Genomic DNA, 51516 nt, shown 5'->3' on the forward strand with positions numbered 1-51516 from the left:
GGAAACAATAGATATTCGTACTTAATTGGCAATAGAGAGAACTCTCCCCATTTAAGATTTTGTAAACAAAGACCTGTACCATTTTTCGTAACTTTTCCGAACATCAAAAGTACACGTCCAAGTGAATCATCAGTAATACCGTGTTCTCGCTGTCGCCAATCAACCATTTTCAAACAAAAATCACCTACACCATTACCTGATGGATAATTAAAAAAAGTCATTCTACAATTTGTAGGTTTCTTATTTTCACCAAAATGTCTGGTTGATAAGATCCTAGCAAAATACAACTTAGGAACAGAGTCCTCTTCTTGTATATTTCTGATATCAACAAGCGTATCACAAAGTTGCCTTGCGTTCGTTTTTTCAGGTAGCAAGTAATACTTGAAGTAATTGGTATCAAAATTCCGACACATACCGGCAATTGTCGTTATCGTTGAAGGCAACTTAAATGTCTGACCATCATGCTGAGACAAAGGAACGTCAGTTTCTTCACCATTAACATCATCAACAGGTGTATCGTCGTATGGCTTACCCGTCGTAATTTTAGCTTCTGGTTTTTCCTCAAGAAAGCCACTCACAATGACAAGCTCATCATCATCAATAGCCTGCTTTACACTTTCGTAAGAATTATATTTTTTCCCCTCAGCTCTACGAGCGCGCAATGTACACGGAACAGCTTCATATTTTTTTTGGTGCTTAAAGTAAGCAGGGGTACCTAAAGCATTAACTTCTTTGTCTTCTGGTGTTCGAGACAGATTCGTAAAGCAAGCCGGGCAATATAAGGCCCCTTTCATACCTACGGCATACTCTGTTGGAATAATTCTTTGTGCATTTTTTAGTAGTGTCGCACGAATGCCATCTTCATGATTCCAACCAGTGCAGTACAAAGCGTGAGGTATTCTTCTGTTTTCCATAACTTTCTCCCTTATTCTTAATGATCTACTATTACCAGAGTAAGGTATGCAAGTTGTTGATCTTGGACTCAAAACCACCCAAAAGAAATCATACGCATTACAATAAGCGGAATTTATTTAAAACAATTCACGCTGCCTGCGCTTCAATTCAGCCTGACGCTGTTCTCTGATTATTTCGGTAATTTGTCGTTCAGTCAGTTTATGGTGATTCGCCAATTGTTCGATGTTGCGGCCATTGTATTCACGCCAAATAGAAATATTACGAAGGGCTGATTTCAGCTTAGAGCCATTGGGAATGTAGATGTCGCGGCCACCGAAGTAATGCCCTAGGGCAATGGTGAGCTTGTCGGCTAGGTGAGGCTCATCAACCTTGGCTCGTTTCAGTTCACTATTTAGCACTTCACTCAATGACTGCAAGGTGGAAGGCCAACGCTTGCGCACGTTATCGTCAGCAATTTCAGTAACACTATTGATCAATAGTTCCAGCTCTGACGTTTCCGTTTTGAAAATCTCGTGCTGCTGTTCCATTGCTGTCACCCTGAATTAATTTCGATCTCTCTATTTAGCTATATGATTGTTCTTCTGGTCAATACAAGGCTTCTGGACGGGTATAAAAAAAACCGCCAGGAGACGGTTTAACCATCAGATAAGTGCTAATAACTAACGTAAATTGCTAACTTGCTATTGCCCACAACAGATCGAGGCACAAGCTATGGAACCTTAAGACCATTACGAGCCTGATTTTTTATACAATTTAGAATATTGTTGTACATTCAAGCAATTTCCTTTCTTCCATGCAACATCAAGTGCGTCGTCACGTGACCCAGCAACCCTTGTTACAGTGAAGTCAGGAGCACCAATTAATTCATTCATTTCTTGAGATGTTTTTTGTTGTGTTCCTTGTTTGTTAACCCAATATGAAGCTTGAATCGCACAATCAGCTGCGTTTTTGCCCTTATATCCGTTAGCGTTTTCAGCAGCTACATAAGAAGTGTTGGTTTTATTACTTGAAAATACCACGTACAAAATGGTCTTCCTTATATGAAGGTAAAATTTCATGATTAACTATAAGTTATAGAAAATCATTTTAGCAGGAGAAAAGCGACATTCAATAGGATAAAACACCAGATATATTTGTAATATCTAAGGCGCTTTGTATCCCAATGTTTTATGTGCGTATAAGAAAGTTCTGTTCAGGAATTGCTATGAACTGCAAGCCAGCCCGAAAGCGGTTTATCATTAATCCACATGCTGCTGCGAATTTTGCGCCTCTGAAATGATGGCTTGTGATTCACTTCTCGCTTAGCAGTTTACTGTCATAAATTCATACCCTTCGATCACGGCTTTATACCCTGCCAGCCCTGTACCGTTACGATTTAGCGGTACTGTCCACCCAGCTTCTTTCATCCGGTCGGCAAGTTCTCGTTTATGCCAATTTTTGAGTGATTCCAATACGGTGTACGCTTGATTGGCATCACACCAGCCTACATGTTCAACACCTTCGCCTTTGTTTCTGTTGGTTATACGGCGCACGTAAGCATCTAGTGCCGATTCACTGCGATCACGCACGATGTCGTGCTGGGCCATGATTATCCAGATGGCGCGAATTTTATCGATTTCAGCGTGTTTGGCTTTGCCTGCTTTGGGGCTTAAACGGCGTTTAAACGGTGTTTTACCCCCTTTCCCCTGCCGTTTGAATCCTTGGATTTCCATTGCGGTCAGCACGAGTTCTAGCTGTTTAATGTTCATTTTGCTACAGCTGGAATGCTCGCCATTGGCAAACAGTAAAGCGCGGTAAGTATCGTCATCTAGTGCTAGCTCTCGCTTGCCGACATGGATTAGCTGTATTAAGCGATTTCGGTTATCCATCATTCAATCCTAAATTTAGGGTGTACGAAGCCCCACACGGGGGCGTGTATTTTCTGAAACTTTATTAATTAATCGATTTAGCTGCTCATCAGTACCCAGCCGCTACGCTGGATAGACATCACCCTTTTTACTGCTTTAACAAGGGCGATGTTTCGCTCATTTACTCGCTCGGTGGCGGCGTTTTCCCCATTACCCACAACAGGGCATCACTTACCCCTTCGGCATAGGTTTTACCCTTGACCTCTGCGTTAATCTCTTCCAGCTGCTGCGCCTTATCCAGTTCATTTAACACTGCTAAACGGGTATGAGGGGCAACGAACGGCATATTCAAATGGCTCATATTTTTCATGGCACCTCCTATAATGCCGCTAAATCTAACGGGATATTAATCAACTTGCCTTCACTGGTGCGCTCTCGGAAATTCAGGTACGTTTTTGAACCCGTGACCATAATGGCATCGGCGATGGCTTCCATGGCATTCATCCAACGCTGGTCGATGATTTTATCTTTGTGCTTACGCAGGGAAAGAATACGGCCTGTATTCAAGTTACCCTCGCGGTCTACTTCAAAAGCATCGTTAATAAGCACTTTTAAATAATCGTTAGCGTCTGAACTCCAATCTTGCACACACTCATCAATCAGCTCTTTGGCTATCTGTAGTTCGGGACCAAAGGTAATTCGGTCTTGCACTGTGATTTTAATTTGCAGTGCTCCATCATATGAACTGAAAGAAAAACCACCTTTAGCACCACCTCGCTTTTTCTTCGTTTCATATTTTTCAGCTAATAGTTCAAGGAACGCATAACAATCTTCATAAACTTTTCGTTTGAATGTTTTTAGCGTTTGCTGAATATTTCGTGCTTCTGAAATATGTTTTTCCACAAAGTCATTTATTTCAATATCGTAATCATCGACAGTTGAAATAGGCACAAGACGCTGTTTGCTATCCAGCATGTATCCGTGAGGTACTTCTGATACCTTAGTTACTTCTTGGGTATTCATTCTTTTTCCTTTAGAACAGTTTAATTCGTAATTCCGATTTGCTGCCCGCGTAAAAGACGCTGATAAGCTAAAGAACATGCATCATCTCGGGCAAATAACGATGCCCTTTGCGAAAGAGCCTTCCTTGCCTTACTTGGTTTTGCCTCCCCAGAGCCCCTTACATTCTTGCAGTAGTTACAGGTTCCCTTTTTAATTTGCCAACACGGCCTTCTAATAAGGCAACAATTACACTCAACTAACAAACCATCTTCTTTTATTAATTGATATGTGGTATTTCTTTTACCGCCACACTTTTTAATAAAGCCATAAGTTTGCAAATTATTAAGCTGATACTGTACTGCTCGCCCTGTCACATCCAAGATATGCATTGATATATCAAGGCGGGTAAGAGGCTTTTCCCGAAGTACGGCAAGAACCTTCTCAGCCGTTGTCATAAACCCTCCAGGTAACTAAACACCCACCGTATGGCGCTACATTTAGTGTCGATAAATCACTACCTTGGCGAGTTATTACAGTAAAGCCTTGGCAAAGGTTAGCTGGGCGCTCTATTTCAATAGTCGGACGAATATTACCAACTCGCGTAGAGCGAATAACTAATCCTGCTTTTTGTAATTTTCGTACCGCGTGATTAATTAAATTAACTCGCGACGTTAATTTTGCCTGTGTCATTTTTCGCTCCTTGAATATTTTTTGCTCCACAACAACTGGTTGTAACGTGTGGCCAATTTGGTGAGTTCTTTTTCCAGTAGCTCGTTGAGTTTTAAAGCATCACCACCAGCCACACGTTTGAAGTAGACTAATTGGCTTTCCAGCGAATATAAATCCTCCTCATTAACCTGATTACCATGCTGTCCACGAAGGGGAATTCCCTTGTTTAACGGTGAATGACGTGGGCGACCATTTTGATAAAACTGCATTCGCTCCTTATGCACGACTGACGCAGGGCGTGAGTCAACCTGCGCAATTTTAATCGTTACCGGCTGTTTCGAGTGGGGGCATCCACTGTGACACGCCTTATACAACATGACCCGCTGCGGATTAGTGGCTGCAAACTCTCGCTCCTGATGGTATTGGCATTTATCTAGGCTGATCTCACCAAGGACGGGGCACATGACAACCTGATTCATGTAACGACCTTCCACCAATTTACTTATTCGGCTGAGATCCCCTTTATAAGTCCCTTTCAGTACCTGGTTAACCTGTGTAGCACTCACACCCAGTTCGGCGGCAATGTGACGCTGTGAGTCCTGGTTACATTTCTCACGCAGAACCTCAATCCATTCGTCACTCATTTGCACTCTCCTTGAATGGATAAATCTTCTGCTCGTTCACGTCCCACATGCCTTGTTTACCTCGATCTACTGGACTATCCGGACCGGTATTACGCACTAATAGGTACATGGCACATTCACCTTTTTTGTTCCCTTCCAAACAAATTTTCCTGATGTATCCCGCTTTTTCTAATCGTTGGGTAAAGCTACTCACAGTACTGCTCGCCACTTCAGCAGCCATCATTAAATCAATACGGCTAAATTTCCGAAGTACCCGCATGGTGTTCCACATCCGACGTCGAGGTTTGTTTACCTTTCGATGATGAGTAATACCGCTTCCTCTTCGCTGTCCTTTCCCAAACTGAAGCACTTCGTCATTCTTTACAGCATATAAATAGGGGGCTTTAGCTCTCACGATTTTTAACGCCCCTTTGCGTAATAAAAATTGCACAAATGTTGACACTTTATAGCGTTTAATTTGCGTGGCATCTGCCACTTCCCCAACGCTAAATATATTTTTCTTGAGCATTTCGCCCCACGCCCGTTCTCTCGGACTTTTGTTATCGCACAACATACAACGCGTAACCTCCGTGTTTAAAATCGAGTTATATAACTCGCTCGTCTTCGCCCCAGTGAGCCAAATCAATCAGTTGAACTCCATCTACCTGGGCCTTACGTTCAATCGTCTCTAGCGCAATCGCTGATAATCGATAAGAGCCATGAGTTTCAAGTAGTACGCGGCGCAGCAGGTCATCCGCCACTTCAATGCCATCTTCAAGCAGGTCACGAACCATGACTTGTAAGTCTTCGATTGCGGCAGGCTGGAACTCATAACGGGCAGAGATACGGCTATCGAGCTGCGGCAGCATTTTCACTTTGCGGGCGATTTTATCCATCCCCACCAGGATGATGACGGTATCGGTCAGATCATGAATATCGCGGATCATTTCAAGGAGATCGGGCTGGTCCATGTAGTAGTCAGCCTCATCAAGGAAGATCACCTTTGGCTCCATTGAGAGTGCATCGACCACTCGCTCAAATTTCACCATTTTATTGCGGGGACGATCGCGGATACCAAGCTCTTTCAGCAGACGGTCAAGAAAGCTACCTGGTGTTTCCAGACGAACGGCTCGCAGATAAACACCATTTTCAATGTTGTTTAGCAGCTTCAGGGTGGCCATCGTTTTACCAAGACCTGGGCGACCATCCATCAGGCCAATGGCAGGAACCGCAGGAGAACGAGAAGAGGTAAGCTGGGAAAGCAGAATGCTCGCCTGTGCAACGTTTTCAGTATATGCAATTGTGTATTTCATAATGTATAATCCTTATTCGATATTGAATGCCATTGGCATTTTTCTAAAACCAGTCGCCTATCGGCTGGTTTTCTTTTCTTCATTCCCCGATTTCAACCGCTCCGCCATTGCCGCCATTTTCGGCTCTGCTTTTCGGAACTTATCCATCGTTATAATTTCGTCTGCCGTTAAAGAACGAACATCCGCCTGGCGTAAGTAATAAGTGAACTCCTCCATTTGATTGCGGAACCGTGGTTTGGCCTGTTGTGCTTTTAATACCTCATCTATTTGCAACTGCTCTTTCCGACGCTGTTCAAATTCGGTTCGATCCATTCGTTGCGTTTCAGGCTGTTTAAGTGCTTGTTTAGCGCCACGAGTAGCGGCGGTATCAGCCACTTCAGTTCGATGTGGCAACCCTGCAATAGTGGCATTGCGCTGTTTGGCGGCGGCTAATACATCCATCGCGACATCACCCACCCCAATTTTTTTGCTGGATTGACGAAGTGCTTTACGCTGCTGTGCCAGTTGAGCACTTTGCTGACGGCTAGCCTCTTTAGAAAGTTCGCTGAGTGTCACACCTTGCCATGCTAACTCTGGATTACGAGCTGTGCAGATGAACTCCATTCCTTCAGGGTTAAACACGTATAGCTGACCGACATCATGCGGATTCCACGAACAATAAAGATCCTGGCCAATTCGCTCACCCAGTTCCGTTGCAAAATAGCTGATGCCTTCAACAACAATTCCGGCGTCTTTATTGGCAACTCGTACCCCGGCAGCACGGCCTGAACGGGCAGGAACAGGGCTGAGCAGTACATCCAATGTGCGTTCACAATCCATAGTCCTAATGGTGGCGCGGTGTTTCTGCCATTGTTCAAATGGGGTGCACCCCAGCTTCCGATGCGGTTTATGGAGGTAGAAGTTATTTACCCAGTCATCAATGATGGCTTGCAGCTCTTTTGATGAGAGCGAGACTTCAACATCGGCCCCTTTGCTCAAGCGCATTTTCCCGTCACTTCCTTTCACTTTCGTTGTGGCCATGATCTGGTCGGCAAAGCTTCTACGTGAACGAAGTTCCTGACGTTTTGCGACATTGTGCCCGCCATATCCTGGCAATAACGTGCTGACCCCGTGCGCCCATGTTCTGAAAAAGCGCTCGATAAACGGCTTTTCATCACCGGCAAACGGTTTTGTCAGTACCTGTTCGATCTCAAGGCTGGAGATCACGCTCATGACTCGACGACTGGTGTAATCTTTTCCGTTATCTGTTTTAACCGTGTCGGGTATGCCAAATTCAAGAATGGCTTTACGCATCAGTAAACAAACAGCTTCGGCACTGGATGTTGGGTGTACGATCAGAATTGGCCGACGACTATAAACATCAATGCCACCTATAATGCTGTGGCGTCCGTCTGTCAGTAGTACGTCTGACGGGGTTGAATCGAGTTCCCATAGCTGATTAATGCGCGAGATGTTTTCTGCGGCATTCCCCCACGCAACCTGACGGCGATTTTTGAAATCATCAGGATTACTAAGCTGATTAAGTACCAATTCAAATTCTTTGCGAAAAGACTGAAGCCAACGGCGAACAGCACTAAGAGATGGAACCGCACCGCTGATTTTATCTAACTCGATCTGCGCCCTTATAGCCTCTTGCAGATTAGTGGCCTGAATATCAGGCTGATGCCACATCATGCCCCGGCAAAAGGTCTGCAACTCAGCATGTTCATCAATCATATGTTGGCGATCAGATTTATAGTTGCCTGCTAGTGCGCCTGCCCCTTGATTTGCCAATGTTTGTTCCCAGCGACGGAGCGAACGCATACTGACGCTTTGAACGATCTGATAGATATCTGCATCAAAGCTAAGCTGCTGCTGGTTGTACTCTTTAATAAAGGCTTCTTCCCCTATCGTCTTCTGCTTTTTAGCAATGAAAGGGGCAAGGTATTGCTTGTAACAAGCAACGATTAATAATCTGGCTTCAGCTCGGCCTTTGGCGTTACCTTGCAACCTGCCAAATTCTTGCGTGCCCTGCTGTAGTGTCTTAAGTCTGTCCTCCTCCTTTTTCTGCTGTTTGGCCACATTGCATTTAGCGATGGCTTTAGCGGCTATTGCTACCGGATCTGTCTTGCTTAATATTTCGATTTCACGTTTAGCTATATACGCACGAGTTTGATCTGGAAAATCGTTAATGTGATATTCAAAGCCTTTACCTTTGAGAACCTTCCTTTTTATCCATCCGTCTTTTTGCGCGCGTTTTCTCACTCCAAATGGTGAAGATGGAATACCTGGAAGTCCTTTAATGTCCTGAATAGAGAACCATTCTTTACTCATCACTTCCTCCAACAAGCTCCACTTCAAGAGTTTCGGATAACTTACTCATGATTTCCCTAGCCAGTTTTCTTTGCGGCTTACAACCTTTTTCTGGTGCAAACATATTGATGCAATACAGAACTGTCCTAGGGTTATAGAAATTGGAAAGCGCCCAGCTTCTTACTGTCCAACCTTTAGCACGCAACGCTCCATAAATTTGGTTAACATTCTCTATTTCCATTACGTAACTCCATGTTATTCTGTTGTCGCAATTAGAAAGTTACCAACTGCGACATATAAGACTCTATGCGTATCATTGGGAATGCACAAGTCTTATTGTGTTGTTGTATTCCCGTATTGGACTCACATCACACACATAAAGACTCGACGCCAATACAATCAATGACTTATAAAGAAAGACAACTTATGAATAAGGAAAGCAATTCAGTTGCTTTTGATGATGACGGAATAGCAACTTTTCCTGACCGTCTAAAAGGACTCATAGAAAATGAATCATTGCGTAAATTTGCACTGGCAGTGGGTATTTCTGAAGGAGGGTTAAGAAAATACTTACCACCTGGGAGATCAAAACCAACATTTGATAAATTAGTGGCTATTTCACGCTATAAAAATGTGAATATTGAATGGCTGGCAACTGGTGTAGGACCAATGATGATTGGCGATGAGTTAAAACAGCCGCCAGCAAGCATTACTAACGCAGAGTTTAATGAAGAGTTTATTCTGGTTCCTGGTTATCACATCCAGGTAAGTACGGGGAATGGAGCCTGCTTCCAAGGCGAAGAGGTAAAGCGGCACCTTGCATTTCGTCGCAAATACCTAAAATACCGCCAAAGTAACCCTGACTTATTGGCCGTGGTGTTTAGCAAAGGCGATAGTATGGAGCCAACCATAAAAGATAATGACAGCTTGCTTATAGATTTAGGCTGCACAGAGCCTAAAGACGGCAAAATCTTTGTAGTTCGCATTGGTGACGACCTTTACGCCAAACGCATACAGCAGCTGGTTAGTGGCGGTCTGGTTCTAATAAGCGATAATAAAGAATATAGAGAGCAGGTAATTCAGCCTGATGAAGTAAATCAGCTTCAGGTTATTGGCCAAGTCATCTGGATTGGTAAAGACGTTTAGCAAATGGCTCCAACTTATGCCAAAGCATGCGGAGCCATTTCCTTAAACACCTTTTAAATTGCCATTTTGAGAGATTTTAAACATTTCCTCCGAAATCCACTCGAAGCCAGTCATATCAAGGCCGCCCACGGATTTCCGCCTCTTCCCGGTTATTCCCATATTTGTCAGAGTAAGTGGTGTCCTACAGCGGCCTAGAGGTCGCCTTATTTTTATCCCCCCTTTTTCTTTGGAAATCAGCAACAGAATGTCACGTGATGATTGGTATTCCCTTTCATTTCAGATACTCTGAATAAAGTACGTTAAGGCGTGACAGGGAAAAAAGATGAAGAAAAATAAGAATGATGCAAAGTTACTCAAGAAAGCACTGGAACTCGGCATTGCGTTTGCTAAAAAGCAAGGCTACAACGATTTAGAACGTTATGTGTCTTCCACTGATAAAGTTGAATGTATTTATCGTTTACTTGTGCAATACAAACAAATCACACCACTAGCTGTAGACCAAGAAGACGGTGTCAACATGAAGCACAAATTGGTGCTATGGATCTCTCGCCTATTACCGCCCGACCACGAATTACTGAAATAACCCACTCTTCGTGACGCCCTAGAGCACGAAGACACATATCACCCCGTCATGAACTGCGACTATCTAGCAGTTCATGATGCATTGTTCTGGGTTAATCAACTTAATCTATCAGCAACGCAGTCGCTTCTATCAACAAATCCAATTTTCTTTGCCAAACACGGCTATCCAACATCGTTTCAATAGGCTGCACTATATTTAATAAACACGATCAAGAAAACAGATGTTCTAAACCATAAGACGTAAACTAGAATCATAACTTTAGAGCGGTTTATAAGAGATAACGTATGAAAATCAACACTGTATTATGCCTATTATTGGCAATAACCTCTTTTACTGGTTGGGCATCAGAACGAAGTGAGCAAGCTTGGGATCTCATCGAGCAAGGCGCATTCTTAGTCGATGTACGAACTCCAGGTGAATTTAGCCAAGGGCATCTAACCGGGTCAACAAACTACCCGCTAAACACCATAGATACCGCGTTTTCCGATGTAGATAAATCAACGCCAATCGTCGTATATTGCCGCAGTGGTAATCGTTCAGGTCAGGCCATGAGCCACTTAAAAAAAGCGGGCTTTACTCAAGTCTATAACGGTGGTGGATTAGAAGAGATGCAGTCCACTCAACCTAAATAGGTTGCACAGCTCCTCTTTTGCGTTACTGATACTGATAAAGCAACGCAGTTATTTCGTCAGGTTGGTATAAGTTGTTTATACTTTTGAAATGAATAATACGCTCACTTTCAATCGCGTAGCGAGCCTATCTTGTTATCGATACGCTTATCTTACCTTGCGTTTGCTTGCATTAAGTTTATCAGCTTGCGTGATGCTAACAGGGTGTGACAACAGTGGTGAGCATCACTTCAAAGACTACCATCAGCGTTTAGCCAACGTATTGGATACCGACCCGATACCTTTTCACCCTCTTGATTCTCTGCCCAACTTCCCTTCGACACGCACTTTATATGTCCCAGAAGAAGACATCCGTATCGGGTTACTTGATGCTTACGAACTTCGTCGTTGCGGTTTATTTCAGCTTATTGCCGACCGCAACTCAAGCTTAGGAAAAGTCCAAGATAAAACTCGCCAGCTCAGATATGAATTGCTGCTATTAAACGGGCTAGAAAGATGTGTGACACAAACAGTACCTGCCAGCGATGATAATCCTATTAGTCAGCCTCTTATTGATGAGCTCACTCCCATTAAGCAAAAAAAACAACAACAGCTTAGATCGGTAATATGGAATATGCTTGCAACGGGCAAAGAGTGGCGGCAACAGTTTGTACTTTACCCACATACTTTTGATATAGATAACTTCGCTGGCTTAACAGCAAACCTTGCAGCCATGGAGGATATATTAACGCTGTTAGAGTATTCGCAAAGCCAGCCAGATGCCGACAATAAGCCGACTCACGAGATCACACCAAAGCGTATTGATGAAGCTTTAGCAAATAGGCTGTTAATACACCAAGAAAATATTCACCGTAGCCGTTACTTTGGGCAACTGTATTACTCCATAGCGAATGCGACCCAATGGATCAACATCACTACGCAGTTGTTGAATCAGCAAGAAAGTACCATTATCTGTGGAGAAAAACGTAATCAGCAACAAGCCGAGTACCTTAAAAACGTGTTTTACCGTTTTTATAACCCTAAAATTCAATCTTACCTTGCCGAGTTAGATTCGCAATACCTCCAAGTTAAGCCTGTTTTACAACAAGTCTTTAATCAATTACCAACCAAGCACCCCGACCTTCTGGCATATAAAGAGGTCTTTATAGACGGAAATTTACACCAAGCTTTTCGAATTGCGGTTCTGGATCACACTAAATTTTGGCAGCGCACTTTTAAACGCTGCCAATTTAAAGTTGGAATATAAGAATTAATCCAAACACTTAGCATGCCAGACCAGCAAACAGTATATTTGATAACCAAACGCGCAATGAAAGCGAAAAAAGAGAACGTAAACACTTGCACGCTTAGTGGCGAATCGCTAATATCTTTTGCGTTCCGTTGAATAACCTTTTTAAAGGCTAACAACGATGAAGATGCTCGCTTAGCTCAGTTGGTTAGAGTACTTGCATGACATGCAAGGTGTCACTGGTTCGAGTCCAGTAGCGAGCACCATATTTTAGATAACACATACTACGGGTTATCATGCTGTACAATTTGCTCGCTTAGCTCAGTTGGTTAGAGTACTTGCATGACATGCAAGGTGTCACTGGTTCGAGTCCAGTAGCGAGCACCATATAAAAGAGCCTGCTTTTTAGCAGGCTTTTTTTATGCCTGTATTTTTGCTAGACCTCATCGATTAAACAGTCGGCTTACTGATGTGCTCGCTTTATAACCAGCTGTTAAGATGATTCGTATTTAGGCTTTAAACCGAAAGTAAGCTCCTTTACTATGCCCTCATACATAGCACCTAGGGTTACAACGAATGCAAAAAGTAAAACTGACAGCAAATCCTCAAATTGCAGTTATCTTCAAAGGTTGGTCTAATGATTGGGCGAAAGAAAGCCAAGCAGATCAAAAAGACATGGCAACTAAGTTTCATACCGTTTACAAAATTGCTGCAGATGCATTTGCAAATGGCGAAGAAGTTGAGCTTACTTTCGTTTCAGCCTTATTCAGCGACTGTAAACAAAAAGCTGAAATGGCTGCAGCGATGAATGAAAAAGTTAAAGCGAGCTTGCAAAGTGACGATGAACGCGCACAACGCATTATCGCTAAAGTGAATACAGCAGCCCAAGATGCTGCATACGTTGTGAATTACCTCAATAACGTATTATTGCAATCAGCCTAAACACGTTTACTGCAGGGGTATCGCCATACTCCTGCATTCTTATTAATGATGACAAACTCCCCCGCTTCCCCTTTATCTGCCTTTTAATTCAATAATCAGTATCGCCCTATTCACCCTTGTGATCACCTATGCGGATAATGCCGTTTTATCCATCATATTTCATCTGACAGCATAGATCTTTCACTCTAACGCCTTCTGACGCAAACGTTACCCTACACTGTGAATTTTTTAACACATTTTTTGTGAAGTAAACGCAAGCCAATACTTCTAACATCACATATTTGCTCACACACCATGCAACCAAGCCGACTTTCATCACAAAATCAATGAACTGAGATTGTAAGATAACATTCTTAAATGTGAGAATTAAAACATACAAACAAGCAAATGTTACTTAAATAACATACATAAGGTCGAGTAATGAACATTAAAACGGCTAACAAAACAGCACTAGCAGTGTGTATATCTACCCTTCTCGCTTCTACTAGCCTACAAGCAGCCAATATCTATCAAAACGAAAACGGTGACAATTTAAACCTATATGGTGAAGTTGGCGTTGGTGGCCATTTTGGTGCAAATTTTGAGTACGGCGAATTTTTTAAAGACCAAGCTTACATTGACGATTCTTTTGCAACCTTGGGTGTGAAAGGTAAAAACGGCCAATTAGTTTACCGCTTAGAGCTAGATTTTGAGCGTGAAAACTGGAAGTACGGTTCCGGCGATATGGTGCTTAGCATCGATAAAATGTTCATTGGCTACGCCCTTAACGACTACCACTATGTTGAATTTGGTTTAACCGATACTGCATTTGACGATTACGACAAATGGGGTGACTTCACGTTCGATACCACAGTTGAAACAGGTGAAGCAGGCGACCAAGATGCGACGGTAAAATATGAAGGTACTTATGGCAGCTTCAAGCTAGGTACGTCATACAGTTACAACGCTAAATCATCTTCTGGCTCTCTTCTTGGCGATGTTGTTAATGGTTACTTCGGCTACTTTGGCAGTCGTTTTTCAGCAGTCGTAGGTCTTGAAGGCCGCGGTGGTGCAGAAGGCGAATCTAAATACGGTAAGCAAAAGCTTGCAGGTCTTGGTATGCGCTTCGCTGTTACCGATAGCTTCCACCTTGGCTTTAATGGCTACATTGAAGACGAAGATATTGCTCAAACCAAAATCCCTACCGATATCACAGATCCAAACAACAGCGTTCACCTTTATAACGACTATCAAACCCTTTACCGCAAAGGTGCGCTGATCTCAGGTAAATATGAATTCACACCACAATGGGAAATGACAGGCTCTGCCAACTATGAAGCCTATGAAGAGTGGGATAAAGACAGCGAATTTTGGGATACCAAAGAACACAGCTGGGGTTCAAGCCGCACATGGGGCACGCTGGGTGTGAACTTCAAACCAACACCATCATCAATCATTGCGCTTGAAGCTAATGCTGGCGATGCAGCACAAGATGTGTACGCCTACACGCGTATTTACTTCTAATCAGACACTTTAAAAAGAATTTAGGGATTGAAGGACACCCCATCATGAATAAAAAAGTCACCTTACTTTCCGCTGCTATCGCATCCGTATTAGCAGCACCAGCAATGGCTGGTATTAACGATATTATTATTTCTGAGTACGTTGAAGGCACTAGCTACAACAAAGCAGTCGAGCTAGCAGCAACTCCATGTTCAGATATGAGCCCCCTTAATCCGGGGCAAATACAGGGGAATAGCTTTAAGTCACCACTGATTAATTCAGGCTTTGTCAGTGATGATGAATACTTAGTTCAAGGTGTGGTCAGTGCAGTATCAACAAGCCTAACGAAAGGGTTCTTCTTATACGCATCAGATGGTGACGAATTAACATCTGATGGTATATTCATTAAAACTAACGGCCTTCTTTCCGAAGAAATGGTAGGCCAAGAAGTCTGTGTTAAGGGTTTTGTAGAAGAGAAATATGGTCAAACTCAAGTCACTGCAACTAACGATAAATGGGAAGTTGTCGACGCAACACCTGTTAAACCGACTGCAGTTGACCTTAAACGTATCACAGCAGATGGTAAGTACTTCAGCAAAACGCTAGAACGCCATGAAGGCATGTTAGTACGCCTAACTGACAACATGGACGAAAGTACTAAAGAAAACGAGACCATGCGTGTTTCTCGTACCTTTAGCTACGACTATAGTGGCCATCGCAACAATATGGTGTTGTCATATAAGCGCCCTAACATGCAACCCAACCAAGAACATGTCGCTGGTAGTGATGGCTCTATTGCCCAAGACAAACAAAATAAAGACTATCGCTTATATGTTGAAACTGATCAAAAAGCAGATGACGGTGTAATTCCTTTCTACCCTGATTTCAATGACAAAGAGACTGTAAAGAAAGGCCAAGATTACATTCGTGTTGACGATAGCATTACAGGGCTTGAAGGTGTCATTTCTTACAGCTACGGTGACTACCACTTAATGGCGACTAACACCATTAGCCGAAAGGACATTATTCATAACACCGATCGTAAATCAAAACCTCAACTAGATGACAGTACAACATCAGATAAGTTTGCGATTCGTATCGCCACTCAAAATGTATTGAACTACTTCAACTCACCGTTTGGTGGCCCTGACAACCCACGTAACGATAACCGAGGTGCAGATAGCGAGTTAGAATTCCAACAACAGCATGCAAAAATAGTTAAAGCGATTAACAGCTTAGATGCCGACATCATTGGCTTGATGGAAATTGAGAATAATGGTTTTGGTAACTACAGTGCGATCACTGAGCTTGTAAACGCCGTCAACAAATACTACTACAAAAAAAACTACTCTAGCCGTCACGATGAAAAATCAATTCATAACCAGTACGTCTTCGTTGGTTTTGACTCAGATGGCAACACAGTATTGGATGAGTTTGATTCTGTTGGTTCAGATGCTATTACTTCTGGCCTACTATACCGCCCAAGTAAAGTCTCGCTAGAGCAGGCAAAAATCATCCCAATGCCTTCGCAGCAAGCACCAATGATCACTGATGAAAATGGGGCTGCGCTTCTCGATAGCAAAGGTGAAATTCGTGAAACCGGTAAGAACTACCAGCGCGATACTATTGCTGCGACTTTCCGTATCCAAAACACGGGTAAAAAAGTCACGGTATCAGTCAACCACCTGAAATCGAAAGGCTCTACCTGTTGGGAAGATTGGCAAGGCTGGGAAGCATGGGAAAAATTCGATCCAATCAAAGGTAAAGTTGAAAACAAAGACTTCCAAGGTTCATGTGAAAACTTCCGTGTTGCCGCTGCTGAACAACTCGGTAAAGAAATGGCAAAAATCGGTGGTGATCGCGTTATTATTGGCGATATGAACTCCTATGCGCACGAAGATCCTATGCTAGTGCTAACCTCTAATCCAACAGGTAAAACACTGAAAGCCGCTCGCGATACCTTCATCGGTAAACGACCTCAATTTGGTGAAAATGGCGCTATCATCACTGATAGTTACGGTTATATTAATGCTGTTAGCCTGAAAGATGCTGAAAACAAGAAAATGAGCTGGAGCTACTCTTACAACGATGAGATCGGCTCACTTGACCACGTTCTTATCTCACCATCCCTTAAGAAGCACCTATTGGATGCAACAGACTGGCACATCAATGCCGCTGAATCGACGCTGTATGATTACAACCAAGGCCGTAAAGGTTTAAGTAGCAGCGAAGAGAAAACGACTCCGCATAACTTCTATGCTGAAACGCCTTACCGTTCATCTGACCATGACTCTGCAATCATGGCTCTTGGTTATGGTTACGGTGAAGCTGATGGTGCGCCAGTTCTGCTAACCACTACCAGCAGTCGTATGGATGTTCCTTATTCCATTAACACAGATAAAGCACTTATCGGCGATATCGCTGAAATCTCATTCTCTCCAGAACCTGAAGACATGAGTAAAGTTGCGTTACCTACAATGAAGTTAAGCAAAAATGGTAAACAACTTGTAGAGTTTGACGTTAGTGGTATTGAACCAGGTAACTACACTGTGACCATGAAGCTAACACGCCCTAGTGCGCAAAAAGCCTCAACAGCAACAACCGTGGCTGGCTCAGAAGTGAGCATGCAAGTTGAAGTGGCTAAACGTGACTCAACGAAACCAAAAGTAGTAATTCCACCATACGACGGTAGCGGCGGTTCATTTGGCATCTTCGGTTTACTGTCTCTACTGGGTTTAGGCTTCTTACGTAAAGTAAAAAAATAATCTAAACGCGGTATACACGTAATACTCATCTCAAGAGGCTAACTTCGGTTAGCCTCTTTTTTGTAAACTATCCATTCCTCTAGTTACCTCAATCCCCTTCACTACTCGCAATACCAAATATGCTAAGCTCTGCGGGTCAATTCTCATCGAGCATACATTTTGAGCCCAGAACGCGCTGGCCAGATGGTCATCTTTCACTCCCTTGTTAAGGCGGGAAACTTTACCGCTGCAGGTAAACAACTCGGTGTATCTACATCACACATCAGCAAACAATTAGGTGCATTAGAAACGGCACTGAATGTTAAACTAGTACAACGTACAACCCGTAGTTTTACCCTAACAGAAGCCGGTGAAACCTATCTACATTATTGCGATCATGTCGTAAAAGCCATGCAAGATGGCGAAGCGATAATGGAAGATACACGCGATGAAATTTCAGGTGTTTTACGCTTAGGTCTTTCACAATCTTTTGGCACCATGCATTTGATCCCAGCTATTGAACAATTGCAGCGCCACTACCCTAAATTGCGCGTTGAAATCAGCTTGTTCGATCATAAAGCCGATATGATCGAAGATGGCTTAGATCTTTGGATCACCAACTATGAACACATCCCTGATGGTTATGTCGCACAGCGCCTGGCTGAAACACGTTTTGTGGTGGCAGCATCGCCAGAATACTTAATGCATCACCCTGCTCCCTTACACCCAAAAGAGCTGACTAATCATAATTGCTTAACGTACCAGAGCCGCCAGAGAAACTATCAATCTTGGTCTTTTAAACAACATGACAAACAATTAAAGATTGACGTTGAAGGCAATTATCGAGTCGATCTTGCTGAAGCCGTACGCGATGCCGCTATCGCTGGCTGGGGAATTGCTTACTTAGCGACTTACTTGCTAACGGATGAATTTAAAACCAATAAACTCATTCAATTATTACCTGAGTGGCAAGCTAACCAAGCGATGCCATTTTATGCGGTATACCCAAGTCGAGCACATTTACCTAAAAAAATATCCGCAGTGATCGGCTTTTTTAAAGACTACATTGGTGATACGCCCTACTGGGATATTGAACTTCGCCAACATATTGCTATTTGATACCTTAAAAAACACCGGTTTGTCAGGCTTTTTACTGTATTGCCAGTACTTTCTGATGGCAACAATGCTGATTAAACAATCAATATTGTTGCCGTGATCATTCGTATCACCCAAAACATCTTTTCCAAATGGAAATAATCCTTTCAGTGAAAATAAATAGCACTTATATATTAACAACTTAAAAAACCCGACTGTGGCACGCCGCTCTCTCATTACAGAACGCTAACATTCACCCCTTGCAACCGTTTGCGTCATGCATAAAATGCAGCGCCTACACACTCTGTTACAAGGTTCACCCATGTCTTCTTTACTTGGTATTGTGGCTATCTTAACGTTTGCCTACTTATTTTCTAACGATCGTCGCAACATCCCATTAAGAACAGTTAGCCTAGCCTTTTCATTACAAATTCTTTTCGCTTTACTTGTTCTGTATGTCCCTGCCGGCAAAACCGCCCTTGGCGCTGTTAGCAACACCGTATCAAGTGTTATTGATTATGGACAAGAAGGTATTGCGTTCTTATTTGGTGGCTTAGCAACAGGCAGCGTTGGTTTCGTATTCGCAATTAACGTACTGGGCATCATCATTTTCTTCTCTGCACTTATTTCGGCCCTGTACCATATTGGCTTAATGCCAAAAGTCATCAATATTGTTGGTGGTGCACTGCAAAAGCTACTTGGTACTGGACGTGCAGAATCCTTGTCTGCAACCGCCAATATTTTTGTCGGCATGGTCGAGGCTCCCTTGGTCGTCAAACCTTACTTAAAGAATATGAGTGATTCACAATTCTTTGCAGTAATGACATGCGGCCTTGCCTCTGTTGCTGGCGGTACGTTAGTTGGCTATGCATCACTTGGCGTTGAATTGAATTTCCTAATTGCGGCGGCATTCATGTCGGCACCTGCGGGCCTACTGATGGCGAAAATCCTATTTCCGCCAAGTGAAGAAACCAATAATGAAGACGAAATCACTTCCGTTGATTTACCACGCGCAACCAATGTTGTCGAAGCATTAGCAGACGGTGCGATTGCAGGCTTACGCATTGCCGCAACCATTGGTGCAACATTACTTGCTTTTATCAGTGTTATTGCATTATTGAACGGTCTGTTAGGGACTATCGGTGATTGGTTTGGTCTGACGCTTAGCTTTGAATTGATAATGGGTTACTTGTTTGCCCCTGTCGCATACCTTATTGGTGTGCCATGGAGTGAAGCAATTACTGCGGGCTCGCTTATCGGTAACAAAGTCATCGTCAACGAATTCGTTGCCTTCATTCAGCTAATGGAAGTAAAAGATCAGCTAAGCCCACACTCTCAAGCCATTATTACTTTTGCACTGTGCGGTTTTGCGAATATTTCGACCATGGCGATACTAATTGGTGGACTTGGCAGCCTTGTACCAGAGCGCCGTACTTTTATCTCTAAACATGGGTTTCGTGCCATTACGGCTGGCGTACTAGCCAATTTAATGAGTGCTGCTATTGCTGGAGTCATTTTGTCACTCTAAGACGTTAGATACGCGTTACAGATGATCAAAAAAGGGGCTCTATGCCCCTTTCTAATACTGTCACTATCATCGTAGCCTACGTCTCGTATTCTGCCGGTATATCTATATCAGAAATAATAATATCAACACTGTTTAGGCTGCAAATAAACGCAGATTTCACCACACCAAACTTGCTGTTATCAATCGCCAGTACAACATTCTGAGATTGTGTAATCGCCCTTTTCTTATACGCCAATTCGTTAAACGAGTAACACGTTAAGCCATGCGCAGGATCGATACCTGCCGCAGATAGAAAGGCGGTATCGAAACGGATATTGTCTATCTCGCTGCTATCACCTAAAGGGTAAAAGTTATTATGCTTGCTATCGTAAGCGCCACCACACAGAATCACATGACAGTTTGGCTTATTCTTGAGAGCCATAAAAACATTCAAAGAAAAACAAACACCAGTAAAAGATATTTCATCACTGATCGCTTGGATAATATGAACAATGGTTGTGCCGTTATCAAAGAAAACCGTTTGATTATCAAAAACTAAGCATGCAGCCTCTTGGCCTATTTTCGCCTTTTCTTTAACATGATTAGTACTCTGTTCGTTAATGACATATTCAAGTTCAGCGGCACCAATTTGCTTCTTTACTACATAGCCACCAATTAAACTCACCAATATGTTTGGCTCATTAAAATCACGACGAATCGTCATTTCAGATACATTTAAGCTTTCCGCTGCATCTTTCAAATGAACCTTTTCTTCTCCCAGCAACAACTCCGATAATTGCCTTATTCGTTTTTCTCTTTTTGTTTCTACCATCAACTCACATACCAATTATTATCATCTTTGTATTTTAGATGACTTTCCTATGCCCTAAAAGACGCAAACGATGCGTCTGTGCACATAAACCAATAAAGTACTGATTATATTGAGTGTTTAACATCATCACCTTGATCTATATATATGAGACTAACAATTAAAATACGATATCTGCTCTCTTTAATTTGCGCTCTATACCATTAGCCGTCACTATAGATACACGCTTCACTGCTTGGATCTTCCTTTGCCTACACAGCCTACTCCAGATGTAACGAACAACACTCTAAAAATAGCGACGTTCAATCTTTTCAATTACATTGAACCCCCACTGGCCTATTACGATTTCGAGAATATTTATAGCCAAGAAAGCTGGCAGAAAAAGCAAGATTGGATTTGCGACTATATAGAGCAATATCAACCAGACGTGATTGGCTTTCAAGAAGTATTCAGTGCTGATGCCCTACAAGCTTTGTTAGCGAAACAAGGCTACGTTCACTTTTGCATCGTCGATGAACCCACCATTATTGATCACTACATCTGCCGCGATCCTGTGGTTGCTTTAGCATCTCGCTACCCAATTAAGGCTGTATCTGCAATTTCAGCGCCTTTTCATGTTGCGGAAAGCATCGGGCTTGATCCTGAGTTTTCATTCAGCAGAAAACCATTACGGGCAACCATAGATTTGCCCCATGTGGGTGATACTGATTGCTATGTGGTGCACTTAAAGTCGAAGCGTCCCATGCTTGAAGCTAGTACCGAACAACATACTGCAGGTGCAAGCACTCCGTCGACGAAAGCACAGGTACTCGCCACGTTAAAAGCAGAAGTGGTAGGAAGTTGGGGATCATCGATTCAACGAGGAAGTGAAGCCGCACTTTTATATTACGCCATCATCGAACGCAGAGAAGATACAGGTAACCCTGTGGTGTTAATGGGTGACTTTAATGATGATATTCAGCAGACCCCTTTACAATGCTTAACAACAAATAGCATTCGAGATCGCCAAGTATCCGATCAAAAACAGATTCTGGATACCTTTTGGTTAACAGACAGTTTCAAACTTTACCAAACGACAGATTATGCTACCACTGACACTGTTCGCTCGCCGACTCACTATTTTGGGGCGAAAGGTAACGTGCTGGATTACATCTTATTATCCTGCGAATTCAATGCTGAATATAACGCCAGTTTGTTTGAAGTCAGTGATTACCAAACTTATGATCGTCATTTAATCAATCCAATTTTTGACCGTGATGGCAACAGTACAGACCACGGTATTGTGAATATTACACTCAGCCTTCGCAGCTAACACCCGCCTTCCAGTCATTGATTATTAAGTTCGTAGCTTAGTCGCTTAACCTCACCAACCAATGACACCTGATTTTAATCAGAGCCTGTTACTTCCGTGGTTTCTTACCTAAACGAACACCATCACGGATGTTCAGGCCGATCATGGTGGCATTAGTTGCCCCTGCCAGTAACTCAATCACTTGGAGTAACCAGTAACGGGTATCAAATAAACCTTCCGCTGACCATGCAGCTAAGAAATAAGCTGCAGGTATCAAAATAACAACACCATTAAAAGCCGCAATTTTCAATCGCATCGCTTTGACAGCTAAAACACCTTTTGGCTCTGCTGGATAAAGCTTCTTACCTGAAATACCAACAACCATCATCGACAATACAAGCACGGCGACCCACTGCAAAATGGTTTGCTTAACCAGCGTAATAGTTTCATACGAGCCGAATAAGTCAGCAACAACGCTTGATGTAAAAAAGGTCGTTATCATCAATAAAGCGATAATACCGGCTAGGCGGTGGACTATTTTAACGGCGGCTCTATTCATCAAACTCTCACTTGCTCTTAAGTTGTGTTATGGCTTTTCAGCACTGTAGAGCAAAGAATAGACCGCAACAGTTGCAACTGCAACTGCAACTATTTTTATGGCAATCATCATCCAAGTTGGCCCCTCATTATTGATTTACAGACAATAAAAAACCCGTTAACTCTTTCGAGCTAACGGGTTTTTAAAACAAAGTGATTAGCGATTAACGCAACACACCTCTGTTTTGTGGTGTACGTGGACGACGCGGCTTCTCATCAGTGTTGCTACGACGAGGTTTACCTGCAGGTTTGCCTGTCGCTTTAGCTGCACCAGCACCAGCTGGCTTAGGCTTTCTTGCTGCACCGTTACCAGCATCACTGCCAGTCGCTTTACCAGCGTTAGCTGAAGGCTTGTTTGTGCCTACATGACGTCGGTTTTTACCCTGAGGCTTATGACCCTTCGCGTTGTCACCAGAACGTTGACCATCTTTATGATCAAGGCTTGGTTTTTTCGGTTTCTTCGCTTTAATTGGGCGTGTATCTAAGCGCGACGGTGGCAGACCATTCACAGGCTTAAAGCCATCAATCATTTCACGATCAATCAATTTTTGGATCAAACGTTCAATCGCCACTAGCTCTTTGAATTCATCAGCGCTGACTAATGAAATCGCATGGCCTTCTGCACCTGCACGGCCAGTACGGCCAATGCGGTGAACATAATCTTCAGGTACATGCGGTAAATCTATATTGACGACTTGTGGCAGTTGATCGATATCGATACCACGTGCCGCAATGTCCGTCGCAACAAGAATATTGATCTCGCCGCTCTTGAAATTTGCCAGTGCTTTAGTTCGTGCACCTTGGCTCTTGTTACCGTGAATCGCCGCTGCTTTAATACCTTTACCTTCAAGGAAAGCAGTTAAACGGTTCGCACCGTGTTTAGTCTTAGTAAACACCAATGCTTGCTGCCATTTATTATCTTTTATCAGCTTAGCTAGCAGTGCAGATTTCTTGCTCTTATCAACTGGGAAAACAGATTGCTTTACCGTTGGAGCCGTTGTATTACGCGATACAGAAATCTCAACTGGGTTATTCACCAAACCTTTTGCTAATGCACGAATTTCATCTGAAAACGTTGCAGAGAAAAGTAGGTTCTGACGTTGCTTAGGCAATACTGCGATAATTTTACGAATATCACGAATAAAACCCATGTCCAACATGCGGTCAGCTTCATCTAATACCAGCACTTCAAGTTGATCAAAACGCACGGCTTTTTGGTTGTACAAATCCATCAAGCGACCCGGTGTCGCCACAAGTACATCGGCACCTTGACGCAGACGCATCATTTGCGGGTTGACCTTCACGCCACCAAATACAACAGCAGAACTTAGTGGTAAATGCTTCGCATAAGTCGCTACACTTTCAGCTACTTGAGCTGCAAGCTCACGGGTTGGCGTTAGCACTAACGCACGTACTTGGTTCGATTTCACACGAGGACCACCAGACAGGCGCTCCAAAATTGGCAGTGTAAAACCCGCTGTCTTACCAGTCCCTGTTTGTGCCGCCGCCATTACATCCTTGCCTGCAATAACAGCAGGGATAGCTTGCGCTTGAATCGGTGATGGCGTGTCATAGCCTTGGTTTGCTACGGCTTTTAAGAGAGGGGCTGATAAGCCCAAAGAGTCAAAACTCATAAGATCATCTTTTATTGTAATGTTTCATAGTGAAGACCGCCTAGACGACGGGGGGCGTGTAGCATACAGGATAATAAAGTTCTGTGCTGAATTTATTCGCTATAGACCCAAGTGACCTAAATTCTCAGGTTACTTGGGTAGTTAACACAGACTCTATTACCTAAAAGGGGGGACGGCCTATCCTGCTCGAAGAGCTAGTAGCTTAGCGGTATCTGATGTATCTGGGTAACGGCAAAATTCAGTCATTTTCTGATCAATACCATAAATAGACATACGATCGGCCAGTTCGTTTCCTTCAATACCAATATGCGCTTTGACATGCGAGACAGTCACTTTGTCTTTAATACTGTCGTAAAGTGCATGCGCTTGCTGAATCACTTCCAAGTTTTTGATATCACCAGGTGTCTGACGTTTCCAACCTTTTTTCTTCCAGCTGTATGCCCAGACGGTAACGCAGTTGATTGAATACTGTGAATCGCATAATACTTGAACAGTTTTACCAGCGTCTAAATCGGCTTTCGCAATCAATAAGGACTGATGCAGTGCATTTAGCTCGGCAGAATTGTTTGTGCCATGCGGGTTAAACAAGCCATACCACAATTCTTCTAATGTGTTCTGACGATACACAGCAACACCTGAACTCGCTTTACCTGGGTTAGGATCGCAGCCACCATCACAGAAAATATGGACATCACTCTTAATCATAGGGTTAGCCGAACTAGAACCCGCTTTCTTCGTAGCTGCTGGTTTTGATCCCGCCGTTTTGCCGCTTGCCGCACCTGCAAACGTTTTTGCATGACCCGCAGAGAAAGCGGCTTTGGCTTCAACTTCTGTAGGAAAAGATTTGTACTTTGCCTGTGGGTACTTTTCCACCAACTTTTTGGTGTAAGGCCAGTTGGTAAAGATACCGGTTTCTCGACCCACCCAAACTACATAATACTTCTTTGCCATACCTGACCCTTTTTATTAATAGAGGCACAGAGCGTCTATAACAATGCGCTCATAAAAAGATAGTCTCCTACTTTTCTGCGAGATACAAACAGATACAGTGATACAGAGCCGAAACACAACGCAATCGTGTTCACTTCGGTGAAAAAACATTATAAAAGGCGAAAGATAAACCGTTATTTAACAAAACCCTTTGGTGTCACTTTAATCAGCTTGGTCGTGTTTACGCTAGGATCGTCAGCCATGCTTTGAGCTGGCCCGTGGCTAAAATAAGCCAAACGAATACTAGAGGTCACATCAAAAGGTTCATCAGTATTCATTTCATTGATTACAATTCTATCGCCGACAAAGAGAGAATCGATTTGTTGGATGTCACCGTATTTAGTATTCATGTTATACAAACCTATATACCAATGAACACCACTTCCTTGATTAGAAACCGAGAATGGCACAGCAAAGATCATTTCATCTTGGACATAAGTGAAATTCAACACTGTGATTCGAGGATAATCAACACTCACCACACCGCGCTCTTGACCAAATTGGTATTCACCTACCGCAAAATGATGGCCGTTATATTCCTTTAGTTCCATCAAAGGAATTTTCAGCTTAGAGTCGGGTAACTCAATCTGCCAGTACTTATCGGTTTGGAAACTAAACAACATTCGCATAACCCTGCTGTTTTCTTTCATTGCGACAGATACAGGTTTCCCATCAACATAGATATCATCATTGGTAAAATTAAAACGATAGATACCCGCAGCCAGCACCACGCAGCTAATCCCTACAAGGAGTAAAATGATTTTAACCAAAATACTTTTAATCACGAGGTGTCCTTTATATTACTTAATAAGCAAAAATACAGCGTTCAAAACAACCTGTACGTTAAAAGTAATTAAAAGAAATAGCAAGGATAGATAGGAATCACGAGGATAAAAAAAGGCAAATAACAAACGTGTCCAGATTAGCCTTACAGTCACTATCAAGGCCAAACTGAACACATATTAAAACAGAACGTTATTCAATCAGTGTAATCGAATCAAGTATCCCTTTACCACTATGAATACCGCCCTCATGCTCTTGAGCAGGTTTACTACGCACCAAATACCCTGCATATCCTTCAAAATCAGTCACAGGCTTGTCGTTGTAAAACGCCGTGAATAAACCAATTTCACTCACTAAATCATTAACCACCGTTACCTCCCCATCACGCACAGCCAAGGTCGGTTTATTACGTTCATGCGGATAAAGGCGTTGCATTAATGCCCATGCATCAAATTCATTGTCTTTTAGCTGCTCTAACCGCTCTGTGATCTGTTCACCAAACACACAGTGTCCACCACCCTCGCCTTGGTTTTTAAGCACCCACTCTTCTTTCACAGCTTCTGTCTTGAACCAATGAATAGTGTCAGCATTAATCGGTAACATAGCCGCCAATACACGCTTAATCTGAGTTGCTTCGTCAAGGCTCATCCCCCAACGAGTAAAGTCTTCAGCAGGCATCATGGTAATAAGCATCTGCATGGTTTTGCTGGTCGCTAATTGCTGACTGATGGTCGCATTCACCGCCACATTATGCTTTTCAATAAACACCCGTGTTTGGCTCAGGGTATGGCAGCACTTTTCCTCTGCTAACTCAGGCGAGAAGTAATCCATGTATTGGTAACCTGCACGCAGGTACACCACATCAATACCACCAATATCTTGCAGCACTAAGCGGTTGTTATCACCCGTAGACAACTGGCAGGACAGCTGACCAAATGTACGTCTAACGGTGCGAATACCCATTTCTTGTAACGCGACTTCTAGCAAGTGCTGGTCGTAAACATTATCTTCCTTGTCTTGCACTACCATCAAGAAGGTCGGTTGTTTACTGTCATTAAACTCGGCGTGAACACTATGTGCCGCTGTTGCAATACCTTGGGCAAGTTGCGTTAAACAAGCATTGTCTTCCGCTGCGCCATCTTTATCTTCTGCCCAAAGGTTATACTCTTTAGGCCATTGGTTTTTCACATAGCGATGAAGTTGCTGCGCACGCTGTCCAAATGGCCCCATACCTGCGGCAATACCATTAAACTCGATGACTTTTGCACCTTGTACACGATCATCCATAAAATCGGTACGCATTAATAACAACGGCTGTCTTGCCGCTTTCAAAGGCGCATTGTGTGTACCATGGATCTGCTCGTGCAACTCCATTAAGCGACCAAAGAAGGGCTCCGCTTTTGCCATTTCAACCAATGACGATTGCAGGTAATCATGATCTTCCGAAATGCGACTGATCAACTTGGCAATCAATGGGGTTACCGTTTGCAAATTTTCAAATACATGACGTTTCATTGCCATAGGGGCAAGGCTGAATGGACAATGCCTTGCCGTGCCATCACTATTTTTGATCGCAACACCGTGCATGATTTCCCACTCGCAAATATCATTTATGGTTTGCTGAGAAGGCTCTACGTTTGTTTCCAGAGGCGAAACACTTGATACATTCGCTTTATTCATCACTTTAAAATCCTTCATTACGGTGCTGCTTATACAGTAACGCTTGCTGCTGCCAAGCCAAGGTCGATATCTTCATGTTGATTGTCTTCTTCTGCTTTTTGGGCAAGGTATAAATCGCGGTAATGCCCAGCAGTTATCAATAGTTCATCGTGCGTACCACTTTGAACAATCTCACCTTGGTGCATGACGAGAATCTTATCAGCGTTCATTACGGTTGATAATCGGTGCGCAACGGCAATCACGGTTTTCGCCTGCTGCATATTTGCCAGTGCTGCTTTCACCGTATCTTCTGTTTCACTGTCGATATTGGCCGTCGCTTCATCCAGTAAGAAAATCGCAGGGTTATGCGCCAATACACGTGCCATTGCAATCAATTGTCGCTGACCAAGCGATAACGATGAACCGCTATAGCCAGGTTGATGATCGTATCCATCTTCAAGGCGTTCAATAAACTGCGCCGCACCCGTTTGTTCTGCCGCATGAATAGCAGCTTCACGCTGAGTTTGTTGATGTGACAAGTCGATATTTTCAAGCACGCTGCCACTGAAAATATAGGGCTCTTGCGAAACCAAACCCACTAATTTTCGGAGCTGTGCATCAGGTAAACTCGCAATGTTCTTACCGCCAATAGTAATTGCACCTTGTTGGTGCTGGTAAAAACGCATCAGTAAGTTAATCACCGAACTTTTACCACTGCCGCTATGCCCAACAATCGCGGTGAACTTACCGCTTTCAGCTGTAAAGCTCACATTGGATAACGCGTTATGTTTACCATCATAGCTAAACGAGACACCGTCGAAGGTAATCGCTTCAGGATGAGAGGCTTGCACCTCTGCGCGATGTTCTGGATCTGGAGCAACAGGTACCTTGTCATCAACAGCTTGGTCATCAGTAACTTTGCCATCGCCAGCTTTCGCTTCATGGCTAAGTGGCTCATCCAATAACTCAAACACACGCTTTGCCGATACCGTTGCCACTTGTAGCTTTCTTAACTCCATAGATAACTGACGGAAGGGTTCAAAAAAGCGCTCAATATAATTTAAGAAAGCGTACAAGGTACCTACAGCAACCACACTGCCCCAAGAAGACACACCAAACCACGCAATAATCCCAATTGCTGTTAAGGTGCCGATTAAGCGGGTGAACGGAGCCAGCATTAAGCTATCGATCGCGATAGAGCGATTGCGATACGCCAGCCAAGCCTCATTGTCTTTTTCAAACTTTTTACCAAACGCGCGTTCTTGACCAAAAGCTTGAATAAGCGCCATGCCCTGTAAAGATTCATTGATCGTATTATTTATATTGCTCACTTGTTGGCGCACACCATCAAAAATAGGCATCGATAGAGTGCGATACCAGTGCATAGTCAACAGCAAGATTGGAATCAAAAATAAACTCAGTAACATCAATCGCCAATCCAACAAAGCAATCGCGATAAAAATGGCCACAATACGAACCGTACCTTGCAAAATGGTCGGCATGGTCGTCACAAACATATCGCGTAACGACTCAGTATCGTTGGTGACATAAGACACCATTTTCCCGGCGGGTACCCGATCAAATAAACTAATCGGTAACTTTAATAAATGCGTATAAAGCTGTCTTCTAACATCATTAACCACCAACAACGCACCATGACGAAACATCACAGATTGCGCATATTGAAACGCCGCCGATACCACGTAAAACAACATGACCGCGCCACACAATAAGCCTAAGTGCGACCAATCAAATGTCTGCGGCACAATCACATCATCTAAAATGATTTTTACTAGCCATGGAATCGCCATCTCGGTACTTATCGCTACAATTAACAGCGACATCGCAGCAATAAATCGCATTTTATGCGGCAGAGAAAATGCCAGCAATCTCAAAAAAGGCGAACCTGATGCCGCGGCTTTCGATTTAATTGTGTAATTTAACCCATTAAGCATACTGTGCACCCACTTCTTCACTTGCCTTGTTGCTAGCCTTTTCACTCACAGCGGAAGCAAGTGTGTTCGCTTGCGACTGTACTTGCTGTTGTCGAAAATTGGCTTGGTTCTGTTTGGTAAACACACGTGCGTACCAGCATTCATTGACCATGAGTTCACTGTGCGTTCCTTGCTCGTGAATACTGCCATTTTCCATCACCACAATATGATCGGCCGTCATCAAATTCGCGAGACGCTGGCTGATCATCACTATCGTCTTATGGCTATAATAATGCTTAATGTTCTTCCTAATTTTCGCTTCTGTTTTCATGTCTAGCGCACTGAAAGGATCATCGAGCAACAAGAGCTCATTGTCGCTTAATAGTGCACGCGCTAATGTCAAACGCTGCTTTTGACCGCCAGATAAATTGCCGCCATTCTCGTTCAACACAGTTTTAAAACCGTCTGGCAACGCTTGGATTTCATCCAGTATGCCAGCCATATCTGCCGCATGAATGATCTCGGCTTCCGAGGCATCTGGACGCGCTAATGCAATGTTTTCAGCAACCGTGCCTGAGAATAAAAACGGCTTTTGGGGCACCCATGCAATCTTGCTGCGCAGTGCATGAAAGGTTAGCGTGTTAATCGGCTTATCTGCTAACGTGATACGTGAAGACTCAGGCAGACTGTATTGCCGTAACAACAAACTAATTAACGTACTTTTACCACCGCCCGTTGGGCCAGTAATACCTACAAAACCACCAGCGGGAACGGAAAAAGCCACCTGTTTTAACGCATGCTGCGTAGCGGCTGGATACATAAAGTGATCGATATCAACAGTAATATCGAGCATCGCATCAGCAGGTAATTCTGCTTCACCTTCTTTGACCATAGGCTGTTGAGCAAACAGCTTTTCTAATCGACGCCAAGAGGTTGTACCCCGCTGGAAAATATTGAACTGCCAGCCAAATTGCAGGAACGGCCCTAATAGCTGCGCAAGGTATAAGGTAAAGCTGGTAAACAGCCCGACGGTAATATCACCAGTGCTGATTAACCACGCGCCGTAACCCAACGAAATCACGAACGATGAGCCATAGATCAACTGAATTGTTGGACCAAATAATGAATCTATTTTGGCAACTGAGATATTGGTTTCTAACGTGTGATCGAGCGTGTCGTCGAAACGGCTTTGCTGACGTTGATTTAAACCGTGCGAACGTACCGCACGAATTGCCGACACAGATTCACGGACTTCTTCATTTAACGATGAAAACGCACCTTGTGCGCGACCAAATCGACGCTGTAAATTCGAGCCATATTTATGGGTCACATACACAAGTAATGGGAAAGGCAGTAGTGCCGCGAGCGTTAATTCACCACTCACCACAAACGCCATCCCAAAGATCACAGTTAAGCCTGCAATCAGTGAATCCACCATGGTCATTACACCACCGCCAGCAGCTTGCTCGACAGCATTCAAATCGTTGGTAGCGTGTGCCATTAAATCGCCGCCACTGTGGCGCGCGTAAAATTCGGGGGTTAAACGCGTAAAGTGCCAGAACAATTGTTGTCTGATCACCTGTGTAATACCCACAGATGCCCCGTACAGTTGGCTATGCCACACATAACGCAAGCCGTACATACCAAAGCCAGCGGCAAGAATGGCGCCTAAATGCGTCGCAAGAAGAGTCCCCGTTAGCCTGTCTTCGCTAATCGCATCCACAATGCGACCAATCAGCCAGGGCGGAACGAGGTTAAGCAAAGCAACAACCTGTAAGCCAATAAACGCAATCACATAATGACGAGCAAACATTCTTATGTAGCTGCGCAGTTTCCACAATATTTCCATGAATCAAAAACCTTTAGCACTCGTGCGTTAATGCTGTTTTTTGTTGTAAATAATCATCAAAGCTAATGGTGTCATTGGCTTCAATTTCTTGCTGTAGCACTAAGGATTGCTTAGCGGCTACCGTTAGCTCTTTGTATAACTGTGTTGTTTTACTCACCTGTTGATGCTGCCTTGCATGTGCTTGAGACAAACCTAATAAGAAATCGGTATACGAAAGATTATCGCGCTGCATATCGGCCAACACTCGCGCAGATGGTATTAAGCTAGCATCGAACAGCTTGCCCTTTTCTCTTGTAATACTTTGTGCATACACTGCCGCTTCTTGTTGGTCTTCCAATAGAGACAGCAATGCCTCCATGCCTGCTAACAAGTCTACTCCTAGCGTTTCTAGTGTTTGTTCACCCTGTAATGTCGGCAGTGTTAGTTGAGGTTTTCGCCCTTGCATCGCTACGCGCTCTTGGCGCTGCTGTATGAGGGCCTGTTCATCTGCATCTAGCGCTGCACTTGGTGAAAGCGCGCAGTAGAGTAAGAACAAATCCAAGAAATAACTCTGAGTTTGATCAAGCCCAAGCGGTAAATAAGGATTAATATCTAGGCTACGTAACTCTATGTATTCCACACCATAACGGCACATAGCGTATAAAGGACGGAGCTCATTATTAACAATTTTGGGCCGCACAGAACTGTACAATTCATTCTCTAATTGCAGTACTTTGTTGTTCACTTGCTGGCTTTGCTCAAACTGTGCGTAATACTCACTTGGCATCGCAAGAATGTTATATAAGCCAGATAAATAATCATGCTTATTGTTGTAATTAAGCGTGTATTTAGACTGCTCGCTATTGCTGTAACCTAGGTTACTTAACCGTAACGACGTCGCCCAAGGTGCATAATAAGTGCGGTGATTAGCCGTCCTATCTCTGCCAAACTCAGCAGTACCGACATCATCTATACCAAAATCCAATTCATCCAGATCATGTTGCTTACCCACTAAGTACGAACTATCAACCGCGGGTGATGCACCAAATAAATAACCAATAATCCAACCATGACGCATGATATTGCGGATCATATGGAAGTAACGATCTGAGATAAATTCACTCAACGGTTGGTGACTCTTCTCAACCTGATGCAAGGCTTGCCAAAAGGTTTCTGGCAAGGAAAAGTTATAGTGAATACCCGATATCGTCTGCATTTTTTTACCATAACGATTAGCCAATCCATGACGGTAGCGTTGCTTCATTTGACCTACATTCGAGTGACCATAATCCGCAATAGCAATTGCTTCTTCACTTGGTAAACGTGGCGGCATACTGGCCCCCCACATCACTTCGCTATCAGACAAATTATTCGCAACATAGCTATGTAAGGTACTGAGGTGATCAAACAGTTGACCCCGATCAGCATAAGCCGGCGTCACCAACTCTAACTGTGCCTCGGCAAAATCAGTGGTAATATTGGGATGTGTTAACGCCGCCCCTAATGCTTGAGGATGCGGGTGCTGTGATAAGTTGCCATCAATGGCTGTTCGAATCCCTTCTTTCTCAATCCCACGACGAATACCGTTTAGCGCATTAAAAACATCTTTGTACTGGTGTAACCACTGAGGTGCAGAGTTCATTGACTCTTGCTCTTTTTGCACGACAACTTTCTGTAACATATTTTCTATTTCTCTATCTAACTGTGTCGATTCTCTCGGAGTTTCTTTTAAGCACCACGAAGAAAACCACTCCCATTGAGTAAGCCATGAACCGACAATCAGCAATCACTTATAGGATTCATGTAGCTAAGACGAACGAGAAAGGAAAAAGACGAAAGAAAATTGAAAATAAATAAAAAAAAAGCAATAACGAACAACGCCACCGAATACGGTGGCGTTAATCTCTTTAATAACAAAAAGCTAGCGGGAATCTAGAACACCAATAATCTAGGGTATCAAATCGATTAAAAGCCTTTTTTACGCTGGCGTGATTCATTTTGAATCGAGCTAATCATTTTACCGAAAGCTTTATCTTTGGTGCGTTTCTCAGCCAAAGTAGCACCATTAAACGCTTGCTCACGCAACAGCTTTTGGTAACTGATAAAACGCCTTTCCGCTAGGGTTCCCTCTGATAATGCAGCTTGAATCGCACAGCCGGGTTCACTGCCATGCTGGCAATCAGCAAAGCGACATTGATCAGCAAGCTCAGTAATTTCGCTAAAGGTATCATTCACCCCTTTCTCGCAATCTGTAAGCTGCAGTTCACGCATTCCTGGGGTATCCATCAACAAGCCACCTTGTGGCATCCACTTTAAGGCACGAGATGTGGTGGTATGGCGACCTTTGCTGTCATCTTCACGAATACCTGCGGTGAGCTGAGCTTCAAAACCCATTAAGCCATTGACCAATGTAGATTTCCCAACACCTGAAGACCCAACCAATGCCAAAGTTTTGCCTAAGCTACAGTAACCAGAGAGTTCTTTAAGGTGTTCTGGGTCAAGCGCATTAATGGCATGCACCATCATAAACGGGTCTAAATCTTGAACTTGTTTACGTTTCTCGTCTGCATCGCCGCACTGATCTTCTTTCGTCAGCACAATCACTGGCTCGACTTCTGCATCTTTTGCCAACGCCAAATAACGTTCAATGCGACTCAGATTAAAATCATTGTTTAATGAACACACCACCAGCAAGCTATCAACATTAGAGGCGATCAACTGTGTATCTAGCTTAGAGCCCGGCGCTTTACGCTCAAACAATGATTGACGATCTAACAGGCGATGAAGTTTCAAGTTATCATCAAATAGCACCCAATCACCGACACAAAGTCGCTCACTCTGTGGCGATTGCATTAAGCTAACTTGACCTTGTTCACTCATTACAATCGCACCACTACGATGCTGTTCAACAACGCGACCAATCTGAAAATCAGTTAGTTCTTCAAGTGTTAACTGTTGTTGGAAAAATGGGCGCCACCCAAGTTGAGCTAATGTCGGTTTTGTATTCATTCTTGTTTTACCTTAGGCACACTATGCCTACTCAATTTGTGTTCTAAATGTCTCGGTATTTGTCACGATTTAGCCTAGCAGCCAAAAGTGGTTAAGCCGATAAGCATAATAATAACGGTAACACCTGAATGTGAATTGAAAAAAAACGACAGTTTATATGGATTTCCGCCCCCCCAACTTTAACCTTGTATTTAATATTGCTATCAGCAATAAAGATTCCGTCATCATAATTGGATACACTCCACTCATAAACCGTTTATACATATGGATTTACTATGATTTCAGGCCATCGTGGTGCACGCGCGCTTGCACCAGAAAACACTCTCGCTGGTATTAAGAAGGCCGCTGAATGTGGCGCAACATGGGTAGAAATGGACGTGCAGCTTAGCGCAGATCGGGTTCCTGTAATGATCCACGATAAAACCGTGAACCGCTGTACTAATGGCCGTGGTAGCGTTGGAAAGATGTCGCTGGAAGCATTAAAACAGCTCGATGCAAACGCCAAGTTCATGGGCGATGGCAAAGATTTGTATATCGGAGAGCAAATTCCAACCTTGCAAGAGGCACTGCTTCTTTGCGACCAGCTTGATATTACGATGAACTTAGAAATTAAGATCCACCGTAAAACCGAAGTGCTTCCACTGGTTGAACAAATAGTACAGACCGTTAAGCAGCTTAATTTCCCGCTCGATAAGCTAGTATTTTCCAGCTTTGATCTGGGTGTGCTTACTTACTGTAAAACGCTCTACCCTGAAGTACGTCGTGGCCTGATTACATCAAAAAACAGACGTAATATGATGGGAAAAGCACAAGACCTATCGCTTTACAGTATTCATTACGATCAGAGTAAGCTCACCGAAAGTATGGCAACCAAGATTAAAACCGCTGGTTTGCAATTACACATCTGGACCATGAATGAGCCCGATAAAGCCGCTATGTTCCGCTCATGGGGCGTCGATAACATCATCACTGATTACCCGAATAAATTTTAGGGCTAAGCCCGTTACTGTTGCATTATTAGGCTGATTATTGCTCAGCCTAATTTTCAAACGGTAAGAAATGACTTACCTTTCATCCTTTTATGCGCATCAGTGAGATAGCACTCACACTGCGTGGTATATATCGAATCTGTTTCAATAAAAGAGTGACATACATCACCCAAATGAGATGTATATCCCCCTACCATAGCGCCCGAAACCATTACATAATTCTAATTCGAGCCTTATTCTATGAAAAAGCAGTTACTTACTTCTGCCATACTTCTTGCGTTAAGCGGATCTGCATTTGCAGCTGACGGTGATATTACCGATGTCACTATTCTGGGGACATCTGACATTCATGGTCATTTCATGCCTTGGGACTACGCAAGCGATAAGCTAAATATGCGTGGTAGCCTTAGTCAAATAGCCACCAAAGTAAAACAAGTTCGCCAAGAGCAAAGCAATGTTATTTTGGTTGATGCGGGCGATACCATTCAAGGTAACTTTGTTGAAACATTTAAAGATGAGCCAGTTGATCCTATGATGCTGGGTTTCAACGAAATGTCTTACGATGTATGGGTATTGGGTAACCACGAATTTGATTTCGGCTTGAAGGTGCTAAACCGTTCATTATCGCAATTTGAAGGCCAATCACTTGGCGGCAACATTAAACGTGCAGATGGTAACCCTTTCCTACCCGCTCATACCATTATTGAACGTAACGGCATTAAAATTGGTGTTATCGGCATGGATACACCGATGACTGCAGTTTTCGCTGAAGGCACTAACCGCCTAAATGGCATGACCTTTACCAACCCTTCACTGGAAGTTAAAAAAGTCATCAAGCAAATCGACGATAAAGTTGATGCGATTGTGTTAGTTGCGCACATGGGCTTAGATAACGAGAACAATATTAAAGACACTGGCGTTACCGATATTGCCAATGCCAACCCAGAAATTGATGCCATTGTTGCTGGCCATATGCACACCCGTATCGACAAAGCAGTTGTAAACGGCGTTATCATCACCGAACCAGACAAATATGGCCGTGCTCTTTCTCGTATTGATCTTCAATTTGAAGAGCGTGATGGTCAGTTCACTCTAGTCAATAAAGACAGCTTCACCTACAAAATTCAAGGCACCGATTCTGATAAGAAAATGGAAAGCTTGTATGCCCCTTATCACAAGCGCCTGCGTGAAAACGCAAATCGCTCGGTCGCGGAACTAACAGGTACTGATCTTGTTCCTGAAAATGAAATTAAAGGCATACCGCAAGTTCATATTCAAGACACGGGTATTAGTGCGCTATACCAAGAAGCCAGCATGCATTACGCGCCTATGGCCAATGTGATTGCACTTCAAATTGATAACGACAAAGCTGAACTTGATGTTGGCCCCATCAAAGCAAAAGACATTGCTTTCAACTACCAATACGCTGGTGGTGAAATTACCGTTTATGAAATGACGGGGAAAGAGCTGAAAACCTACATGGAATGGTCGGCTGGCTACTTTAACAGTGTAAAAGATGGCGATGTGACTTACAGCTTCAACCCTGAGCGTCGCTCATCAAAATACTCAACCAACGACTTCTTTGCTGGCGTGACTTACACCATTGATTTAACAGAGCCCGCAGGCAAACGTATTAAAGATCTTAAGTTTGCTGACAACAGCCTGATCACAGATACCACCCCTATTCATCTTGGTATGAACAGCTACCGTATGGGCCACTTAACTAAAGCGGGTGGCGTATTGGAAGGTCGTAAATTCCCTGTCTTATTTGATACAGAAGAAGAGTTCGGCGAGGAAGCCGGTACTATTCGTAACCTCACCATTAAGTACTTAACAGATGTTAAGCATGGCCAGTACGAAGGTAAGCCAATGCATCGCTGGCATTTGGCTGGATTAACAGGCTTTGAAAAAGAAGCGAAGATCGTTAAAGATCTCGTGAACAGCGGTAAGATCTCAGTACCTACTAGTGAAGACGGTCGCTACACCAATGTGGCTGCTATTAATGTGAAAGATAAAATTTTCAGCAATAAAGCAAGCATGGAAAGAGTGCTTGCAAGCTTACAACAAACGATTAAAACAGCGAAAACTGATGTTGAAAAACGCGCTGCACAACGTGACATCGTTCTGATCGAAAACTTAAACAGCTTTTAATATATTGAAAGTAAGGTGGTGCTCTAAAACAGCAGCCTGAGCCTAGTTAAAAGAATAAAAAATCCCCGTCACTGAACAGTGCGGGGATTTTTTTATATTTAATTTTTACCGATTACGCAATTGCAGCTTCTGGTGCTACATATGGCATATCTAGTGCTTCAGACACTTCTTCGCAAGTAATTTGGCCACGGTATACATTCAAGCCGTTTAGCAGATGCTTATCATCTTGTAGTGCTTGTTTGTAACCTTTGTCTGCTAGCTGAAGAATATATGGAAGCGTTACATTGTTCAGTGCAAACGTTGATGTACGAGCAACTGCACCCGGCATGTTTGCAACACAGTAGTGAACAACATCATCAACAATGTATGTTGGGTCACTGTGCGTTGTGGCGTGTGAAGTTTCAACACAACCACCTTGGTCGATAGCAACATCTACGATTGCAGCGCCAGGTTTCATCGCTTTAATCATTTCAGCAGTGACTAGTTTTGGTGCTGCTGCGCCCGCTACCAATACACCACCAATAACAAGGTCAGCTTCTAATACATGCTTTTCAATCGCATCTTTAGTTGAGTAAACACACTGTACATCACCGCCAAACTGCGCATCTAAGTGACGTAATACATCGATATTACGGTCAAGTACCACGACATTAGCACGTAGACCAACGGCCATTTGTGCTGCGTTTGCACCGACTACACCACCACCGATGATAACCACTTTCGCAGGCTCAACACCTGGTACGCCACCCAGTAGCATGCCGCGGCCGCCTTTTGATTTTTCTAGGGCAAAAGCACCAGCTTGAATTGACATACGACCAGCCACTTCAGACATAGGCGCAAGAAGCGGTAGACGGCCTTGGTTATCAGTTACTGTTTCGTAAGCGATACACACTGCTTTACTGTTGATAAGGTCAATCGTTTGTTCTGGATCTGGAGCAAGGTGAAGATAAGTAAATAAGATTTGACCTTCACGAAGCATCGCACGCTCAACAGCCTGCGGTTCTTTAACTTTAACAATCATTTCAGCTTCAGCGAAAACATCTGTAGCTGTTGGCAGAATTTGTGCGCCTGCATCAATATAGTCTTGGTCACTAAAACCAATACCAGAACCCGCTAGCGTTTCTACATATACTTTATGGCCATGCGCTACTGCTTCACTTACAGATGCTGGAACCATACCTACACGGTATTCGTGAACTTTAATTTCCTTAGGTACGCCAATAATCATCTTTAGTTTCCTTGCTGCCTTGTTTAAAAGTTATATACACAATAAAGAAAAAAACTTGGAATGTGGCACTAAATTTTAACCAATAAGCAACAAATGAAACTGGAATTTTATTCCACAGCAGCATGATCAACCAAGTTTGAAGTTAGTCACACCAGAAAAAACCACTTTATAGCAACAAACCAGACCAGATAACTAGATTTTGACAGTAAACCAGACACTAAAACCACCCACAAAGGGCTAGTTAGCACTAAAAGCTTTTATTTAATGCTATTTTTTGTCTTTTCATCGGTTAAATCACACTATTGAAAGCATAATGTTGCACCAGCATACCGTAATAAATGACTTACAACACTTTGATGAAACTTTCATAACAGTGTTCTATGACAACAATATTTTTCATATCGTTAACATAAAGCAAGCGAACAACCAAATACCTAAATCACATATAGAGCACTAATGATTATTATTGAGTAGGAAATCAGTGGAGCTTAATAACAACGGGGAAAGTGGCAGTATGAACGGATGGTGACAAGGTAATATACTAGGTGGGAGTAAACACTCTTCTATCTTCCAGAAGATAACGATAATCTCACAAAAAAAACCACCGTGATAAATCAGCAGTGGTTTCTCTTTAAAGCTATTGAATAAGAAGCGGGGAATGCTTACTCATCAAAATCCCAAGGCATGTCAGGCAGCGAGTCTAGGTTTTCACTATAACGCTTCAGGTCGAAAGTACCTTCATTTTTTGCTACATCGAACACTTCAACAGATAACGCACAAGCAATCATTTCTAATGCTTCTTCACGCGGTGTGCCTGTCATCACTAAGCGCATCAATGTTTCTTTCACTTTTACAGGGTTACCTTCGGCCAGTTGGTTCTCAACTGTTTCTACAAGCATTTCGCCTGTCATGATTTCTTCGTTTTGCATACTTCGCCTGTTATTGCTCTTTTACTTTTAAAATGAACGGCCAGCACTACTTGTACGCCCGCTGATATAGTCTTGTCGAAACGTCCAGTCTAAGCGATCACAAATGCCATGATATGCTTGGTTTTTAACGCCGAGTATAAAAGCATTTTGTGCACAATATTCTGTTCGACCCAACTCATAGCCGTCACTATAGGCTTGATAGCCCGTTGCTTGCAACGACTTCATTTTATCGCGGCTTCGTAGGTCACCTTCAGAATTTTTTATCATTCCTGAAAGTGCCGTTTCATAGCCATAGTTTTTCCATGCAGTATCGTCATTAAATGCCAATTGTGGCTGCAGTACACAACCCGACAATGACATGCCCGTAAAAATTGGTAGAAGCCATTTATTCATATGCTCTCCTTTCTACTACGAGTTAAGTCCTTACTGCATGTTGTTACTTTACGCTATCATTCGATGAAGCAACACTTGTGCTTCTTCCATTGATGAAAAAGAGTCGTGCACGTCCACATTCCATTGCGGCAGTTCAGGGTTCACCAAAATTGTTGGCAAACCTGCAGATAGTGAAGAAGTGATCCCCGTAAGACTGTCTTCTACTGCAATCACACGATCAGGTTTTTCGTTTAATTGCTTACAAGCCAGCTGATAAATTTCCGGGGATGGCTTGTTATTCGCGACATCTTGCCCCGTCACAACACCATCAAAAAGCGATAACCAACCTAAGCTATCTAAAATGCCTTCAACATATTCGCGCGGCGAACCCGTTACCACCATAAGTGGACACTGACCATGTAATTGCTTTAACGCGCGATCAACACCCGGCATAGCAGGTATTCGTCCTTGCTGTAGTCTTTCGCGTGTCAGTGTTTCCATGTCATACAAAATATGATGAATTTCTTGAGGCAGGGAAAACTGGGTCTTCAAAACAGCCGCTACTTTCGGCCAAGGCAAACCCGCATAATGAGAAAGAAACTGAGGCTGTGAAATGTCCCCACCTACAGATGCAATATAATGTGACCAATTTTGTGCGTGAAAAACTTCCGAATCTATTAATGTGCCATCAAAATCGAAACAAATAGCCTGCATACTTTCACCTTATAATTATGATTTTAGTTCTTCTTTAATGAGTGATAAAAGAGGATGCCAGTACCACCTCAAGCCACACTAAATACAATTGCCTTTGGTATCACTCTTATAAAAGTATAACGGAACTAAGCTAACGAAACCTTGCTGGCGAAGTAAATAAGGCTAAAAATGAAAAACCACGGTAAGCTAACTTACCGTGGTTTGGTATATCGATCCTTGAATGCCACCCTTACTGGCAGGCTAAAGATCAGTGCTATTGTGCAGATGCTAACTTATGCTGTAGCAAACCAATAGAAATCAGGGTTGTGATAACCAAAAAGCTAAACGATACCCACAAGCAAGCAGCTAACCCTGCGACTTGATACACCCAGCCAGATAGAATCGTACCAATTAAACGCCCCATCGCGTTGGCCATATAGTAAAAGCCGACATCCAAGGACACGCCATCACCTTTTGCATAACTCACAATAAGGTACGAGTGAAGTGAAGAGTTAACTGCAAATACGGCACCAAAGACCAATAAGCCAAATACAATGGTAAATTGCGGTTGCCAGTCATACTGAACCCCCAACGCAATTGCACCAGTAATAAAGGCTAAAACAGCAACCCAAATCAAAGCTACACGGCCATCAGGTACGACACCCTGTGCCTTGCCTGTTATGCGCGGTGCAAAGCCTTGCACAAAACCGTAAGCTATAACCCAAAGTGCAAGAAAACCACCGACCCACAAGTGATCCCAACCAAACACTTGGCCAAGATAGATAGGAAGTGCAACTACAAACCAAACATCACGCGCCCCGAACAAAAACATTCGAGCAGCTGACAAGATATTGATGCTACGGCTCTTAGAGAAAATCTCTTTAAACTTGATGGCTTTTTTTGCTTTACCTAAGTCTTTTTCAAGCCAAGTCAAACTCATGATGAGTACAGCTACCAACACCGATGCCATTAGCACAACCGCACCTTGGAAGCCGAGCCAAGCCAGCAAAAGCCCACCTAAAAAGAAACCCGCACCTTTCAGCGCATTTTTCGACCCAGTCAGAATGGCAATCCACTTATACAAGGCACCTTGTTGATCGTTTGGCACTAATGTTTTGATCGCGCTTTTCGCACTCATTTTATTCAGGTCTTTAGCTATGCCAGAAATCGCCTGTGCAAGCATCACCCACAACACTGTCAGTGAATCGGCAGGCACTGCGAGCATGAACAACGCTGTAACCTGCATGGCTAAACCAATATTCATGGTTTTATTTAAGCCAAGTTTCGCCCCTAGCCAACCACCAATAAGGTTGGTAACAACGCCAAAGAATTCATAGAACAAAAATAAAGACGCAATTTGCAGTGGCGTATAACCCAAATGATGAAAATGCAGCACCACCAGCATACGTAAAGCGCCATCTGTGATGGTGAAATTCCAATAATTGAACGTCACCAACATGTATTGGCGCACTTGCTGCGGTAATTGTGAAAAAGTCGCGATCATGGTTGTACCTTATATAGCCGCTGTTGCCATCAGCTTATAAGCCGACTTTACGGATCAGTTCCGCTGTGCGTGTGGCATAGCCCATTTCGTTGTCGTACCACGCGTAGATTTTCACCATGCGATTATTCACGACCATGGTAGAAAGTGCATCAACAATGGTCGAACGTCGGTCGCCTTTATAGTCGATAGAAACAAGCGGTCGCGCTTCAAATCCTAAAATACCCGCCATTTCGCCTTCTGCAGCTCCTTGCAGCAAGTCATTCACTTCTTCTGCTGTTGTATCACGGCTAACATCAAAAATAATGTCGGTCAGCGAGGCATTTGCCAAGGGTACACGCACAGCATGACCATTAATTTTACCAGCAAGCTCGGGGAAGATTTCAACAATCGCCGTTGCTGAGCCGGTCGTTGTTGGGATCAAACTCATACCACAAGCACGAGCGCGACGAAGGTCTTTATGCGGCGCATCTAAAATAGTTTGTGTATTGGTTAAGTCATGAATCGTGGTAAATGAAGACTGCTCAATACCCAGTTTTTCATGAATAACCTTCACAATTGGGGCTATACAGTTAGTAGTACAAGATGCCGCTGTCACAATTTGGTGTAATGCAGGATCGTAAAGGTTGTCGTTCACACCAACAACGACATTCAGTACGCCCTCTTCTTTTACAGGTGCAGATACCACAACACGCTTCACACCTTGATCGAGGTATTTTTGCAGCAACGATTTCTTACGATGTACACCTGTTGCTTCCAGTACCACATCACAACCAGACCAATCTACCGCTTCAATATCACGTTCTTGAGTGCAATTAATATGCTGACCATTGGCAATAATAGTATTGCCATCGACGGTAACCGCATGTTCCCAGCGCCCTTGGATTGAATCGAACTCCAGTAAATGCCCTAACGTGACAGCGTCACCAGCTACGTCGTTGATTTGTACAAATTCAACGTCTTTCCAGTTAAATGCTGCGCGTAGTGCTAAACGCCCGATACGACCAAAACCGTTGATACCTACTTTAATAGCCATGTGATTCCCTTTTCGATATTTAAGAAGCAATAGTTAGAATATTCGATAAATCATATATATGAATTATCGAATATACAAACTCTATTAAGGTTATTCTTCACTATTTTTTGGTTGTACTAACAAAAACAACGCCCTACAGAAGGTAAGAAGCCAGAAGCAACACCATTACATGAGAGAAAAGACACCTTTATTGTCGTGACGAGAAGATACTCATCCACTAACTTGTCAGAAAATTCACAAAACATGAGCCTAGCCAATAGCAGTCGGACAAATGTCCTTATGATAATAGAGGCAATTTTCTACACTGGCGCCATACGGAAAATAACCCAAGGACATACATGATGGACTTTATCGCCTGGTTCGATATCAATAACACCCTTATTAACATCCCTATTGGTGGTGGCTACGCAATGTCGTGGATTGAAGCCATCGGGACAATTTTTGGCTTGCTGTGTATTTGGAATGCAAGCCAAGAGAAAACAATCAATTACCTTTTTGGCCTTATCAATGTCAGTTTATTTGCCATCATTTTTTATCAAATTCAACTTTATGGCATCTTGTTACTGCAACTGTTCTTCTTCTGCGCCAACCTTTATGGCTGGTATGCATGGACACGACCAACATCAGAAAATGGTGACAAGCTCGAAGTACGTTGGTTGAGTAAACAAAAGCTCTCTTACACTATTGCCGTTAGCGTTTTAGCCATTGGTATTATGACAATTTACATCGACCCATTCTTCTTGGCACTGGCTAACGTGAGTGTTGATGGCTTGAATTTACTGGGCGCAGACCTAGCACGTCCGACACTGGAGCCCGATGCCTTCCCATTCTGGGATTCAGTGATGACAGTGCTTTCTGTGGTCGCGCAAATTCTGATGACTCGTAAATATGTTGAAAACTGGATTTTATGGGTAGTGATTAACATCATTAGTGTCGGCATTTATGCTGCTCAAGGGGTGTATGCATTGTCGATTGAGTACGCTATTTTGCTATTCATTGCGATGAACGGTACTCGCACTTGGATGGGCACAGCGAAGCACAACCAAGCTAAACAAAATGAAACTCAGCAAAATAAAGCCGAAGAAACAGTGAACGAGTTAGCATAATGAGTAACGATGTAAAACAACCCCATATCGCTGTCTGCTTTGACGATGTATCGGACAAAGTGATTGTGTGTGGAGAGCCAGACCGCGTAAACAGAATCGCCACGCTGCTTGAGCGCAGTGAACAAATTGCTGAAAACCGCGAGTACAGAATAATTAGCGGCTACTACCAAGATCATAAGATCACGGTTTGCAGCACAGGGATCGGCTCCCCTTCCGCACTGATTGCACTTGAAGAATTAACCTTATGTGGTGCTAAGTACATAGTGCGTGTAGGGTCTGCTGGTGCACTACAAGGTAATATTGGTTTAGGTGAACTCATAGTGGCTGAAGGGGCTGTACGCGATGAAGGTGGATCTAAAGCCTATGTATCGAATACCTATCCTGCAATAGCAAGCCGTCCACTCACTACAGAAATAGAACGCTATTTAACAGAGCATGCTTACCCTGCGTATTACGGTATTGTACGTTCACATGACAGCTTCTACACCGATGAAGAAGATAAAATATGCGAGCATTGGAGCCGTAAAGGCGTTCTAGGTGCTGACATGGAAACGTCAGCCTTATTTACCGTCGGAAAATTACGTGGGATTCAAGTCGCATCAATATTGAACAACGTAGTGTTATACCAACAAAATGTTCAAGAAGGTGTGAGCGAGTATGCGAACGCAAATGACATTACGGTTCAAGGGGAAATAATGGCAGCAAAAGCCGCTTTAGCTGCACTTTGTCGCTGTTAATCATCGCGGTTAGACCTGCTTGTAAATTTAGCATCCAATGCATTTAAAAAAACGTTCCCCAAAAACGTTAGGATTACAAAAGCCCAGATATGGGCTTTTGTGTATTCGACTTCTTGCCCTAAATAATTACCGATCGTCTGTCACTATCTGTGATCGCCACAACAAAGTGGATTTATTGATACATGTATCATTCCGCTACTTTCATTCTATTCGCCACTATTTAACATTCACAATGCAATTAAGACCCTATCAAACAGGTAGATTTACCGACACCCTCAACAAACTCTACGATGAATTTCGTAAAGCTTTTTACCAGTGCCAGCTTCACAGTCGATTTTACCAAGCTGGCGAGATTATTTTGCAACAAGGCCAACCAGTTAAACATCTCTACCTCGTTTCTGTTGGTCGGGTATCGATGCACATATCTGCAATGAATGGTCGTTGCTTTCAGCTCGGGGAAGTCGAGTGTGATCACCATATTTTTGGGGAAATGGAGCTTTTTTCTCAAACGGGATGTCAATGGAATGTGGTAGCAGAAGAACAGCTTGAAGTTGACGTTATATGTTTAAAATCCGTTGCAGAACTTATAACTCATCGTCCTGAGTTCACCCTTTTCTTTGCCAGTGCACTAGCCAATGATTACCAAGACTCGCTAGATATTTATACCTATCGCCTACTGCACTCGATAACTTACAACATTGCGTATGACTTATGGCACCGCTACCAAGAAAGAGTCACACTCGGATCGTTTGGTAAGGCTGAACAAGAAGCAGAACGCTTTGGTACTTCAAGTCGGGTCTACCGCCGTGCCGTTAAAGAGTTAATTGATAAAGGCCTAATCACTAAAACCAGCGGTGAAATCAAAATCGCCGATATTGAGGCGCTCAAATCATTCATCTTTGAATTTGAGTAATACCAATTCGGATAAGTAAATGTTCATATTCTTGTGTATGAAAAAGCCTGATCCCTCGTCGTAAGGTATCAGGCTTTTTTGTTATGGTTACACTAACCCCATCAAGGGTTAAGTAATACCAGTAGCATTAAATAGCCATTGGCAGGAAGAGAATACTTAGAATGATGTTAACCGCTAGTCCAAATGTAATTGGCGGAATTGTTCGCTTGATCAGATCAAACGGCGACACTTTTGCCATACCAGATGACGCAACGATAACCCCAGCTACCGGTGACATCGCACGACAAGCATTTGAAGCCTGTTGCATTGGCATAACCAGATAAACACCATTAATGCCCATACCATCCGCAATTTTAGGGATCAGCTCAACAAAGGCATAAAAAGCAGCGTTACCAGACCCAGTCAGGAAGGCAACTGCACCCGTCAAACCAACCAGTGCCAACATCATTGCCGTAGGGCCAAAACCAACTTGTGAGGCTGATTCGATCAACATATTGATCGCACCGATAGCTTTCAGGCTCTGGGCAAACACACCTGCACCAACCAAAATCAGAACCACTGGCAACGCATCTTCCATCCCCTTAACAATGGCACTCATACCATCCATTGCTGATCGACCACTACGGTGACGAATCGCTTCCAACGCCATAGCGGTAAATAAACATAGAATGGCAATAGTACCAATGTTCATGCTAACACCTTCAATCAGGCCTAATTCACCGCTGGTGATAATGAGCACTATGATGGGTAACATCGGCAACCAGCCGTAAAAGCCTGGCGCTTTGCCTTCTACTTCTGAGGTCCGCACATTGACATTTTTAAGATCAATTTTCTTGGTATTGCCCTGCTGAAATAACCCCTCTTTTTTATCCATATACTGCTGCCAGAAATAATGGGCAGCCGCCATCGCAAGCATACTTGGGATAGCCAAAGGAATTTGATATTTCATGGTGTAAATTTCAACCGACATACCAACGTTTTCAGCTGCAATCACCGAGTCGACAGCCAACGGCGAGAAACTGATAGTCGCAGTTGTTGCAATAGCAGCAGCAATCGAAATAGCAGGTAACCCAAGGGCATTTAGAACAGGGAACAAGGTCGACATCAGTAATACTGCAAGGCTAGTTGCACCAAACCCTGCTAGCGAGATAAAGCTACCAATAAGAAAAGTAACAGACAGCAATAAGTAGGGTTTATTGATTCCACCCAGCAGCTTAAGCGCATTATTGATAACAATATCGTTAGCACCAATGTAAGTCATGTAACGCGCATAAGCTAGCAAGGCAAACAGGATCAGCCCCATGCCACCGAAGCGGTTATTGAACATTAAGTTCATCGACTCAAAGATATCCAACCACGCATTACCGCTGGATTGAGCTTCTGGTATAACGGGCAACCCCATTGCAGCACAGACAGCCATTAATACCGCCGCCCCTAAAAATAGGGTGGCAATTGCGTTATATTTTTTAAGAATGGCGAATCCGACTATAGATACGACAAGTATGGAGATAAATATGCTCATTGCTTCCTCATAAGCAGTGTTAGATAACAGTGCAGAGGTATATCCCAGAGTATGCAACCAAATGTTGATTTAAATCATGAGTTGCATATACACATAGTATCGCTCGCATTAAGGATCTTGTTTCTCTGTCTATGGTCACATTTTAATATATTCGCTTATTTTTTATGTATCTATCGCCGTAAAGCAATAAGCCACAGCAATAACTCAAAGAATCTTTACAAGGTATTGTTCAACACTAGAAATGATTTACCACCATGCCAATAGTGCATTTTGCTGCAAATTTAACCAGTTAATGACTAAGACGACATTAATTCAAATTAATTTCCTCATACGCTCAGATGATAACAAGCTTGTTAGTCTTATCACGTGCGATTTTGGGGCCTTAAAGGGGCTATTTTGAAGGGTTTTAATATGTTGTTTTTACAGGGTTTTAATTACTGGTTTTTTTACGTTATCAGATGATAGTCTGCACGGGTTATTTAACGGAGCTTACCCATGCTAACGAAAAACAAATCTTTTGATCAGGCGGATTTTTCTCACCAGAACTTACGTGACTCGCATTACGAAAACTGCCAATTCTATCGCTGTAATTTCGAACGTTCTGATTTAAGAGATGTACAGTTTGTTAATTGTAAATTTATTGAACAAGGTGACATTGAAGGGTGTCATTTCAATTATGCCGATTTACGCGATGCCAGTTTCAAGCAGTGCCAACTCGCCATGGCTAACTTCTCAGGCGCGAATTGTTTTGGTATAGAGTTCAGAGAGTGTGATCTAAAGGGGGTGAACTTTCAGCAAGCCAGCTTTGTGAACCATATCAGTCACAGTAGTTACTTTTGCTCTGCTTATATTACAGGTTGTAACCTTGCTTACGCCAACTTTGAACGTCAGTGCATCGAAAAATGTGACCTGTTTGAAAACCGTTGGAATGGTGCAAACCTACTCGGTGCTTCGTTTAAAGGGTCGGATTTAAGCCGCAGTGAATTCTCAGAAGATAGCTGGGGACAGTTTAATATGGAAAATTGCGATTTAAGCCACACTGAGCTGTATGGCCTTGATCCGCGACGTGTAAGTTTACATGGTGTCAAAATTTGCGAATGGCAACAGGCTCAGTTACTTGAACCACTTGGTATTATCGTCATGCCTGATTAAGATCTCGACCTATAAATAGATTCCGAGATGACTCAAGGTTTGGGTATAAGAAAGCAGTAAAATAAAGAAGTGAAATAAAAAGGCACGATCATCGTGCCTTTCTTCGTTATCTTTTCGTCTTATTCACAATTCAGCCGTGATTCATTAGGCTTACTTAGCAAACTGGGCAATGTAATCAATGTGTGCTTGGCGAGTGAAAGCACCAGGGCGAAGCGCCTGAATTTGTGCCACTGCCGTTTTCACATCAACACTGCGATCAAGCATGATACGAGCAGCAATTAAACCTGTACGGCCCGAGCCACCTTTACAATGCGCCACTACTGCTTCACCGTTATCTAATGCACGCTGGGCAGCCTGATTTGCTGCAGTCCAATTCACATCAAAAGCATCTGCTGGTGCACAATCATCTTCTATTGGAAGATGGAACCACGCTAAGCCCGCGTCTTTACATGCATCTGCTAATGCTTGTACTCCGTCGTTAGGCAAATCATTCATTTCTAATGCTGTCAGCACAACCGTCGCGCCTTCAGCTTTCAAATCAGCAATAGAGCTGGCTAAGTCTGCTTCTTTCGTGCCAGGGCAAGGCGTTAGCAATAACTTTCCGCTATCAGCTAAAGGAAGAGCCCAAAATGGATGAGTCGGCATAATTGATTCCTATTCTGTCAGTTTTTTTCCATCAAGTGATGTTGATAGTGTTCACTTAGCGGGTTAAACATATGAGGTTTACTTAACTGAGGCTTGCGACGATCTTTTAGCTGCATTAACCGAATTTTTTCTTGGTTAATCATCGCAGAGTTACCATTGCGTACCGTTGCTAACACATGCGTAATCCAGCGAGGTAATGTGATCGGAAAATGATAGTAGATCCACTGCCCTTCGCGATGATCATTCAAAATACCCGCATCGCGTAATAACGCTAAATGACGTGATACTTTAGGTTGGCTTACTTCCAACACCTTGGTCAGATCACTAACAGACAAAGCGAATTCATCTTCGATCAACATTAGGATACGCAACCGAAGTGGATCACTCATGATCTTAAATAACTCAACAGGCCCAATGGTTGGTGAACTATGCTCGCCATTTAACAACAAAAACAAGGCTATTTTTGATTTTAGCTGCTCTGCTGTTTCAAAGAAACTGTCGCTGCCTGCTTGCTGTTTAGGGTCTTTAAAATCCCAGTGAATAAGCGCATCCGAATCTGTGAAGAGTTCACACTCATTACTCGCTTTATCACATAATGTGATCACAACATCAAAATGCTGATCGCGATAAGAATCTGCTGTCACACTGTTCAAGTTATCACTGTTAATTTCGAAGCGTTCAAGCACTTCATACACCCGAGGATCAACACCTTCAGGACGCATCCCCGCACTCATCACCATGTACGTATCACCCGCCATATCGCGCATGATAGCTTCAGCCAATTGGGAGCGTGCAGAATTACCTGTACATAGAAATAATATTCGTTTCATGATCAATAGTTACTTAGTCAGCCTAAGAAGTATACTATCGCAAACTCAATATATCGCAAATCATATATATGATTTTTTACATATATATGAAACGACCTCATTCTGACTTAAATTTCGGTTTTAATCAGGCGAGTTCACTAACACCCACGACTGTACCTGATGCAAGACTTGTGGATGATTGAGCAAACCTAGATGGCTAATCCCCCCCGCGACCCATAAGTTATCCAGCGGAAAACCAAGACGCGTAATATAGCCCCTCGCCTCACCCAATGCGCTCGATACAGGTACTAACCCATCGCCTAGCAATCTGTTTTTTTCATCTTCAATGTCATGACCTAAGCAACTCGCAGCAGCGAAACAGTTCACATGCAGAGGCAAGTGGATATGAGGGAACACGCCTTGCTGACCATCACGCCATGCTTCATGAAAAATCACACCTCGGCTTAAATCACGGCTGCCATTACTGCGTACGTCAGCAATAGATGAGAACGCTTTTAACGACGGAGTATCTTCAATTTGTGCGTCTAACCAGCATGCCAATTTAGCAAGCGGCGCACCATTATGAGGACTACCAAGTGTCACCAAGGTTGTTAACGACTTAAGCCAAGCATGTTGATGCTGCACCGCATAATAACAAGCACTTCGGCTAACCAATCCACCCATGCTATGACCGAGTAAAACCAGCTCTTTTACTTCACAAGGCCACTCACTGATAAGCTGCTCTAGAAAGTAAGAAAAGTCTTCACCGTTCTCTGAAATATGCCGACCCGTGTTGTACCTCAGATATAAAGGGGTATAACCAAATTTTTCGAATTGGCGACCATGATCAACGCCTTTACGAGTCCATTGCACATCGCTCATACACCAGCCATGCACGCACAAGATGATTCGGGATTGCGCATCTGGTAACTGGCGTACTAACTGGGATTTTTCAAGTACCAAATCTTGCTTCTGATCACGAATCGACATGCGTTGAGCAAATCTGTGCTTTTTCTCTAGCAAGGTATCGCCAAACAACCCATTCAATGTTGCCATTACGGCAGCTGCTGGATACGATGAACCGCCATTCTCAACAAATTGTTTAATGGTTGATTGTGCTAACTCGGTGTTTTGTTTCAAGCGCTCATTTACATCGTTCATT

49 protein-coding genes, 2 tRNA genes and 1 other RNA gene are annotated in these 51516 nt (G+C 43.2%); 18 read left to right on the plus strand and 34 right to left on the minus strand.

Annotated elements, in window-relative coordinates; genetic code table 11:
- The 14 genes from ASV53_RS03530 to ASV53_RS03595 all read right to left on the minus strand — a co-directional run.
- Positions 1-914, minus strand: a 914-nt coding sequence (locus tag ASV53_RS03530) for a hypothetical protein (protein ID WP_141226226.1), incomplete at its 3' end; no start/stop codon positions are given.
- A 117-nt stretch (positions 915-1031) separates the two neighbouring features.
- Positions 1032-1442 (minus strand): Mor transcription activator family protein, encoded by a 411-nt coding sequence (locus ASV53_RS03535; protein WP_094956126.1) that lies wholly within the window; start codon positions 1440-1442, stop codon positions 1032-1034.
- Between the two features lie 201 nt (positions 1443-1643).
- Positions 1644-1940, minus strand: a complete 297-nt coding sequence (locus tag ASV53_RS03540) for a hypothetical protein (RefSeq protein WP_094956127.1) — start codon at positions 1938-1940, stop codon at positions 1644-1646.
- A gap of 276 nt (positions 1941-2216) precedes the next feature.
- Positions 2217-2786, minus strand: a complete 570-nt coding sequence (locus ASV53_RS03545) for a gp16 family protein (RefSeq protein ID WP_239928716.1) — start codon at positions 2784-2786, stop codon at positions 2217-2219.
- A gap of 72 nt (positions 2787-2858) precedes the next feature.
- Positions 2859-2941, minus strand: an RNA gene (locus ASV53_RS03550) — hammerhead ribozyme type II.
- A gap of 2 nt (positions 2942-2943) precedes the next feature.
- The gene (locus ASV53_RS03555) at positions 2944-3132 is read right to left on the minus strand and encodes a hypothetical protein (protein ID WP_094956129.1); all 189 of its coding nucleotides are present in this window, start codon (positions 3130-3132) and stop codon (positions 2944-2946) included.
- Between the two features lie 8 nt (positions 3133-3140).
- Entirely contained in the window at positions 3141-3785 is a 645-nt protein-coding gene (locus ASV53_RS03560) for a DUF3164 family protein (RefSeq protein ID WP_205049177.1), read from the minus strand.
- Between the two features lie 20 nt (positions 3786-3805).
- Positions 3806-4219 (minus strand): hypothetical protein, encoded by a 414-nt coding sequence (locus tag ASV53_RS03565; protein ID WP_094956130.1) that lies wholly within the window; start codon positions 4217-4219, stop codon positions 3806-3808.
- A complete protein-coding gene (locus tag ASV53_RS03570) occupies positions 4206-4454 on the minus strand; it encodes a Kil protein family (protein ID WP_094956131.1) in 249 nt (82 codons plus the stop codon). Before ASV53_RS03570 ends, ASV53_RS03565 begins: the two co-directional genes overlap by 14 nt.
- Positions 4451-5077: a helix-turn-helix domain-containing protein gene (locus ASV53_RS25380; protein WP_189337814.1), complete on the minus strand. Its 627-nt coding sequence runs from the start codon at positions 5075-5077 to the stop codon at positions 4451-4453. Before ASV53_RS25380 ends, ASV53_RS03570 begins: the two co-directional genes overlap by 4 nt.
- On the minus strand, positions 5070-5585 hold the full coding sequence (locus tag ASV53_RS03580) for a hypothetical protein (protein WP_141226227.1): 516 nt from the start codon (positions 5583-5585) through the stop codon (positions 5070-5072). The genes ASV53_RS25380 and ASV53_RS03580 overlap by 8 nt, the downstream gene beginning before the upstream one ends.
- 76 nt (positions 5586-5661) lie before the next feature.
- Positions 5662-6369: an AAA family ATPase gene (locus ASV53_RS03585; protein WP_094956133.1), complete on the minus strand. Its 708-nt coding sequence runs from the start codon at positions 6367-6369 to the stop codon at positions 5662-5664.
- A 57-nt stretch (positions 6370-6426) separates the two neighbouring features.
- The gene (locus tag ASV53_RS03590; RefSeq protein WP_094956134.1) at positions 6427-8682 is read right to left on the minus strand and encodes a DDE-type integrase/transposase/recombinase; all 2256 of its coding nucleotides are present in this window, start codon (positions 8680-8682) and stop codon (positions 6427-6429) included.
- Positions 8675-8902, minus strand: a complete 228-nt coding sequence (locus ASV53_RS03595; RefSeq protein ID WP_094956135.1) for a hypothetical protein — start codon at positions 8900-8902, stop codon at positions 8675-8677. Before ASV53_RS03595 ends, ASV53_RS03590 begins: the two co-directional genes overlap by 8 nt.
- Positions 8903-9087: 185 nt before the next feature.
- Here ASV53_RS03595 and ASV53_RS03600 point away from each other — a divergent pair, with 185 nt between their 5' ends.
- From ASV53_RS03600 to ASV53_RS03650, 11 genes are all read left to right on the plus strand, one after another.
- Positions 9088-9807, plus strand: coding sequence for a LexA family transcriptional regulator (locus ASV53_RS03600; RefSeq protein ID WP_205049178.1), 720 nt, complete (start codon positions 9088-9090; stop codon positions 9805-9807).
- Positions 9808-10129: 322 nt separating this feature from the next.
- Positions 10130-10390 carry a DUF5062 family protein gene (locus ASV53_RS03605; RefSeq protein WP_062691131.1) on the plus strand — a complete coding sequence of 87 codons (261 nt, stop codon included), beginning with the start codon at positions 10130-10132 and terminating at the stop codon, positions 10388-10390.
- 284 nt (positions 10391-10674) lie between these two features.
- On the plus strand, positions 10675-11022 hold the full coding sequence (locus tag ASV53_RS03610) for a rhodanese-like domain-containing protein (protein ID WP_094956137.1): 348 nt from the start codon (positions 10675-10677) through the stop codon (positions 11020-11022).
- 88 nt (positions 11023-11110) lie between these two features.
- The gene (locus ASV53_RS03615) at positions 11111-12265 is read left to right on the plus strand and encodes a DUF3080 domain-containing protein (protein ID WP_239928717.1); all 1155 of its coding nucleotides are present in this window, start codon (positions 11111-11113) and stop codon (positions 12263-12265) included.
- A 171-nt stretch (positions 12266-12436) separates the two neighbouring features.
- A tRNA-Val gene (locus ASV53_RS03620) sits at positions 12437-12513 on the plus strand.
- A gap of 44 nt (positions 12514-12557) precedes the next feature.
- Positions 12558-12634 (plus strand) — tRNA-Val (locus tag ASV53_RS03625).
- Between the two features lie 189 nt (positions 12635-12823).
- Positions 12824-13189, plus strand: a complete 366-nt coding sequence (locus tag ASV53_RS03630; protein WP_094956138.1) for a hypothetical protein — start codon at positions 12824-12826, stop codon at positions 13187-13189.
- Positions 13190-13609: 420 nt separating this feature from the next.
- Positions 13610-14692: a porin gene (locus tag ASV53_RS03635; protein ID WP_094956139.1), complete on the plus strand. Its 1083-nt coding sequence runs from the start codon at positions 13610-13612 to the stop codon at positions 14690-14692.
- Between the two features lie 44 nt (positions 14693-14736).
- Positions 14737-17436, plus strand: a complete 2700-nt coding sequence (locus tag ASV53_RS03640; RefSeq protein ID WP_094956140.1) for an ExeM/NucH family extracellular endonuclease — start codon at positions 14737-14739, stop codon at positions 17434-17436.
- Positions 17437-17595: 159 nt separating this feature from the next.
- Positions 17596-18534 carry a LysR family transcriptional regulator gene (locus tag ASV53_RS03645; RefSeq protein ID WP_094956141.1) on the plus strand — a complete coding sequence of 313 codons (939 nt, stop codon included), beginning with the start codon at positions 17596-17598 and terminating at the stop codon, positions 18532-18534.
- A gap of 298 nt (positions 18535-18832) precedes the next feature.
- The gene (locus ASV53_RS03650; protein WP_094956142.1) at positions 18833-20038 is read left to right on the plus strand and encodes a NupC/NupG family nucleoside CNT transporter; all 1206 of its coding nucleotides are present in this window, start codon (positions 18833-18835) and stop codon (positions 20036-20038) included.
- Between the two features lie 76 nt (positions 20039-20114).
- Here ASV53_RS03650 and deoR read toward each other — a convergent pair whose 3' ends face one another.
- The gene (gene deoR / locus ASV53_RS03655; protein WP_094956143.1) at positions 20115-20849 is read right to left on the minus strand and encodes a DNA-binding transcriptional repressor DeoR; all 735 of its coding nucleotides are present in this window, start codon (positions 20847-20849) and stop codon (positions 20115-20117) included.
- 244 nt (positions 20850-21093) lie between these two features.
- Here deoR and ASV53_RS03660 point away from each other — a divergent pair, with 244 nt between their 5' ends.
- Positions 21094-22158: an endonuclease/exonuclease/phosphatase family protein gene (locus ASV53_RS03660; protein WP_205049179.1), complete on the plus strand. Its 1065-nt coding sequence runs from the start codon at positions 21094-21096 to the stop codon at positions 22156-22158.
- Between the two features lie 88 nt (positions 22159-22246).
- Here ASV53_RS03660 and ASV53_RS03665 read toward each other — a convergent pair whose 3' ends face one another.
- From ASV53_RS03665 to rsgA, 9 genes are all read right to left on the minus strand, one after another.
- The gene (locus tag ASV53_RS03665; RefSeq protein WP_094956144.1) at positions 22247-22696 is read right to left on the minus strand and encodes a hypothetical protein; all 450 of its coding nucleotides are present in this window, start codon (positions 22694-22696) and stop codon (positions 22247-22249) included.
- Between the two features lie 202 nt (positions 22697-22898).
- The gene (locus ASV53_RS03670) at positions 22899-24368 is read right to left on the minus strand and encodes a DEAD/DEAH box helicase (RefSeq protein WP_094956145.1); all 1470 of its coding nucleotides are present in this window, start codon (positions 24366-24368) and stop codon (positions 22899-22901) included.
- Positions 24369-24545: 177 nt separating this feature from the next.
- Positions 24546-25319, minus strand: coding sequence for a ribonuclease H family protein (locus ASV53_RS03675; protein WP_094956146.1), 774 nt, complete (start codon positions 25317-25319; stop codon positions 24546-24548).
- A 173-nt stretch (positions 25320-25492) separates the two neighbouring features.
- Positions 25493-26143, minus strand: a complete 651-nt coding sequence (locus ASV53_RS03680) for a hypothetical protein (protein ID WP_239928718.1) — start codon at positions 26141-26143, stop codon at positions 25493-25495.
- A gap of 190 nt (positions 26144-26333) precedes the next feature.
- The gene (locus tag ASV53_RS03685; RefSeq protein ID WP_239928722.1) at positions 26334-27788 is read right to left on the minus strand and encodes a glutathione synthase; all 1455 of its coding nucleotides are present in this window, start codon (positions 27786-27788) and stop codon (positions 26334-26336) included.
- Positions 27789-27850: 62 nt separating this feature from the next.
- Entirely contained in the window at positions 27851-29755 is a 1905-nt protein-coding gene (locus tag ASV53_RS03690) for an ABC transporter ATP-binding protein (RefSeq protein WP_094956148.1), read from the minus strand.
- Positions 29748-31583 (minus strand): ABC transporter ATP-binding protein, encoded by a 1836-nt coding sequence (locus tag ASV53_RS03695; RefSeq protein WP_094956149.1) that lies wholly within the window; start codon positions 31581-31583, stop codon positions 29748-29750. The genes ASV53_RS03690 and ASV53_RS03695 overlap by 8 nt, the downstream gene beginning before the upstream one ends.
- Positions 31584-31596: 13 nt before the next feature.
- Complete coding sequence (gshA, locus tag ASV53_RS03700) at positions 31597-33243, minus strand: glutamate--cysteine ligase (RefSeq protein WP_239928719.1); 1647 nt, start codon at positions 33241-33243, stop codon at positions 31597-31599.
- Positions 33244-33527: 284 nt separating this feature from the next.
- Positions 33528-34571, minus strand: a complete 1044-nt coding sequence (rsgA, locus tag ASV53_RS03705; protein ID WP_094956150.1) for a ribosome small subunit-dependent GTPase A — start codon at positions 34569-34571, stop codon at positions 33528-33530.
- Positions 34572-34846: 275 nt separating this feature from the next.
- Between rsgA and ASV53_RS03710 the strand changes: the two genes are divergently transcribed.
- Together ASV53_RS03710 and ASV53_RS03715 are read left to right on the plus strand one after the other, a co-directional pair.
- Complete coding sequence (locus tag ASV53_RS03710; protein WP_094956151.1) at positions 34847-35563, plus strand: glycerophosphodiester phosphodiesterase family protein; 717 nt, start codon at positions 34847-34849, stop codon at positions 35561-35563.
- A gap of 237 nt (positions 35564-35800) precedes the next feature.
- Positions 35801-37711: a bifunctional metallophosphatase/5'-nucleotidase gene (locus ASV53_RS03715; RefSeq protein ID WP_094956152.1), complete on the plus strand. Its 1911-nt coding sequence runs from the start codon at positions 35801-35803 to the stop codon at positions 37709-37711.
- A gap of 112 nt (positions 37712-37823) precedes the next feature.
- Here the strand turns inward: ASV53_RS03715 and ald are convergent, their stop codons facing one another.
- The 6 genes from ald to ASV53_RS03745 form a co-directional block, all read right to left on the minus strand.
- Positions 37824-38939 (minus strand): alanine dehydrogenase, encoded by a 1116-nt coding sequence (gene ald, locus ASV53_RS03720; protein WP_094956153.1) that lies wholly within the window; start codon positions 38937-38939, stop codon positions 37824-37826.
- Positions 38940-39601: 662 nt separating this feature from the next.
- Positions 39602-39868: a hypothetical protein gene (locus tag ASV53_RS03725; RefSeq protein WP_094956154.1), complete on the minus strand. Its 267-nt coding sequence runs from the start codon at positions 39866-39868 to the stop codon at positions 39602-39604.
- Positions 39869-39895: 27 nt separating this feature from the next.
- On the minus strand, positions 39896-40261 hold the full coding sequence (locus ASV53_RS03730) for a DUF2799 domain-containing protein (protein WP_239928720.1): 366 nt from the start codon (positions 40259-40261) through the stop codon (positions 39896-39898).
- A gap of 48 nt (positions 40262-40309) precedes the next feature.
- Positions 40310-40954: an HAD family hydrolase gene (locus tag ASV53_RS03735; protein WP_094956155.1), complete on the minus strand. Its 645-nt coding sequence runs from the start codon at positions 40952-40954 to the stop codon at positions 40310-40312.
- 253 nt (positions 40955-41207) lie between these two features.
- Complete coding sequence (gene arsJ, locus ASV53_RS03740; RefSeq protein ID WP_094956156.1) at positions 41208-42437, minus strand: organoarsenical effux MFS transporter ArsJ; 1230 nt, start codon at positions 42435-42437, stop codon at positions 41208-41210.
- Between the two features lie 34 nt (positions 42438-42471).
- Positions 42472-43470: an ArsJ-associated glyceraldehyde-3-phosphate dehydrogenase gene (locus ASV53_RS03745; protein WP_094956157.1), complete on the minus strand. Its 999-nt coding sequence runs from the start codon at positions 43468-43470 to the stop codon at positions 42472-42474.
- Positions 43471-43811: 341 nt separating this feature from the next.
- On the opposite strand from ASV53_RS03745, the gene pnuC reads away from it, so the two are divergent.
- The 3 genes from pnuC (at position 43812) to ASV53_RS03760 (ending at position 46226) form a co-directional block, all read left to right on the plus strand.
- Positions 43812-44576 carry a nicotinamide riboside transporter PnuC gene (gene pnuC, locus ASV53_RS03750; protein WP_094956158.1) on the plus strand — a complete coding sequence of 255 codons (765 nt, stop codon included), beginning with the start codon at positions 43812-43814 and terminating at the stop codon, positions 44574-44576.
- Positions 44576-45313: a nucleoside phosphorylase gene (locus tag ASV53_RS03755; RefSeq protein WP_094956159.1), complete on the plus strand. Its 738-nt coding sequence runs from the start codon at positions 44576-44578 to the stop codon at positions 45311-45313. The genes pnuC and ASV53_RS03755 overlap by 1 nt, the downstream gene beginning before the upstream one ends.
- A gap of 232 nt (positions 45314-45545) precedes the next feature.
- Positions 45546-46226: a Crp/Fnr family transcriptional regulator gene (locus ASV53_RS03760; RefSeq protein WP_062690384.1), complete on the plus strand. Its 681-nt coding sequence runs from the start codon at positions 45546-45548 to the stop codon at positions 46224-46226.
- Positions 46227-46353: 127 nt separating this feature from the next.
- Here the strand turns inward: ASV53_RS03760 and dcuC are convergent, their stop codons facing one another.
- Positions 46354-47748 carry a C4-dicarboxylate transporter DcuC gene (gene dcuC, locus ASV53_RS03765; RefSeq protein WP_094956160.1) on the minus strand — a complete coding sequence of 465 codons (1395 nt, stop codon included), beginning with the start codon at positions 47746-47748 and terminating at the stop codon, positions 46354-46356.
- Between the two features lie 495 nt (positions 47749-48243).
- Between dcuC and ASV53_RS03770 the strand changes: the two genes are divergently transcribed.
- Positions 48244-48900 carry a Qnr family pentapeptide repeat protein gene (locus tag ASV53_RS03770; protein WP_094956161.1) on the plus strand — a complete coding sequence of 219 codons (657 nt, stop codon included), beginning with the start codon at positions 48244-48246 and terminating at the stop codon, positions 48898-48900.
- Between the two features lie 150 nt (positions 48901-49050).
- Here ASV53_RS03770 and ASV53_RS03775 read toward each other — a convergent pair whose 3' ends face one another.
- The 3 genes from ASV53_RS03775 to ASV53_RS03785 form a co-directional block, all read right to left on the minus strand.
- Entirely contained in the window at positions 49051-49545 is a 495-nt protein-coding gene (locus ASV53_RS03775) for a phosphatase domain-containing putative toxin (protein WP_189337815.1), read from the minus strand.
- A 17-nt stretch (positions 49546-49562) separates the two neighbouring features.
- A complete protein-coding gene (locus ASV53_RS03780) occupies positions 49563-50381 on the minus strand; it encodes a metalloregulator ArsR/SmtB family transcription factor (protein ID WP_239928721.1) in 819 nt (272 codons plus the stop codon).
- Positions 50382-50495: 114 nt separating this feature from the next.
- Positions 50496-51516 (minus strand): alpha/beta fold hydrolase (locus ASV53_RS03785; protein ID WP_094956164.1); only part of this gene is annotated, 1021 nt, incomplete at its 5' end.

The sequence above is a fragment of the Photobacterium sanguinicancri genome, from assembly GCF_002265265.1.
Lineage (GTDB): Bacteria > Pseudomonadota > Gammaproteobacteria > Enterobacterales > Vibrionaceae > Photobacterium > Photobacterium sanguinicancri.

Bases quoted from the DNA above. Each gene is read 5' to 3' on its own strand.
- ASV53_RS03695 (WP_094956149.1), bottom strand. From the start codon at position 31,583: ATGGAAATATTGTGGAAACTGCGCAGCTACATAAGAATGTTTGCTCGT.
- ASV53_RS03555 (WP_094956129.1), bottom strand. From the start codon at position 3,132: ATGAAAAATATGAGCCATTTGAATATGCCGTTCGTTGCCCCTCATACC.
- ASV53_RS03665 (WP_094956144.1), bottom strand. From the start codon at position 22,696: ATGAATAGAGCCGCCGTTAAAATAGTCCACCGCCTAGCCGGTATTATC.
- ASV53_RS03610 (WP_094956137.1), top strand. From the start codon at position 10,675: ATGAAAATCAACACTGTATTATGCCTATTATTGGCAATAACCTCTTTT.
- ASV53_RS03585 (WP_094956133.1), bottom strand. From the start codon at position 6,369: ATGAAATACACAATTGCATATACTGAAAACGTTGCACAGGCGAGCATT.
- ASV53_RS03650 (WP_094956142.1), top strand. From the start codon at position 18,833: ATGTCTTCTTTACTTGGTATTGTGGCTATCTTAACGTTTGCCTACTTA.
- rsgA (WP_094956150.1), bottom strand. From the start codon at position 34,571: ATGAATACAAAACCGACATTAGCTCAACTTGGGTGGCGCCCATTTTTC.
- ASV53_RS03640 (WP_094956140.1), top strand. From the start codon at position 14,737: ATGAATAAAAAAGTCACCTTACTTTCCGCTGCTATCGCATCCGTATTA.
- ASV53_RS03560 (WP_205049177.1), bottom strand. From the start codon at position 3,785: ATGAATACCCAAGAAGTAACTAAGGTATCAGAAGTACCTCACGGATAC.
- ASV53_RS03690 (WP_094956148.1), bottom strand. From the start codon at position 29,755: ATGCTTAATGGGTTAAATTACACAATTAAATCGAAAGCCGCGGCATCA.
- ASV53_RS03580 (WP_141226227.1), bottom strand. From the start codon at position 5,585: ATGCTCAAGAAAAATATATTTAGCGTTGGGGAAGTGGCAGATGCCACG.
- ASV53_RS03715 (WP_094956152.1), top strand. From the start codon at position 35,801: ATGAAAAAGCAGTTACTTACTTCTGCCATACTTCTTGCGTTAAGCGGA.
- ASV53_RS03775 (WP_189337815.1), bottom strand. From the start codon at position 49,545: ATGCCGACTCATCCATTTTGGGCTCTTCCTTTAGCTGATAGCGGAAAG.
- ASV53_RS03675 (WP_094956146.1), bottom strand. From the start codon at position 25,319: ATGGCAAAGAAGTATTATGTAGTTTGGGTGGGTCGAGAAACCGGTATC.
- ASV53_RS03615 (WP_239928717.1), top strand. From the start codon at position 11,111: ATGAATAATACGCTCACTTTCAATCGCGTAGCGAGCCTATCTTGTTAT.
- ASV53_RS03725 (WP_094956154.1), bottom strand. From the start codon at position 39,868: ATGCAAAACGAAGAAATCATGACAGGCGAAATGCTTGTAGAAACAGTT.
- ASV53_RS03570 (WP_094956131.1), bottom strand. From the start codon at position 4,454: ATGACACAGGCAAAATTAACGTCGCGAGTTAATTTAATTAATCACGCG.
- ASV53_RS03605 (WP_062691131.1), top strand. From the start codon at position 10,130: ATGAAGAAAAATAAGAATGATGCAAAGTTACTCAAGAAAGCACTGGAA.
- ASV53_RS03535 (WP_094956126.1), bottom strand. From the start codon at position 1,442: ATGGAACAGCAGCACGAGATTTTCAAAACGGAAACGTCAGAGCTGGAA.
- ASV53_RS03595 (WP_094956135.1), bottom strand. From the start codon at position 8,902: ATGGAAATAGAGAATGTTAACCAAATTTATGGAGCGTTGCGTGCTAAA.
- dcuC (WP_094956160.1), bottom strand. From the start codon at position 47,748: ATGAGCATATTTATCTCCATACTTGTCGTATCTATAGTCGGATTCGCC.
- ASV53_RS03735 (WP_094956155.1), bottom strand. From the start codon at position 40,954: ATGCAGGCTATTTGTTTCGATTTTGATGGCACATTAATAGATTCGGAA.
- ASV53_RS03770 (WP_094956161.1), top strand. From the start codon at position 48,244: ATGCTAACGAAAAACAAATCTTTTGATCAGGCGGATTTTTCTCACCAG.
- gshA (WP_239928719.1), bottom strand. From the start codon at position 33,243: ATGTTACAGAAAGTTGTCGTGCAAAAAGAGCAAGAGTCAATGAACTCT.
- ald (WP_094956153.1), bottom strand. From the start codon at position 38,939: ATGATTATTGGCGTACCTAAGGAAATTAAAGTTCACGAATACCGTGTA.
- arsJ (WP_094956156.1), bottom strand. From the start codon at position 42,437: ATGATCGCGACTTTTTCACAATTACCGCAGCAAGTGCGCCAATACATG.
- pnuC (WP_094956158.1), top strand. From the start codon at position 43,812: ATGGACTTTATCGCCTGGTTCGATATCAATAACACCCTTATTAACATC.
- ASV53_RS03635 (WP_094956139.1), top strand. From the start codon at position 13,610: ATGAACATTAAAACGGCTAACAAAACAGCACTAGCAGTGTGTATATCT.
- ASV53_RS03730 (WP_239928720.1), bottom strand. From the start codon at position 40,261: ATGAATAAATGGCTTCTACCAATTTTTACGGGCATGTCATTGTCGGGT.
- ASV53_RS03710 (WP_094956151.1), top strand. From the start codon at position 34,847: ATGATTTCAGGCCATCGTGGTGCACGCGCGCTTGCACCAGAAAACACT.
- ASV53_RS03545 (WP_239928716.1), bottom strand. From the start codon at position 2,786: ATGATGGATAACCGAAATCGCTTAATACAGCTAATCCATGTCGGCAAG.
- deoR (WP_094956143.1), bottom strand. From the start codon at position 20,849: ATGGTAGAAACAAAAAGAGAAAAACGAATAAGGCAATTATCGGAGTTG.
- ASV53_RS03630 (WP_094956138.1), top strand. From the start codon at position 12,824: ATGCAAAAAGTAAAACTGACAGCAAATCCTCAAATTGCAGTTATCTTC.
- ASV53_RS03590 (WP_094956134.1), bottom strand. From the start codon at position 8,682: ATGAGTAAAGAATGGTTCTCTATTCAGGACATTAAAGGACTTCCAGGT.
- ASV53_RS03600 (WP_205049178.1), top strand. From the start codon at position 9,088: ATGAATAAGGAAAGCAATTCAGTTGCTTTTGATGATGACGGAATAGCA.
- ASV53_RS03745 (WP_094956157.1), bottom strand. From the start codon at position 43,470: ATGGCTATTAAAGTAGGTATCAACGGTTTTGGTCGTATCGGGCGTTTA.
- ASV53_RS03755 (WP_094956159.1), top strand. From the start codon at position 44,576: ATGAGTAACGATGTAAAACAACCCCATATCGCTGTCTGCTTTGACGAT.
- ASV53_RS03670 (WP_094956145.1), bottom strand. From the start codon at position 24,368: ATGAGTTTTGACTCTTTGGGCTTATCAGCCCCTCTCTTAAAAGCCGTA.
- ASV53_RS03565 (WP_094956130.1), bottom strand. From the start codon at position 4,219: ATGACAACGGCTGAGAAGGTTCTTGCCGTACTTCGGGAAAAGCCTCTT.
- ASV53_RS03760 (WP_062690384.1), top strand. From the start codon at position 45,546: ATGCAATTAAGACCCTATCAAACAGGTAGATTTACCGACACCCTCAAC.
- ASV53_RS25380 (WP_189337814.1), bottom strand. From the start codon at position 5,077: ATGAGTGACGAATGGATTGAGGTTCTGCGTGAGAAATGTAACCAGGAC.